The sequence below is a fragment of the Arthrobacter sp. NPDC056691 genome, assembly GCF_042791415.1.
In the GTDB taxonomy this organism is placed as follows: domain Bacteria; phylum Actinomycetota; class Actinomycetes; order Actinomycetales; family Micrococcaceae; genus Arthrobacter.
In genome coordinates this window covers 56,197-104,209 of record NZ_JBHTXX010000018.1, presented here as the reverse complement: position 1 = coordinate 104,209, position 48,013 = coordinate 56,197, and the positions used below count along the sequence as shown (strand labels likewise).

General features: G+C 65.6%; 43 protein-coding genes and 1 pseudogene (1 of these 44 cut by a window edge). 27 read left to right on the top strand and 17 right to left on the bottom strand.

Annotated features, from left to right (window positions below):
* Window positions 1-556: 556 nt before the first annotated feature.
* Window positions 557-1,351, top strand: coding sequence for a glycoside hydrolase family 16 protein (locus tag ACFRAU_RS15390; RefSeq protein ID WP_378000570.1), 795 nt, complete (start codon window positions 557-559; stop codon window positions 1,349-1,351).
* 319 nt (window positions 1,352-1,670) lie between these two features.
* Here the strand turns inward: ACFRAU_RS15390 and ACFRAU_RS15385 are convergent, their stop codons facing one another.
* Window positions 1,671-2,018, bottom strand: coding sequence for an alkaline phosphatase family protein (locus ACFRAU_RS15385; protein ID WP_378000569.1), 348 nt, complete (start codon window positions 2,016-2,018; stop codon window positions 1,671-1,673).
* Between the two features lie 290 nt (window positions 2,019-2,308).
* Here ACFRAU_RS15385 and ACFRAU_RS15380 point away from each other — a divergent pair, with 290 nt between their 5' ends.
* Together ACFRAU_RS15380 and ACFRAU_RS15375 are read left to right on the top strand one after the other, a co-directional pair.
* Window positions 2,309-5,137, top strand: a complete 2,829-nt coding sequence (locus ACFRAU_RS15380; RefSeq protein WP_378000568.1) for an alkaline phosphatase family protein — start codon at window positions 2,309-2,311, stop codon at window positions 5,135-5,137.
* Window positions 5,138-5,628: 491 nt separating this feature from the next.
* Window positions 5,629-6,123, top strand: a complete 495-nt coding sequence (locus ACFRAU_RS15375) for a universal stress protein (protein ID WP_378000567.1) — start codon at window positions 5,629-5,631, stop codon at window positions 6,121-6,123.
* A gap of 29 nt (window positions 6,124-6,152) precedes the next feature.
* On the opposite strand, the gene ACFRAU_RS15370 is transcribed toward ACFRAU_RS15375, so the two are convergent.
* Complete coding sequence (locus ACFRAU_RS15370; RefSeq protein ID WP_378000566.1) at window positions 6,153-6,362, bottom strand: hypothetical protein; 210 nt, start codon at window positions 6,360-6,362, stop codon at window positions 6,153-6,155.
* 142 nt (window positions 6,363-6,504) lie between these two features.
* Between ACFRAU_RS15370 and ACFRAU_RS15365 the strand changes: the two genes are divergently transcribed.
* Window positions 6,505-6,750, top strand: coding sequence for a hypothetical protein (locus tag ACFRAU_RS15365; RefSeq protein WP_378000565.1), 246 nt, complete (start codon window positions 6,505-6,507; stop codon window positions 6,748-6,750).
* 486 nt (window positions 6,751-7,236) lie between these two features.
* On the top strand, window positions 7,237-7,464 hold the full coding sequence (locus ACFRAU_RS15360) for a helicase associated domain-containing protein (RefSeq protein ID WP_378000564.1): 228 nt from the start codon (window positions 7,237-7,239) through the stop codon (window positions 7,462-7,464).
* Between the two features lie 74 nt (window positions 7,465-7,538).
* Here ACFRAU_RS15360 and ACFRAU_RS15355 read toward each other — a convergent pair whose 3' ends face one another.
* Window positions 7,539-8,129: a hypothetical protein gene (locus ACFRAU_RS15355; protein ID WP_378000563.1), complete on the bottom strand. Its 591-nt coding sequence runs from the start codon at window positions 8,127-8,129 to the stop codon at window positions 7,539-7,541.
* A 404-nt stretch (window positions 8,130-8,533) separates the two neighbouring features.
* Between ACFRAU_RS15355 and ACFRAU_RS15350 the strand changes: the two genes are divergently transcribed.
* The 10 genes from ACFRAU_RS15350 to ACFRAU_RS15305 all read left to right on the top strand — a co-directional run bounded on the left by ACFRAU_RS15350 (window position 8,534) and on the right by ACFRAU_RS15305 (window position 22,943).
* Window positions 8,534-9,646 carry a hypothetical protein gene (locus ACFRAU_RS15350; protein WP_378000562.1) on the top strand — a complete coding sequence of 371 codons (1,113 nt, stop codon included), beginning with the start codon at window positions 8,534-8,536 and terminating at the stop codon, window positions 9,644-9,646.
* 108 nt (window positions 9,647-9,754) lie between these two features.
* Complete coding sequence (locus tag ACFRAU_RS15345) at window positions 9,755-11,155, top strand: hypothetical protein (RefSeq protein ID WP_378000561.1); 1,401 nt, start codon at window positions 9,755-9,757, stop codon at window positions 11,153-11,155.
* Window positions 11,156-11,418: 263 nt separating this feature from the next.
* Window positions 11,419-14,277, top strand: coding sequence for a hypothetical protein (locus ACFRAU_RS15340; RefSeq protein WP_378000560.1), 2,859 nt, complete (start codon window positions 11,419-11,421; stop codon window positions 14,275-14,277).
* Window positions 14,274-15,296 carry a phosphate ABC transporter permease subunit PstC gene (gene pstC, locus ACFRAU_RS15335; RefSeq protein WP_378000559.1) on the top strand — a complete coding sequence of 341 codons (1,023 nt, stop codon included), beginning with the start codon at window positions 14,274-14,276 and terminating at the stop codon, window positions 15,294-15,296. The genes ACFRAU_RS15340 and pstC overlap by 4 nt, the downstream gene beginning before the upstream one ends.
* 2 nt (window positions 15,297-15,298) lie before the next feature.
* A complete protein-coding gene (locus tag ACFRAU_RS15330; RefSeq protein WP_378000558.1) occupies window positions 15,299-16,660 on the top strand; it encodes a PstA family ABC transporter permease in 1,362 nt (453 codons plus the stop codon).
* A complete protein-coding gene (locus ACFRAU_RS15325) occupies window positions 16,657-18,429 on the top strand; it encodes a substrate-binding domain-containing protein (RefSeq protein ID WP_378000557.1) in 1,773 nt (590 codons plus the stop codon). The genes ACFRAU_RS15330 and ACFRAU_RS15325 overlap by 4 nt, the downstream gene beginning before the upstream one ends.
* Window positions 18,426-19,421: a sortase gene (locus ACFRAU_RS15320; protein ID WP_378000556.1), complete on the top strand. Its 996-nt coding sequence runs from the start codon at window positions 18,426-18,428 to the stop codon at window positions 19,419-19,421. Before ACFRAU_RS15325 ends, ACFRAU_RS15320 begins: the two co-directional genes overlap by 4 nt.
* A gap of 14 nt (window positions 19,422-19,435) precedes the next feature.
* Complete coding sequence (pstB, locus tag ACFRAU_RS15315) at window positions 19,436-20,374, top strand: phosphate ABC transporter ATP-binding protein PstB (RefSeq protein ID WP_377994600.1); 939 nt, start codon at window positions 19,436-19,438, stop codon at window positions 20,372-20,374.
* A gap of 4 nt (window positions 20,375-20,378) precedes the next feature.
* Window positions 20,379-21,245, top strand: coding sequence for a lytic murein transglycosylase (locus tag ACFRAU_RS15310; RefSeq protein ID WP_378000555.1), 867 nt, complete (start codon window positions 20,379-20,381; stop codon window positions 21,243-21,245).
* Between the two features lie 891 nt (window positions 21,246-22,136).
* Window positions 22,137-22,943: a polysaccharide deacetylase family protein gene (locus ACFRAU_RS15305; protein WP_378000554.1), complete on the top strand. Its 807-nt coding sequence runs from the start codon at window positions 22,137-22,139 to the stop codon at window positions 22,941-22,943.
* A 6-nt stretch (window positions 22,944-22,949) separates the two neighbouring features.
* Here ACFRAU_RS15305 and ACFRAU_RS15300 read toward each other — a convergent pair whose 3' ends face one another.
* Together ACFRAU_RS15300 and ACFRAU_RS15295 are read right to left on the bottom strand one after the other, a co-directional pair.
* On the bottom strand, window positions 22,950-24,314 hold the full coding sequence (locus ACFRAU_RS15300) for a N,N-dimethylformamidase beta subunit family domain-containing protein (RefSeq protein ID WP_378000553.1): 1,365 nt from the start codon (window positions 24,312-24,314) through the stop codon (window positions 22,950-22,952).
* Between the two features lie 365 nt (window positions 24,315-24,679).
* Window positions 24,680-24,955, bottom strand: coding sequence for a hypothetical protein (locus tag ACFRAU_RS15295; RefSeq protein WP_378000552.1), 276 nt, complete (start codon window positions 24,953-24,955; stop codon window positions 24,680-24,682).
* Between the two features lie 301 nt (window positions 24,956-25,256).
* On the opposite strand from ACFRAU_RS15295, the gene ACFRAU_RS15290 reads away from it, so the two are divergent.
* Window positions 25,257-25,559 (top strand): DUF4193 domain-containing protein, encoded by a 303-nt coding sequence (locus ACFRAU_RS15290; RefSeq protein ID WP_377994690.1) that lies wholly within the window; start codon window positions 25,257-25,259, stop codon window positions 25,557-25,559.
* 272 nt (window positions 25,560-25,831) lie between these two features.
* Here ACFRAU_RS15290 and ACFRAU_RS15285 read toward each other — a convergent pair whose 3' ends face one another.
* Both ACFRAU_RS15285 and ACFRAU_RS15280 read right to left on the bottom strand, forming a co-directional pair.
* A complete protein-coding gene (locus tag ACFRAU_RS15285; RefSeq protein ID WP_378000551.1) occupies window positions 25,832-27,757 on the bottom strand; it encodes a transketolase in 1,926 nt (641 codons plus the stop codon).
* Between the two features lie 413 nt (window positions 27,758-28,170).
* Window positions 28,171-28,695 (bottom strand): hypothetical protein, encoded by a 525-nt coding sequence (locus ACFRAU_RS15280; RefSeq protein ID WP_378000550.1) that lies wholly within the window; start codon window positions 28,693-28,695, stop codon window positions 28,171-28,173.
* Window positions 28,696-29,305: 610 nt separating this feature from the next.
* Here ACFRAU_RS15280 and ACFRAU_RS15275 point away from each other — a divergent pair.
* From ACFRAU_RS15275 to ACFRAU_RS15265, 3 genes are all read left to right on the top strand, one after another.
* On the top strand, window positions 29,306-29,689 hold the full coding sequence (locus ACFRAU_RS15275) for a hypothetical protein (protein ID WP_378000549.1): 384 nt from the start codon (window positions 29,306-29,308) through the stop codon (window positions 29,687-29,689).
* Window positions 29,690-29,768: 79 nt separating this feature from the next.
* Window positions 29,769-30,119, top strand: coding sequence for a DUF6036 family nucleotidyltransferase (locus ACFRAU_RS15270; protein ID WP_378000548.1), 351 nt, complete (start codon window positions 29,769-29,771; stop codon window positions 30,117-30,119).
* 116 nt (window positions 30,120-30,235) lie between these two features.
* A complete protein-coding gene (locus ACFRAU_RS15265) occupies window positions 30,236-30,415 on the top strand; it encodes a hypothetical protein (RefSeq protein ID WP_378000547.1) in 180 nt (59 codons plus the stop codon).
* Between the two features lie 139 nt (window positions 30,416-30,554).
* On the opposite strand, the gene ACFRAU_RS15260 is transcribed toward ACFRAU_RS15265, so the two are convergent.
* On the bottom strand, window positions 30,555-30,713 hold the full coding sequence (locus ACFRAU_RS15260) for a hypothetical protein (RefSeq protein ID WP_378000546.1): 159 nt from the start codon (window positions 30,711-30,713) through the stop codon (window positions 30,555-30,557).
* Between the two features lie 209 nt (window positions 30,714-30,922).
* Between ACFRAU_RS15260 and ACFRAU_RS15255 the strand changes: the two genes are divergently transcribed.
* From ACFRAU_RS15255 to ACFRAU_RS15245, 3 genes are all read left to right on the top strand, one after another.
* Complete coding sequence (locus ACFRAU_RS15255) at window positions 30,923-31,417, top strand: hypothetical protein (protein ID WP_378000545.1); 495 nt, start codon at window positions 30,923-30,925, stop codon at window positions 31,415-31,417.
* Complete coding sequence (locus ACFRAU_RS15250) at window positions 31,396-32,118, top strand: nucleotidyl transferase AbiEii/AbiGii toxin family protein (protein WP_378000544.1); 723 nt, start codon at window positions 31,396-31,398, stop codon at window positions 32,116-32,118. Before ACFRAU_RS15255 ends, ACFRAU_RS15250 begins: the two co-directional genes overlap by 22 nt.
* A 630-nt stretch (window positions 32,119-32,748) precedes the next feature.
* Window positions 32,749-34,122, top strand: coding sequence for an MFS transporter (locus tag ACFRAU_RS15245; RefSeq protein ID WP_378000543.1), 1,374 nt, complete (start codon window positions 32,749-32,751; stop codon window positions 34,120-34,122).
* Window positions 34,123-34,218: 96 nt separating this feature from the next.
* Here the strand turns inward: ACFRAU_RS15245 and ACFRAU_RS15240 are convergent, their stop codons facing one another.
* From ACFRAU_RS15240 to ACFRAU_RS15230, 3 genes and pseudogenes are all read right to left on the bottom strand, one after another.
* Window positions 34,219-34,416 (bottom strand): helix-turn-helix domain-containing protein, encoded by a 198-nt coding sequence (locus ACFRAU_RS15240; protein ID WP_378000572.1) that lies wholly within the window; start codon window positions 34,414-34,416, stop codon window positions 34,219-34,221.
* A 1,029-nt stretch (window positions 34,417-35,445) separates the two neighbouring features.
* A pseudogene (locus ACFRAU_RS15235) lies at window positions 35,446-36,048 on the bottom strand (GAF domain-containing protein); the annotation flags it as partial.
* Between the two features lie 10 nt (window positions 36,049-36,058).
* Window positions 36,059-37,117 carry an alcohol dehydrogenase gene (locus tag ACFRAU_RS15230; RefSeq protein WP_378000542.1) on the bottom strand — a complete coding sequence of 353 codons (1,059 nt, stop codon included), beginning with the start codon at window positions 37,115-37,117 and terminating at the stop codon, window positions 36,059-36,061.
* 254 nt (window positions 37,118-37,371) lie between these two features.
* Here ACFRAU_RS15230 and ACFRAU_RS15225 point away from each other — a divergent pair, with 254 nt between their 5' ends.
* From ACFRAU_RS15225 to ACFRAU_RS15215, 3 genes are all read left to right on the top strand, one after another.
* Window positions 37,372-38,307: an alpha/beta hydrolase gene (locus ACFRAU_RS15225; RefSeq protein WP_378000541.1), complete on the top strand. Its 936-nt coding sequence runs from the start codon at window positions 37,372-37,374 to the stop codon at window positions 38,305-38,307.
* A gap of 73 nt (window positions 38,308-38,380) precedes the next feature.
* A complete protein-coding gene (locus ACFRAU_RS15220; protein WP_378000540.1) occupies window positions 38,381-40,006 on the top strand; it encodes a flavin-containing monooxygenase in 1,626 nt (541 codons plus the stop codon).
* A 42-nt stretch (window positions 40,007-40,048) separates the two neighbouring features.
* Entirely contained in the window at window positions 40,049-41,428 is a 1,380-nt protein-coding gene (locus ACFRAU_RS15215) for an NAD-dependent succinate-semialdehyde dehydrogenase (RefSeq protein WP_378000539.1), read from the top strand.
* A gap of 62 nt (window positions 41,429-41,490) precedes the next feature.
* On the opposite strand, the gene ACFRAU_RS15210 is transcribed toward ACFRAU_RS15215, so the two are convergent.
* Window positions 41,491-42,120, bottom strand: coding sequence for a TetR/AcrR family transcriptional regulator (locus tag ACFRAU_RS15210; protein ID WP_378000538.1), 630 nt, complete (start codon window positions 42,118-42,120; stop codon window positions 41,491-41,493).
* 116 nt (window positions 42,121-42,236) lie between these two features.
* Here ACFRAU_RS15210 and ACFRAU_RS15205 point away from each other — a divergent pair, with 116 nt between their 5' ends.
* Together ACFRAU_RS15205 and ACFRAU_RS15200 are read left to right on the top strand one after the other, a co-directional pair.
* Window positions 42,237-42,650: a carboxymuconolactone decarboxylase family protein gene (locus tag ACFRAU_RS15205; RefSeq protein ID WP_378000537.1), complete on the top strand. Its 414-nt coding sequence runs from the start codon at window positions 42,237-42,239 to the stop codon at window positions 42,648-42,650.
* A gap of 19 nt (window positions 42,651-42,669) precedes the next feature.
* Complete coding sequence (locus ACFRAU_RS15200; RefSeq protein ID WP_378000536.1) at window positions 42,670-43,503, top strand: NAD(P)-dependent oxidoreductase; 834 nt, start codon at window positions 42,670-42,672, stop codon at window positions 43,501-43,503.
* 31 nt (window positions 43,504-43,534) lie between these two features.
* On the opposite strand, the gene ACFRAU_RS15195 is transcribed toward ACFRAU_RS15200, so the two are convergent.
* From ACFRAU_RS15195 to ACFRAU_RS15175, 5 genes are all read right to left on the bottom strand, one after another.
* Window positions 43,535-44,437: a 3-hydroxyacyl-CoA dehydrogenase family protein gene (locus tag ACFRAU_RS15195; RefSeq protein WP_378000535.1), complete on the bottom strand. Its 903-nt coding sequence runs from the start codon at window positions 44,435-44,437 to the stop codon at window positions 43,535-43,537.
* The gene (locus ACFRAU_RS15190) at window positions 44,438-45,244 is read right to left on the bottom strand and encodes an enoyl-CoA hydratase/isomerase family protein (RefSeq protein WP_378000534.1); all 807 of its coding nucleotides are present in this window, start codon (window positions 45,242-45,244) and stop codon (window positions 44,438-44,440) included. It lies immediately after the preceding gene.
* Window positions 45,244-46,467, bottom strand: a complete 1,224-nt coding sequence (locus ACFRAU_RS15185) for a thiolase family protein (RefSeq protein WP_378000533.1) — start codon at window positions 46,465-46,467, stop codon at window positions 45,244-45,246. Before ACFRAU_RS15185 ends, ACFRAU_RS15190 begins: the two co-directional genes overlap by 1 nt.
* Before the next feature lie 61 nt (window positions 46,468-46,528).
* A complete protein-coding gene (locus tag ACFRAU_RS15180) occupies window positions 46,529-47,734 on the bottom strand; it encodes an acyl-CoA dehydrogenase family protein (RefSeq protein ID WP_378000532.1) in 1,206 nt (401 codons plus the stop codon).
* 66 nt (window positions 47,735-47,800) lie between these two features.
* Window positions 47,801-48,013, bottom strand: partial view of a CaiB/BaiF CoA transferase family protein gene (locus ACFRAU_RS15175; protein WP_378000531.1) — the final stretch only. It continues 1,032 nt past the right edge of the window; only the last 213 of its 1,245 coding nucleotides appear in the window; its start codon lies off the right edge, out of view — the gene reads right to left on this strand; its stop codon occupies window positions 47,801-47,803.

Genomic DNA, 48,013 nt, shown 5'->3' with positions numbered 1-48,013 from the left:
CAGCCACGGGGCGAAGTAAGCCCGGTGCCGGCCAGAAAAGCCGGCGCCGGGCTTACGCCTGGGAACCGGCGAATTGACGGTCACCTCCGGCTTCGTGTCCGGCGGTCGGGTTGTTGCCCTGTCCCGGGGGGAATTGCAGCTACCTGCCGGAGTGCCGCAACGCGGCCCTCCGGCAGCGGGACGCCTGCGTTCCCTTTCCAAGGTCCCGGGGCACGGGTATCTTTTGACAATGTTCAGGGTGCTGGGACATCTCAAAGGGAAGGCCTGCGGCCGCTACCGCACGCTGATGGTAGTCGGCGGCCTGAGTGTTCTGACGATCCCGATTGCAGGCTGTGACCCAGGTGCCCCGCGGACGTCTGCGGTCTCGGTCGAGTCAAGCCCGGCAGCGACGTCCACAGACGGTGCGATATATTCGGCCGTCCCCCTCCCGGGAGGATCCACCGCTGCCGTTTCTACCGGGTCAGTCCCGGCCCCAGGGCCGCACGCTGCCGGGACAGCACAGACACCAACTCCGGGCGGCCCCGGAACGGTGGCGCCCAGTCCGACGCACGCGCCTGTGCCGAACCCGGCCGGAACGCCGGGTTCATTCCCGGAGGATAAGTCCGTTTCGGGTCAGCGCCTGCCCGTCGGGGATTTGCCGGGGTGGCGGCAGGTTTTCGCCGGTGATTTCACCCACGGCGATGTCCCCGTCGGCGAATTCCCCGGTGCCGCTTACCGCGGCAAATGGAGCGCGGGCTACGCCGACGGTACGCCCGACACAGCCGGACAGGTCAGTGGCGGCAAATCCGGTTACTACCCCACGAAAGTCCTCAGCGTCAGGAACGGCGTTCTGGACTGGTATTTGCACTCCGAAAACGGAATCTCCATGGGCGCCGCCCCTGCCCCCGTGATCGCGAACACCAGCAGCCGCCCGCACCGGCCCAACAGCCAGCTGTACGGACGGTACTCCGTACGCTTCAAAGCAGATTCGCTTCGGGGCTTCAAAACTGCCTGGCTGATGTGGCCCGACAGCGGCATATGGCCCAGGGACGGTGAACTGGATTACCCGGAAGGGGATCTCGCCGGGCCATTCTTCGGTGCCGTGCACCGGAGCGGATCCCCGCACAACACCTATGACGTAATCCCCTCACATGCCCTGTTCACGTCCTGGCACACCGCCACCACAGAATGGATACCCGGACGGGTCACCTTCCTTCTCGACGGAAAACGGCTGGGCACTCTCAGGACCGGCATCCCCAATAAGCCCATGCATTACATCCTGCAAACCGAGTCATGCCTGACCGGATGCCCGCTGCCCGGGACCGCCGGCCACGTCCAGGTCGCCTGGGTCGCGATCTGGTCAAGGATCTGACGGGAAGCCCTTACTACCACCAGCGTTGAACCAGCCCCACGGTAACCCGCATGGCATGCGGAGGATACGCCGGCTCGTGCTGGCCACCGTGGCGACCCTGGCTGTCCCGCTGTCAGGGTCCGTCGCCGGCACCGCCGGTACCCGGCGGCAGCACCGGCACGGGGCGGGCTGGGCACGTATTCGTCATCAACCTTGAGAACAAGGGCTTCGAGACTACCTGGGGGCCTGACTCGGAGGCCCCCTATCTGTCAGAAACGCTTCGCGCCCAAGGCGTTCTGCTCTCGAAGTACTACGCGATCGCCCATCACTCAACGCCCAACTACATCGCACAGATTTCCGGGCAGGCCAGGGTGTTGATGGCCTTGGGCGTGTCCTCGGAAGCGGTGAAGGCTGCGGCCGGGGCACCGGAGCCCTGCTGGGTTTCACCGGGAGTGTTGGCGGCCTTGGGGTAGGTGGCGAAGTAGTGATCGAAGGAGACGTTCTCCTGGAAGAGCACCACCACATGCTTGATCGGTGTCGCTTTGCCCGAAGGGCTTTCGGCGGCGGTCGCGGTGTCAGTGCCGAACCCGACCAGACCGGATGTCAATGCTGAAGTGGCGAGGACGGCCGCGCCCGTGGCCGCGACGCATTTGTGGTTGAATCTGCGTTGTGCCTGGAGATGAGGCATGGGGGACCCAGTCTTTCGTGTGTGAAGGGGGATGGCCGTAAAGCGCTCCCAATTGTTACTAACCGGTAAATAACTCCCGGGGACGGCTTCGTGAACACGAGATGGCGGGCAGTCAGGGCCCCTCACGAGCGGACCCTTGGCGCGGATTGGGTGTCCAATCGTTGCCTGAAGTAATCAAAACCGTCACCTCGATTTAAGCCGGGGTCCGTAGGTTCGCTTGCGTGAAAAGACCTTTCAGAGCCGTCCACCCATCCACTGAGCAGCAGCCCGGCCTCCCCGGTCCGGGAAAGTTGTCCGCATTCGTACGGGGCCGCCAGCCCCTCGCGATCGTTGCCGCCGGCTGCACCCTCGCCGTTCTGGGCGGCGCCGGCATCGCCGCCGCTTCCACCATCCCCTTCGGCCAGCAGCAGGTCGGCTCGCAAAATGAAAGCGGGGAGCAGGTCTCCTCGAACCAGGTGATCAAGCCCATCGGCGACCGCCTGATGACCCCGTTCGGCAAGATGATGGGCTCGACGGTCAGCCCGGACGGCCGATATCTCGTCGGGACCAGCGCGGACCGCTCGGTTGACCTGCAGGTCTTCGACCTCACAACCTATGAGCCCGTGGCTGCGGCGGGCACCCAATCAGCGACCGCTTTTGCAACAGCGGCAGGCAATGCGGGCTACGCGAACATGGCGTACCAGCACATCACGGATGGCTCGGTGGGCCAGGAGGGCCCGGTCTTTTCGCCGGATGGCAAGTTCCTCTTCGAGCCGGTCGCAACCGGCATCATCCGGTATCCGTTCAACACGGACGGCTCGCTCGGTGTCGGCACAAAGATCAGCATTCCGACCGCGGGCAGCAAGCAGGCCCTGACCGCCGGCATGGCATTCTCTCCCGACGGTTCGACACTGTACGCGGCAGCGAACGGCCAGAACACGGTGGTCTCGATCGACCCGGCGGCTGGCACCATCAAGCAGACCTTTGGTACAGGTATCGCCCCGCGCCAGCTGAAGTTCGTCGGCACAAGGCTGTACGTCTCCAACGAGGGAGGCCGCCAGGCGGTCGCGGGCGAGGCGACCATGAACTCCTACGGCACGGAAGTTCCCGCGGACACCAAGCTCGGTACCTCCACGACGGGCACGCTCAGCATCATCGACACGGCCAACGCGTCGGTGCCCGTCTCCTCAATCGACGTTCAGCTGCACCCGACGGCGATGTTCCTGGACGGCCCCACCCTGTACGTGGCGAACACCAACAGCGATTCTGTCTCCGTGGTGGACACGGCCACCAACAAGGTCCTGCAGACCATCGCGACCCAGCCGTGGGCCTCCTCACAGGTCGGCTACGAGCCGACCGCCATCACCATGCAGGGCGATCACCTGCTGGTCTCCCTGGGCCGCGCAAACGCGATCGCGGTCTACAAGGTCAACAAGAAGGACCCGAAAGACCCGGCCAGCTACATTGGCCTTTTGCCGACGGACTACTACCCGGGCAACGTCACCACGGCGAACGGCCAGATTGTGGTCACCAACGTCCGCGGCATCGACGCGCGCGGCCCTGAGGTGACCATCAGCGAGGGCCCGAACACGACGACTGCGACCGGTCACGGCACCCACTCCACGACGGCCTCGCTCACCAAGTTCACGTTGCCCGGCGATGAGCAGATCAAGCAGTCGACTGAGACGGTCTTCGAGCAGAACGGCTGGGACGGCAGCTCAGTCAAGGAAGCCACGGCGGCAGCCGCCGCGAAGATCCCAGCCGTGGCTGTGCCGAAGCGGATCGGGGAACCGTCAACGATTAAGCACGTGTTCCTGATCGTGAAGGAAAACCGAACCTACGACCAGGTCTACGGCGACATGAAGCAGGGAAACGGCGACGCGTCGCTGGCCCAGTTCGGCGCGAAGGTCACCCCGAACCAGCACGCCCTCGCCGGCCAGTTCGGCCTGTACGACAACACCTATGACATCGGCACGAACTCGGCCGAGGGACACAACTGGATGATGCAGGGCGACGACCCCGCCTACACCGAGACCAGCGGCGGTGAGTACAAGCGGTCCTACGACACCGAAGATGACGTCCTGGGCCACCAGCGCTCCGGGTTCCTCTGGACCGCTATCGGGGCCGCAGGCAAGACCGCCAGGAACTACGGCGAGTTCGACTCTGACGAGGGCAAGCCGGCCGGTGCCACCTGGCAGCAGTACTACTGCGCTGCAACGAGCACGATGGGGGGCGGCGACCCGGCCCAGCTCTTCACCCCGGCGCTGCAGATGCACGCGAGCTCGGCCATCCCGTCGCTGAACGAGATCACGGACCCGAACGCGGCCCCGTTCGACACTTCGGTGCCGGACATCTACCGCTACGAGACCTGGAAGCAGGACTTTGAGAAGAACGGTCCGAAGAACTTCCAGATGACCTGGCTCTCGAGTGACCACACCGGCGGGACTGCCGGCCCGCGGGCCCAGGTCGCCGACAACGACCTCGCTGTCGGCAAGATCGTCGATGAGATCTCGCACTCGCCGTACTGGAAGGACTCCGCGATCTTTATCGCCGAGGATGACAGCCAGAACGGCACCGATCACGTCGACGGTCATCGCGCCCCCGTTCAGGTGGTCAGCCCGTACGCTGTACACGGTAAAACCGTCAGCACCTTCTACTCCCAGATCAACATGGTCCGCACCATTGAGCAGATCCTCGGTGCACAGCCCCTGAACCAGAAGGTGGCCGCGGCCACCCCGATGTTCGACGCCTTCGGCAACAAGGCGGATCTGACGCCATACTCCGCGGTCCCGAACCAGGTCCCGCTCACCGAGGGCGTCAAGACCGCCCCTGCCTGCGGCCCGGACACCCTGGGCCAGAGCGGAGCGGCCGCCGCGGCAGTCAATGACGCCGCAGTCAAAGACACCGCTGTTCCGGCCCTAATGAAGGAAACCGCCGAAAAGTGGGAGGACTGGTCCGAGAAACAGCACCTGACCGGCAACGGCGCGAAGGAAGACTACGCGGACCCCAACCTGTTCAACCGCTGGACCTGGTACCAGACCCACAAATGGGAGAGCCCCTACCCGGGCGACGAGAAGATCTACGGCCCCGACGAGGTGCCCGGCATCCCCGCCGGATCAACCAGCCACGAGGACGACTGACAACTCATTGACCGGGGAGTTGAGCGCCAGTCGCTGACATCCCACCTGAGCGGGCTGGGCGCAAAGCGCTCAGCCCGCTCTTTTAAGAGCCCACGAAGGTCGGGTCGGTACTGGTTCGTTCTCGAACATGAAGCGATCCCCTGCCCGTCGACTTGCGGGCCATACCCGTGGCCGTCCCTCCCGGGGGAGAGGGGGAGCATCGCGGTGCCCAGCAGCGCGGCACCCAGAAGACTGGCATCTGAGGTTTACGGGTGTTCACCCGCCAGACGCTAGGGACGGTGATTTCCCAGCTGGCCTACAGGCGGGGTACGCAGGCTGAATAGACGCTTAACCAAGATGGTCATGACCATAGAACGGAAAGTCCCGCTTGAAGACTGCCTGTTTCAAATCGCTCCAACGGGGTGGCACTCTGGTGACATCACACTCTGTTCCATGGACGGGGCGCCGGCTGTGACGTCCCGGCCACCCCGCATTCGCCTTGCGAGGCTTCGATGTCGGATGAAATATGGCTGGACTGCGATGAGGGATGGCCCGACGGTCCTGTCGTGCTTGGCGTCGGGTGGGGCGTTTCAGAACACCTGGTCCGGACCGCGGCCGCCATCGCGGCAGCGCTGGGACAACATCTTGTCTGCGCCTTCGTAGACCCGGCCGGCTACCTGGCGGAGTGGGAACCGGAGCATCAACGGACAGCTCTTTCCCTGGAGCCGGCCAGCAACGAAGAAGCCCACTTCCCATCACAGCAACTGCGTCGGAGTCTCGAATCGGTTCTCGGACAGCCGGGCGAGACCTGGTCCTACCGGGTGCTGGACGGCGACGTTGCCAAGGCACTTATCCGCCTGGCCGAGAACACAGACGCGTCGTTGCTGGTCGTCGGCGCCGGCGGGGTCGGGGCCCTGGCACGGATCGAAAGGCTGCTCGAAGGATCTGTTTCCGCAGCACTGATTCACCGTCAGCCACGGCCAGTCCTCATTGTCCCGCGGAGCTGATGCGGGACGGGGACTGCCTTCACTGGGACCTAAACAGGATTGTTGGCATCCGTTCCGTCTGGATCCTGATCTTCACCATAGGGAGTGGTGGAGGCCAGGCCTGCGATCTGTTGGCCGGCGTTCGTTTGGCTGGGTGCGAACCGGTCCGCTGGTTCGTCAGGGGTTTCGCTGGAAGCAGCGGAGATGTCTTCCTGGAGGTGGTTGTCTGCCGGCAGGTTCTTCGTGTCGTCGTCTCTCATGCCCACAGCCAACCATCCCGGGCAGGTGCGGACAAGGGAGCAGGCGCCGGGTCTGGGAGTTCAACGGACCTAAGGTACCTGCGGCAGGCGTTTCGCGGGCCAGGTTCACGGACTGTTCACCGCCACCTGATTAGATGATCAAATGGACACAAATCCTCCCGCTGCAGGCGATGCTGAACCCCAGGTAGCATGGACGAAGCTGACGCCCGCACAGGACGTGGAGGTCCGCGAAGCCGGACGGCCGGCCGGACGGGGTGTCGTGGACAACGTGACGCCTGACGCGTCCGTGGTGTGGGTCCGGATCGACGGTCATGCCCCGCGACGGATGTACTTGGCCGGCGACCCCGTGGAGCTCTTGCCTGTACTGGAAAACCCCGAGGCTTTCTAGGCCGCCGCACGGGCCAGCAGAGCCAGGCAAGGCAAGCTCCAAACGCATGTGGGAGGATGCAGCCGTGACGAAGAAACGGCCCGCCGCGGCGCCGCACCCGGAGTGGGTGCTGATGTACCGCAAGGGGCTGTCGCGGAAAAAGATCGCGGAACTGACACGGAACGACGTCGCCGCGGTTTCCCGTGAGATTGCCGAAGCGAAGGCCGCCGATCCCGGCCTGCACGCCGAGCACGCGGCAGCAGCGAAAAGGTCACCGCGCACGGTGCCCGGCCTGAAACGCCTGTACCAGGTCGTCGCGATGGTCGAGGCAACCGGCCGCTACCCTTCCCGTAATTCCGAGGACCGCGCGGAGCGGGAGCTCGCGCAATGGCTGCGCCGCCGGCGCCGCGATGCCGAGGCCGGGATTCTGAACCCGGTCATCCGCGACGGACTGGCCGCGCTGCCTGACTGGAAGCGGAAACCCGGCCAGATCCGGCACGAGCAACGATGCAGGCCCGGCTCCAGGAGCTGGTCGCCTATCGTGCGAGGGGACAGCCGTGGCCGCGTTCCGCGCCGTCCGTCACCGGGCAGGAGCACGAACCCGGCGTCTGGCTGCGCGGGCAACGGCACAAGTACAGGCAGGGCCAGATGGACCCAGCCCGGGCCCAGGCGCTGGACGCGGCACTGCCCGGATGGGCCGACGGACGGAAAACCGGTCCCGCCCCGCTCCAGTAACCCGTTACCAGAGCCGCCGGGGTGCCCGGGATGGTGTCAGGTGTGAGGAACCAGGCAGCGCGCAGTTCGTGCGCTCAGCACGGTTGAAGTGCCGGGACGGCATCCCCTGGCGACTCGGTGGCATACCGCGGACCGTGCTTGGCCACTGCGGCGCTAATGGTGGCGTCCATCAATGCGCGCAGGGCGGAGGCCGCGGACTTTTCACAGTCGCGGGCTGTGCCGTACCAGGCGGGGGCCAGTATCAGTGGGCGGCTGCCGGATCCGGCATGCCAGCCGTAGGTCCCGGTATCGGGGTGCCGGATGAAGCTGACTTTGAGAGTGCTGGCGTGGTTCAGTGCTGATTGCGCGTGGCTGACTGCCAGGGCTTCGGAGGCGAAGGTGCCGGCTCCGCGACCGAGCTCCCTGTGGTTGCCGGAGATGAGCCGCCAGATCGTCACTGGCTCCCGGTATCCGGGCACCCGTCTCGTCAGCGGCCGGGGCGCCACTGGTGCATGAGGCTGGACCAGCGGGACGGCGGGGCGGTGGCGGTACAAGAGTTGCGGGTTCCGCAATGTGAAGCCGGGATGCGGAACTGAGGCGAGCACCTCGGTCTCCCGTTCCTTCCAGCGTGCGACGGCGGGGGCCGCCTGGTCCTTGAAGGACGTCAGGGCAATGCGCTCGTTCACCAACTCGTTCTCCTCCATGGCTGGGCCCCGATCAAGTTGTCAGGCGCGGATCAAGATTTGCCCCAGTGAAGATCAAGATTCGCTCAAGAACGGCGCGGGCTGCGCGAGGCCTCCGGGATGGCTCCGCTGGGCATTTCCGGTCGCTAAGCATCGGCCTTTCAGGCCCGCACGATCAGACCGCCTTGGGTTTCCCTCCGGGTCGGCTGATGTTCACCTGGAAGGCGCCGTTCCTTTATCCGGGGCTTCGTGGGGCCGGGCCGCCCTGCCGCAGACTTTCTCTGGCTCCACCCGTACACAGCGGCGTGCCAACCAAGAAGCGGCTGCTGACCAGCGGCAGGAGGGCATCGCGGATGCCCTCCCGGCGGCCATCCGTCAATTAACTCATTCCTAGATGGGGAAACATCATGAATTCAAAGACCCTCAAGAAAGCCGGGGTCATCAGCGCGTCTGTGCTGGTTCTGGGGCTTACCGGTGTCACCCTCGCCTCGGCCGATCCGGTATCGGCCGGCCGGCCGTATGCGGCCGTCGGCTCCGACACCACCCAGGATGTCTGGAACGGCCTGACCAACGCCGGGCCGCTGAAGACCGTGGCCTCCTACGACGCGTTCGGGACTCCGACCGTCACGCTGGAAACGGGCAAGCAGTTGTCCCGCCCCGCCGGCTCCGGCGCGGGCGTTAAGGCACTGAGTGCGGCCCACAACCCGCTGAACCACGTCTACAAGGACACTGCCGGCAACGCCTTCACCCTGGCACCTGAGGACATCAGCATCGCCCGGTCGTCGTCATCGCCGTCGGTGGCCGGGAACGATCTGACGTTCCTGCCGTTCGCGCGTGACGCGGTCACCGTCGCCTACAAGGACTCCGCCGGCACCGCGGCGCTTGACCTGACGGCTGAGCAAATCAGGAACATCTTCACCTGCACCGCGGGGGCAGGTGTCACGATCGACGCCGGCGGCAAGCCCGTCGTGAATGGTATCACGCTGACCCCGAAGCTGCCCCAGGCAAGTTCCGGCACGCGCAGCTTCTTCCTGAAGGCGGCCGGCGTGAGCGTCAGCACCACGTGCGTTCCGGCCGGAAACCAGACGTCAGCGGAGAACAGCGGTGCGGCACTGGCCAATGAGGGCGACATCATCCCCTTCTCCGCCGCACAGTGGATCGCCCAGAAGAACGGGGCCACCGCCGACACCACCGCAGCCGGCCAGATGATTGCCGATATTGACGGCCTGAAGGCCGTGGATCCGGCATCATCGGGCTCCTCCCTGCGCCCGGGAACCCTGTTCGGAAACCCCTCTCTCGTTCCCGACGGAGCGGTGGGCACGTTCGCCCGCGACACCTACAACGTGTTGCCTGCCTCCGTGCAGACCGCGACTGATGGGCGGTCCATCATCCTCCGGAACACGGTGACCACGCTGCTGAAGACAACTTCAGGCAAGAGCATCATCACCCGGTTTGGCTTCAGGAACGTCGATTACGCCGGCGACTGGACCAAGGGCAAGCCCTCCGGCTACACCAACTAGCAGCCACCCCGGGCCGGCTCCCGCTCCCGTGCCCGGACAAAGTCAGTTCCCGCACACAGCAATCACACTTCCCGCTTTCGGGCGAACCATTCATGAAAGAGAAGGCTCATGGCCATCGAAGGCACTACATTGATCCGCCGGGGGGCCAAGGCCGCCGCCGGCGTTGCCGCCGGCGCGCTGCTGTTGACCGGCAGCATCGTCCCGGCCCATGCTGTTGTACCCGCCGGTTCCGCCGGCACCGTGACCTCGGATAAAACCACGGGTGCCTGGTCCGCCGCGGACCTCGCCGCAACAGCCCTGACAACGGACATCACCTGCCCCGTCATCGATGCGATGTCCGGCGCCCTGGTCTTCCTGTCCGAACCTGGCGCCGAGACGCCCGCGGTTGCCGGCCCGGACGTCCGGGTGGAGACGCTGTACCCGTTCACGCAGGACGCGCTGTTCCAGATGTCCCTTGACGGCAACGGCAACCTGGCCGCGCCGAGCACCCTGGAAAACGGCTTCCGGGACAGCAGCAACGCCGCGGTCGCCAGCATGGCTTCGGCGATGGCGCCCAACCACACCTACAGCATCGGCTACGTCTGCACCCAGCAGTCCGCCGACTTCGCCACCGCGACCGTCAACGCCGTGAACGGAAAGCCCGCCGCGGCCTGGGCGACCCTCACCACCGACGCCGCCGGGCAGTGGAGCATCAAGGCCGCCCAGGGAACATTCACCTCGGTAGCGGCCCCGGCCATGAGCGGAACAACCGCCGTCGGCTACACCCTCACGGCCAAGGTCACCGCCCCCGTGCCGGCCCCGGACAGCACCTCGTTCCAGTGGCTGCGCAACGGAGCCCCGATCGCCGGGGCGACGGCGGCCACCTACAAGCAGGTTGCCGCCGACCAGGGACAAAAGATCAGTGTCCGGGCCAAGCACAGGAAGGCCGAATACGCCGACGCCGAGGCAACCTCGGGCGCCGTCACCGTCCAGGGAGTGTTCGGCGGTCTCGCCGCACCGAAGATCTCCGGAACAGCAGCGGCAGGCTACACGGTGAAGTCCGCGGTGACCCTGCCGACGCCCAAGCCGACTGCCGTAACGTACCGGTGGCTGCGCAACGGCGTGCTGATCAGCGGCGCAACATCCTCGAGCTACAGGCTGACCTCGCTGGACACCGGCAAGCAGATCCGGTCGCGGGCCTACTTCGCCCGTGCCGGGTACCTGTCGACGTACCGGGACTCCGCAGCCGTGGTTTCCAAGGCCGTCTTCAGCTCCGTCACGGCTCCTGGCATCACCGGGACCGCAAGGTCCGGCTACACCCTCAAGGCCGTCGTCAAGAGGCCCAACCCCGCCCCTTCGGCCACCAGGTACCAGTGGCTGCGGAACGGAGCCGCCATCAGCCGCGCGACCGGCGCCAGCTACAAGCTGACGGCCGCCGATCGCGGGAAGCAGATCCGTGTCCGGGTCATCTTCAGCCGCACAGGATACCTGAGTGCGTCGGCCACTTCGGCCTACAGGCTCTTCCGCTAACAACAATCCACCTGGGACGGGCCGGCGAATCCGGCCCGTCCCGGGTGTTTTACCCACTGTTCACCTGAAGGCTTTCGTTCCTTCGCCTGCCGACAGATGCCCCGGACCGGCGCCCCCGCATACTTACGGGGTGCCCGCCGCGGCGCTGCTGACGGGGCCCGTGCGGCCCGCTCCAGCACCCGCTGCCGGCATCCACAAAGACCCCGTTCCGAACCCGCCTGGCTCCGCCGGCACGTGCTGTACCGAAAGAACACGAACCCTTGATGACTCTTCCCAGCGTGCGCGCGCACACTTCCGCCGGCGGCGCCGGCTCCCGGGTCCTCCCCGTCCCGTTGGCTGCGGCGGCCGCCCTTCTGCTCGCCCTCACCGTCGCGGCACCCCTCCAAAGCGCCTCGGCCGCACCGGTTCCCGGATCGGACTGGGGCTCCCAAGGCACCATGGCGAGCGATTCGGCGGTCACGGTCAACTGGGACAACAGCGGCAACCCGGCCGGCGCCGTCGTCCCGCGGGGAGCCGAGCAGGTGTTGCCGCACACGGCCGGGAAAACCTACGCTGACGTCAGCGCCCGGCTCAGAAGCGAAGCGGCAGCCACCTTCGGCTCCAATAACGGCCTGGGCGGACTCGCCGTCACCGTGTCACAGACCCGCAACCTGCAGAACCAGGCCGTCACCGTCTCCTTCTCCGGCGCCAAGGCGGTGGCCGGAAGCAACGGAAAGACCTCGACGTATCTGCAGGTGTTCCAGTGCTGGGGTGCTCCGGGTGCGGACGGCAAACCCGACCCGGACGCCGCCGCGCCCGACCCGGCCACGTGCCAGTTCGGCGCCACGGGACCAGACGGGGACATTTCCAACTCGGCCCACCAGCGGGCACTCTTGAACGACCCGCTGGTGCGCGGCGGGGACTGGGAGCAGGCGGACAGCAAATCACCGACCATGAACCTCCCGGCGCCGTTCCTGGCCATCAGCGGACAGTCGACCCGCATTACCGACGGCTTCAACCTCAGCGAATACCGGAACCCGTACTTCAACCGTACCTCCACCAACGAGCACTCACGCTTCATCGCCGCTGACACCGGCTCCGACACGGTGGCGGCCGCCGGATCGCGCACCTTCGAGGTGCAGACCGGCGCCGAAGCGTCAGGCCTGGGCTGCGGATACCGCCCCGATGCCCCGAGCGTGCGCAAATGCTGGCTTGTGGCGGTCCCGCGGACCGAGGTCATCGACAGCATTCTTGCCGCCGGACCGCTTTCGCCCAGCCTGTGGGCCACTCGGATACAGATCCCGCTGTATTTCCAGGACGTGGCCGCAGTCTGTCCCTCAGACCAGGCAGCAACCCTGAGTTTCGGCTCGGAATCCCTGGCCGCCGCGATGAAGTCCTGGATCCCCGGCATGTGCGCCCAGAAGCACTTCACGCTCGGGTTCTCACCGATGGCGGACATGCAGGCCCGCTCCCAGCTCAGCGGAGGCGAACCCCTCGCCTTCACCACCCGGCCGGTCACCGGCACGAAGGACACGCTGTACGCCCCGGCCGCGGTGAGCGGCGTCGTGATCGCCATGACCATCGACAACGTCTGCACCCGCCGCTTCACGCAATACACTGCGGCCGACTGCGGCTACGCCAACGAGGCCGAGTTTGAGGCCGACAGGGCCCGCAACGGATCCCTGGTCCGCAACCTCCGCCTCAGCGCCCGGCTCGTGGCGAAGCTGCTGACCCAAAGCTACGTCCTGCACACCGCACCGGCCTCCGCCGACAGCGCACCCTTCGCCAAGCCGGGGAACACCCGCTACGGCCAGCCCATGACCTACAGCCTCCAGCAGGACCCCGAATTCCTCACCCTCAACCCCATCGGACTCGGCAGCGCCGGGAACCTGGCCCCTCCGATCGTGGAAGGGCTCCGCTCCGACGCCGCCTCGGCGGTGTGGGACTGGCTGCTCCACGACCCGGCCGCCAAGGCGTTCCTGGAAGGCTGCCCCGACCCGTCCGGCATGGTGATCAACCCCTTCTACTCCATGCGGACCTACGCGTCTTGTGCCGACCGGGCCAGCGCCCTGGATGCGGCCGCGCAGCAGAAGATCGCGGACACCAAACAACCCGCCTCCTTCACCTATGCCACGCCGGTCTACCCCTCCGACAGCGCCCCGTACCCCCAGTCCTACTGGGCCGAAAAGCCTGCCGTTCTGCTCCCTGACGGCAGGACGGTGGACCAGCCGGCCCTGACCGTCGGCGACCAGTTCGCCCGGGTTGCGGACATGGCCACCGCCGCCCAGAACACAGTCCGCGCCCAGCCGGCGTCGGTCACCGAATGGTGCGCGGACTGCAGCCCGCCGGCCTTCAAGTCCGTGCCGCGGCAGGGCTTCGGCAGCAGGAACGTCATCTCCGTCACCGACGCCGCGTCCGCCGCCAGGTTCCAGTTGCCGACCGCCCAGCTCTGCAATACCGACGGCTCCGCCTGCGTCGCGGCCACGAACGCCAGCCTGCAAACCGCCGCCACCGCCTTCGAACCCACCGGAACACCCGGCGTCGTGGGCCCCGACAGCACCCCCGACTACACCGCGGGCGCCTACCCCCTGACCGTTCCCGTCTACGGCGTAGTGAACACCGCCGCCGTCACACCGGGGGAGGCGGGCACCTACTCGAAGCTTTTCGACTACATCGGAACCACCGGCCAGGAGCAGGGATTCGGCTCCGGCATGTTGCCCCCGGGCTATGCCCCGCTGAACACGGCACTGAAGGCCCGGGCCGCCGCAGCCGTGCAAACCCTCCGCACCATGGCAGAGCACGGCAGCAGCCCAGCAACCGCGGTGAAACCAACGTCGCCGCTGGCGGCCATCATCCACTCAACCGCGCCCGCTGTGCCCGAGCACATCGCAGCCGTGACCACCGGCGACGGGCCGGACCCCGGAGCCGCCGGAACCGCGGCCGGAGCCGCGGCCGGAGCCACCCCGGCGGCAGGCAAGGCACCGGCCGCTGCAGCCGCCGGCCAGGCCCCGGAACCCGTCGCGGGCAGCCCGACGGCACGGACCTCCAGCGCATGGCCCCAGCACCTGCTCCTCATCGGATTCGGCCTCGCCGCGGCCGCCGCGATCTCATCCCTGCTTCTGTCCCGAGGAAAACGCCGATGAGCACCTACCTGCGCGACCACACCGATGAACACCTCCAGGACGCGAAACCCCGGGCCCTCAAGTACAGGTTCGAACCGAAAGATTACGTCTTCCGCAGCATCACCCGCGCCGGCGGCGTCATCGTCCTGGTGGTGATGGCCATGGTCGGCATCTTCCTGGCCACGAACGGAATCCGCGCCATCACCGAAGTGGGCCTCTGGAAATTCCTGACCACACAGAACTGGGCACCGGAAAGCAACGACTTCGGCATCGCCGCCGTCCTGTGGGGCACCGTTCAGATCGCACTGGTCGCACTGCTCGTGGCGCTGCCGCTCTCCCTCGGAACATCCCTGTTCATCACCGAAGTGGCCCGCGGCCGGGTCCAGCGCACACTGACCTCCGTGATCGACCTGCTCGCGGCTGTCCCGTCCGTCGTCTTCGGCCTCTGGGGCGCCTACATGCTCCAGCCCAACATCGTCGACTTCAGCAAATGGATCTCGGTCTGGTTCGGCTGGATACCGATATTCCAGGTCCAGGGCGTGGACCCGGAAAGCCCGCTTCGTGACACCGTGCCTTTCACCGCCTCGACGTTCATCGCCGGCCTCGTCGTGGCGATGATGATCGTGCCGATCCAGACCTCCATCATGACCGAATCTTTCCGGCGCGCGCCCGTGGGTGAACGCGAAGGCGCCTTCGCCCTCGGCGCGACCCGCTGGGGCATGATCCGCGCCGTGGTGCTGCCCTTCGGCCGCGGCGGGATCATCGGCGGGACCATGCTGGGCCTGGGCCGCGCCCTGGGGGAGACCATCGCCATCTACCTCATCATCAGCCCTGTCTTCGAAATCAAGTTCCACATCCTCGAAAAGGGTGCGAACTCCATCGCCGCGATGATCGCCCTGAAGTACTCGGAGTCCAACGAGTTCGCGATGAGCGCGCTGATGGCTGCAGGCTTCGCATTGTTCATCGTGACCATGATCGTGAACTTCACGGCCTCGGCCATCATTGCCCGTTCCCGTTCCGGCGCCGAAAGCGAGGGCTGACCATGTCCCTGATCGACGAAATCAGCGTCCGCACCGCCACGCAAGGCACCGCGGAGAACCGCACCCACCTGCCCCTGCTCGACAAACCCGACGCCGTGACCGACGAGCCACGCATCCGCCTGGGAGCAGCCCGGGAACGCACGCTCGTGCTGGCCGGGGCAACCCTTGGCGCCCTGGCCATGGGACTGCTCCTGACCGTGGGCACAGGTCTGATCCCGCCGGGCTGGCTGTTCGCCGTGTCCTTCTTCTGGTTCCTGGTGCTCTACACGGCACTGGTCGCGCTGAAAGAACCGCTGCCCGTGGTGCGGGACGGCTTCGTCACCGTCCTGCTGTGCGCAGCCGGCGCCGCCGTCGTCGGCACCCTCGCCCTGGTGGTCTCCTTCACCTTCGGCCGCGGCCAGGAGGCCCTGGCCCATCTGAACTTCTTCACCCGGGACATGACCGGCGCCGGGCCCCTGTCCGGCCTGGGCGAAGGCGGCATCCTGCACGCCCTGGTGGGCACACTGCAGCAGATCTCCATCGCCCTCATCATCACCATTCCCCTGGGCCTGACCACCGCCGTCTTCCTCAACGAGGTCGGCGGGCCGTTTGCCCGCCTCGTGCGGACCGTCGTCGAAGCCATGACCGCGCTGCCGTCGGTGGTTGCCGGCCTGTTCATCTACGCCGCCGTCGTGATGACCATCACCCGCCAGACGAACGGCTTCGCCGCCTCTTTGGCGATCACCGTGCTCATGCTGCCGATCATGATCCGGTCCGCGGACGTGGTACTGCGCCTGGTGCCGGGCAACCTGCGCGAGGCAGGGCTGGCCCTGGGCGCGGGGCAGTGGAGCGTCGTCTGGTACATCGTGCTGCCAACCGTCCGCTCCGGGCTGGCCACGGGCGTCATCCTGGCCACCGCCCACGGCATCGGGGAAACCGCACCGGTCCTGCTGACCTCCGGATTCACCGGAGTCATGAACCTCAACCCCTTTTACGGACCCCAGACCCCGCTGCCGCTGGCGGCCCTGGACCTGGTCCGCTCACCGGTCCCGGAAATGGTCTCCCGCGGGTTCGCCACCGCGGCCTTTCTGCTCCTGGTCGTCCTGGTGCTGTTCATCATCGCCCGGCTGATCGGCGGCCAGGAAGCCGGGAAGACCACCGACGCCCAGCTCCGCCGCATGGCCGCCGTGTCACGCCGCGACCTGCGGCGAATCGAAGAGAACTACACCCGGCTGCTCCACGACCGGGACCGGTCCGCGGGAGAGCAGCCCGCGGCCAAACACCACGCGGAACGCCCGCACGCCACCGAACCCACCGCTGAATCCGCCACCCAATCCACGGGTCAGGACAGCGCCACCGATGTGAACTGGCAGGAGAAGCCATGATGACCCGCAGACCGACCAGGACCCGCACCTTTGCGCGCATCGCCGGCATCCTCATGGCACTGGGGCTGATCTTCGCCGGGCTGGCCCCCGCCCAGGCCGCCAGCTACATCAGGATCGGCGGCTCCGGGTCGTCCTGGGCCGGCAACGCCCTGCAGGACTGGGTCTCCCGGGTCGGCTCGCAGGGCGTCACGGTCGATTACGAAAACAAGGGATCCTCCACCGGCCGCAAGGAATTCGCGGACAAGATGAAGCAGTTCGCCGTCTCGGAAATCCCCTACACCGGGGACACCGCAGATCCCCGCGACAACAGCGTGCCGTCATTCAAGTACGCCATGCTGCCCGTGGTCGCCGGTGGAACGGCATTCATGTACAACCTGAAGACCGGAGCCAACCGGCTGACCAGCCTCAAACTCTCGCAGCAGGCCATCGCCAAGATCTTCACCGGGCAGGTCCAGAAGTGGAATGAGCCCATCATCCGCGCCGACAACCCGGGCGTGCCGCTGCCGGACGCCCGCGTCAACGTCGTCGTGCGCTCCGACGGCTCAGGCGCGACCGCCCAGTTCACGCTCTGGCTGCTCCGCCAGTTCCCCGGGGACTACGCCAAGCTGTGCCGGAAGACAGGCTGCGACCCCCAGCGTGCGACGTCGTTCTTCCCGATAGGCAACGGACAGCTTCAGAACTTCGTGGCCCAGAACGGCTCCCAGGGCGTCACCACTTACACGGCCAACAACCAGTACACGATCAACTACGACGAGTACTCCTACGCCAAGGGCATCGACTTCCCGGCGGCGCAGGTGAAGAACGCCGCAGGCTTCTACACACTGCCCACCGAATCCGCGGTCGCCGTCGCGCTGACGCAGGCGAAAATAAACCTCGACAGCAAATCGGCCAACTACCTTTCCCAGGACCTGTCACGGGTCTACGACTACCGGGATCCCCGCTCCTACCCGATGTCGGCCTACTCCTACATGATCGTCCCCACCCAGGCCACCGAGGCCCTGAACAACGCCCAGGGTGCAACCCTGGGATACTTCGCCAACTACGCCCTCTGCGAAGGGCAGCGGCCCATGGGCCAGCTCGGCTACTCGCCGCTGCCCATGAACCTCGTCCTCGCCGCGATGGACCAGATCCAGAAAATTCCCGGCGTCGACAAGTCCACCGTGGACAAGATGAACCAGACCAAGGCCAGCGTTAAAAGCGGCGGAACGCCGGCCTGCAACAACCCCACCTTCAAACCCGGCGACTCGCCCGCGATGAACCAGCTGGTCAGGGGCGCACCATTCGACCCCGCCTGCAACGCTGCCTGCCAGGCGCCCTGGGCCGGCTCCAACGCCGCTGAGAACCAGGGCCCGGGAAGCACCGGATCCAACACCGGCAACGGCGGCGGCAAGGCCGTGCCCGCGGCTGCCGGCGCCAAACCCTCGGGGTCAACGGCAGGGACGGCGGCAGCAGCGGCCGGATCCGCCGCGGCACCCGCCGCTGCGGCAGCTGCCGCCGGCATGAACACGCCTGCCGGATCTGCCGCCGCCTGCGACCCGGACACCGGCGCCTGCGGCACCACGGTCCAGGCCCAGGGCGCAACCGCCGGACAGGCGCTCACCCCGGTATCAACCACACTGGCCTCCACCAACGGCTGGGGACAATCCCAGACATTGCTGGTGGTCATCGGACTGCTGATGCTCGTGCTCGTGCTGGCCCCGCCGCTCGTGGCCCACCTGCTGGGCCGCCGGACCGCCTCCAAGGCCGGAAAGCAAGGATCCCCCACGTGAGCACCCTGACCAGCCCGGACACAGCCGAACCAGCCACCGCCGCATCGACCCCAGCGGAAGAGTCCGGAAACCGGACAACCCCCCGTACCGCCGGCGCGCGCCGCCGCCGTCGCCCGAACCGCCGGCCCAGGACCGTGACCCCGCCCAAACCCCTGGCAGTGGTGCTCTCCATGGCGCTGACCATGGTCGCGGCGATGATCACGCTTCAGCTGGTCAACATCATCGTCATCTCACCCCTGCAGCACGGCACGGCGCAGGCGCGCTTGTACGAGCAGCTGCGGCTCACCCTGAGTGAAGGCTCGGCGCCGCTGGGCCAGGCCGACTACGAAGGCAAGCTCGTGACACCGGGAACACCAGTGGCACTGCTCGCCATGCCGGACCTGAACGTGCGCGAGGTCATCGTCGAAGGAACCGCCGCCACGCAGACAATGGACGGGGTAGGGCACCGCCGCGACACACCGCTGCCCGGGCAGCCGGGCATCAGCGTGCTGATGGGCCGCTCGGGAGCCTTCGGCGGGGTCTTCCGGAATCTTCATCTGGCAGGAGCCGGCACAAGATTCACCGTTACCACAGCCCAGGGCGTTGCCAGCTACGAAGTCATCGGGCACCGCAGGGCCGGTGACACCGCACCGCCGCTTCCTGCGGCCACGGAGGGCCGGCTCACCCTGATCACTGCCGACGGGCCGGCCTTCATGCCAAACGACGTGCTGCGCGTGGACGCCAAGCTGGTCTCCAAGGCCTTTGACAAACCCGCACCCGTCATCCTGCCGGGCTCGCTTCCGGACACGGAACAGGCCATGGGCCAGGACACCTCAAACCTGTTCGCCCTTGTTCTCCTCCTGCAGCTGCTTATCCTGGTTTCCCTTGCCGCCGTCTGGTCCTGGACACGGTGGGGCAAATGGGAAACCTGGCTCGTCTTCCTTCCGGTCGTGGGCGCCACCGCGCTGCTGACAGGAACCCAAATCAACCACCTTCTGCCCAACCTGCTCTAAGGGACATATCTGCCATGAACAAGCCTTCAGAGCCACACACCGTGGCCATAGACACACTGACGGACGCGCAACCGGACGGCCGGCCACTGGCCGTCTTCGACACCGACGACGCGTTCGACGCCTCAGCCAGCTTCCAGATCAGCGCCACGAAACGCTTCGACCTGGCCGCCCGGAACCCGGCCGCGGGACTGGACGCCGAAAACATCAGCGCATGGTTCGGCGACCGGAAAATCCTGGACCGCGTGTCCCTGAGCATGCCCGCCGGCACAGTCACCGCACTGATCGGCCCGTCAGGCTGCGGCAAGTCCACCTTCCTGCGCATCCTGAACCGGATGCACGAAATGATCCCCAGCGCCTCACTCGCCGGAGAAGTGCTCCTGGACGGCCAGGACATCTACGATCCGCGGCAGCGGATCACCGCAGCGCGCCGCAACATCGGCATGGTCTTTCAGAAAGCCAACCCCTTTCCGGCCATGTCCATCTACGAAAACACCGTCGCCGGGCTGAAACTCGCCGGGGTCAAGGCCACCCGGGCCGAAAAAGACTTCCTGGTGGAGGACTCCCTGAAAAAGGCGTCCCTGTGGGACGAGGTCAAGGACCGCCTGCACCAGCCCGGGGGCGGGCTCTCCGGCGGGCAGCAGCAACGCCTGTGCATTGCCCGGTCGCTCGCCGTCAGCCCCCGCGTCCTGCTCATGGATGAACCGTGTTCAGCGCTTGACCCCACCTCCACCCGGAGGGTCGAGGAAACCATAGACTCGCTGCGCGGCCAGGTGACGGTGGTGATCGTCACCCACAACATGCAGCAGGCGGCCCGCGTGTCCGATACCTGCGCCTTCTTCCTCGCGGCACACAACACCCCCGGCGTCATCGTGGAACACGGCGACACAGGCGCCATGTTCAACAACCCGCGGGACCAGCGGACCGACGACTACGTCAACGGCAGGTTCGGATAACCGCATGCCGCGCCTGAAACCCATCCTCCTGCTCAACCTCCTCGCGCTGGGCGTCATCGCGGGGTTCTGCTGCTGGGCCGTCCGGCTCCCAGTCCCCGACGCCGCTGCCCAAACTGCCCCGAACCCGGGGGAGGGCATCCGCTCCGTGGCAGGCGGCGTCACCCTGGCCCTGCCCGTTGACGCCGGACAGGCCGGCGGGCCCCAGCCTTTGCCGGCGGCCAGCGGCGCCACCGACAGCGCCGGGAAGGAGCCGGGCCCGGGTGTTCAGCCGCTCTCCGCCAGTCAGGGCACGGCGGAGAAATCGCCCGCGCCCGGCGCCGCGTGGCTCGCCCGCACGGCCGCCCGGACCGGGATCCCGTCCCGGGCCCTGCAGGCATACGCAGAGGCGACCAGCAGGACCAACGCGGCTACGCCCGGCTGCGGCATTGGCTGGAACACCGTGGCGGCCATCGGCCTGGTCGAGTCCGGGCACGGAACCCACGGCGGCGGTTCACTGACTGACACCGGCAACTCGAGCCAGCCGATTATTGGTCCTAGCCTGAACGGGGAAGGGTTCGCGCCGATCCCCGACACCGACGGCGGCGCCCTCGACGGCGACACCACCTGGGACCATGCTGTGGGGCCGATGCAATTCATTTCGTCCACATGGCAATCCGCCGGCCGCGACGGCAACGGGGACGGGGTCGCCGATCCACTGAACATCGACGACGCAGCGCTGAGCGCAGCAGCGTACCTGTGCGCGGAGGGCCGCGACCTCCTGTCGGGCGAAGACTGGACCAACGCCGTCCTGTCGTACAACCACTCGGAAGCCTATGTCAGCCAGGTCCGGGACCAGGCCAACGCCTACTCAGCCCTCGCAGCCGCTGGCTGACCGCGCTCCCAGCGAACCGGTGCCGGAAGCAGCGTCATCCTAGGCGGCAGGTGCGCCGGGAAAGTCACTAATCGCAGAAACCATCCGGTCCAGGAGTTCTGCCCGTCACTTCACGGCACGTACGGACGGGGCCAACGCTGCAGCGGATCCAGACAGGGGCGTACGGCGGCCCAGCACCGTGGCCAGGGGTCCGCCGAAGAGTTCGGAAACCAACAACCGGGTACCGCCATTCACCGGGGGCAAGGGTGCAGGTACTATAGCACGGAACAGGCCGAACGCTCCGGAGTACACGAGGGACATCGGGCGCCTGGCTTTGCGCGGACGCTGAAACTGCGGGGTCTGGCTCCGGCTTTCCCAAGCCTGATTTTCTGACCGTCAACGATGGCGCCGTCGTGATGCGTCAAACCGGAGTCCCAAACCTCGAAATTGCTCGTATCAGTCAGGACATTCCAGACGGATTCCGAGGCAGCAGCAACGAACTCTTGGACCTGAAGGCTAACAGTTGGGTGGCCGCGATTCCGGTCCAGGCGGCCGGCCCACGCCCGGTTTCAGGCCGCGAGCCCCACGCACAGCAGTCGCACCCACGGCCTTCAACGGCAAGGCTTGTTCCACCCGGCGAGTCCGGGCCACCGGCGTGGACGAAGCGGGCCCGCACGGAAGCCGATTCGCCACAGTCTGAAAACAGACAGTTCTGGCCGGTTGTGCGCTTAGAGTCTTTGTGTGACTCCGACCGTTCACCCCGATTCCACCTCGGGCGCTTACCTCCCAGCCGGCCAGGTACCTAAGCGCAATTCATCCCTCCGAAGCCGGCGCGCCCTTCTGTTGGCAGGCGCTGCGGCTGCCCTTTCCGCCTGCACACCCGCGACTCCGCCGGGTGCCACGGAGCCGGAAATGCCCGCGGTCAGCCGGCATCCGGGTACAGGCGCCCGCGTGCCGACCGGGCCGACCAAGGCGGCCTTGTCGGCGGAGCGCGCAGGCATCGTCAAGAAATTCGGCGCCTCGAGCCCGCGTTACTGGGGCTTGGAGGCGCCAGGGGTGCAACTGCGGACGGCCGCCCACGACGCCGTCGCACTGACGTTCGACTGCTGCGGCGGCCACGGAGGGAACCGGGTGGACTGGGACCTGCTCGACTTCCTGGAGCGCAACGACGTCGCGGCCACATTTTTCCTCAATTACCGCTGGGTGCACGCGAACAGGACCGCAGCCCGGCGCCTGATCGCCAACCCGCTGTTCGACGTCGCCAATCACGGGTCAGCGCACCTGCCCTTGTCCGTAAGCGGAAGGAGCGCCTACGGAATTGCCGGCACGCGGGACGCGGGCTCCTGTTTCGACGAGGTGGGCATTAACCAGGAGTACCTGGCTGGCCTGATGCCCAAACCCCCGCGCTATTTCCGGTCGGGTACGGCCTTCTTCGACGACGTCGCCATCGAAATCACCAGGACGATGGGGTTGCTTCCGGTGGGCTTCAGCGTCAATGGCGACGGCGGGGCGACCTTCCCGGCGCCGACCGTCGCTGCCCAGGTATCCGGTGCGGTAGCCGGGGACATTGTCATCGCGCACGCCAACCACCCCCGCGGCGGCACCGCCGACGGTATCAAGGCAGCCGTCCCCGTCCTGCGCCGGCGCGGGCTGAAGTTCCTGCGTTTGTCCGACGTGGCCCCTGCCCCTGTTTCCGTTCCCGCGCCGGCGGCATCGTGAAAAGATCTAGTTGTGGCGGTGGCCCAGGGGTCCGGTGGCGGCTGCGGCGATGATGTTTTGGGTGACGCGGGTGGCGAAGGCCCGTGAGCGGGCGGGGACTGTGCTTTCGGTCTGGGCGAGGAGCCAGTCCATGGAGGCCATGTCGAGTACGCCAGCGCCGGCGGGTGTGGTGTAGAAGGTGGAGTCGGCCCAGCCGTGGTGGGTGTGGTGGCCGGATTCGGGGGAGTGTGCGAACACGTGCAGGTTGGCAGGGTATCGCAGCAGCGGGTACCTGGCTGTCGGGTAGACCTCATCGGTTTCGCCTTGTACGAGTCCGGGATAGGTCTCGCCCCTGGCTGCGCCGGTCCCTGTGAATGCGAAGAAGCGGGGGGCTGTGACGGTGAACGTGCCGGTGGCCTGCAGGTCCCCGTAGACCGCGCCGGTGAGGGTGGATTCGGCGTCGGGCCTGGGTCCCTGGCGCCATTGTGTGGTCACCGCGTCCGGATGGCTGAACCGGGCGGGGTCCAGCCGCGCCTCGCGGTAGCAGACCTCGACCCGGTTGGCCCCGGTCCGGGATGCCTCCAGCCGGGTCCGCCAGTACACGTTGTTTGCCCCGAAGAAGACGACGTTGGTGCCGCCGTTTCGGGCTGTCTCGATATTCCGTCGCAGGGCCGGGGACCAGTATTCGGAGTGTCCGGCAAAGATCACGGCCGCGGCTCCATTGACCAGGGACGGGTTCCCACTGATCCGGGCCTCGGTGGTGTAGGCCAGGCGCAGGCGAGGGTCGCGGATGGCTTCGGCGGCGCGGATCAGCGGGGTGTCGCGTCTGTCGATCTCGGTGAAATTCCTGTACGGCCGGTCAAAGGACACCTTGTACGAGCGGGTCCGGTACCGGTTTCCCGGGCCGGCGTAGAGGGAGTAGCCGCCCCACCTGTTGTAGGCCTGCATCGTGCAGTCGTTGACGACGAGTACGGCTTTTCCCTTGACTGCCGCGGACTCGACGACGAGGGGGATCATGTGGGCCTGGCCTGCGGCGCCGGTCAGTATCAGATAGTAGAGACCCTCCGGCCAGTTGCCGGTGTCCAGCCTGGTTGTCATGGCCCACGGGCACGAGACCATCCGGGTTACGCGCTGGACGGTGCAGGCGCGCTGCCTGCGCACGCTCACGGGTCCGGATGCCCAGACCAGGCGCTGGCCGGCTCCGTTGTAGTAACCGACCCGGAAGGCCTGGATGTTGATGCTGCCCGGAGTGGAGTTGATATAGAGATCCACGGTCCGTTGCCGGGGCGTGGAGGCGTTCTGGCCCAGGAATCCTTCCAGGGCCGCCGTCGACGACCAGTGGGTGGGGACCTGGTCGCGGGGAGTGCCCGGGCGACGGTTTTCCTTCGCCACATCGACACGCCGAGCGAACCGGTACCCGCAGCCGACGCAACAACACCACCGGCGGGACCGGTGGTGCCGCCGCCTGTGCGCGGATATTCCAGTGGCGTCAGAAAGGAAAGTGCCAGGGAGAAAATTGTCAGGCAGGAAAGCGCAAGACCCGCGCTGAATGCGATGCGGCGCCAGACGGCTGAATACTTCACGGTCATGTCCCCGGTGACCTTTCTCCCGAACCCCGTTGAGGGGGCGCACCTGAATGCATGAACAGAACGGACGTCCAAACCTCTACGGACCGGGCAGCTGCCTCAGACTTTGGAGGGTTATGTGTTCTTCCCGGAGGGCCGGGTGGCGGTGCTGCCGCGCTGCCTTCCGGCTGTTCATCGCTCGTGGTGGCCTGGTCTTCGAAGGTCCGGGTCGCGAAGATGATCAAAAAGTGCTCTTTCCGGGTGTCCGGGGTTGTTCGCAACGTGCCTGAGCAGCTTCTCCCGGACTTGCGGACGTACGGGTGAAGAGAGGATGTCCACGATGATGCCGATGACCTGTTCGTAAAGGTCGGAGCGGGCCGTTGGCTCAGGCGTGCGGGGACCCGGCGCTTGCAGCTTCTGTGCGCCATCCGTGGCGTGTCCGGCGACGGGCTGAAATCCAATCAGCATGTCAGTGTCCTTCCTGGCGCTGTTGGTTTCATCATGGGCCTGCACTCTGAGCCGACGGTGAGACGTCGCTGAGACTCTTCTCATCGTGAGCCATTGGAACGCTTGCGCTCCGAGGGAGCTCGCCCGGTTGGGCTCCGGTGCGGTGCTTTGGCAAGATTTCCGCTTGGGGACCGGGCTGAAGCGAAGGACATGTTTTGCGGTCTCCCGGGCACTGCATGCGGTTGGCCAGTTGCGGGAACACCGGAGACATCATTTGCGTTGCAGTTCCGTCAGGCAAAACGCCCGAGAGAGAAGGACCGAAGTGGCAACGGATTACGACGAGGTACGCTCCGACGTTAAGGAGTCCCAGGACCGTTCGCTGGAGGCTCTGCAATCGGCTAACGCCCCGGATGCGCGGAGCGTCGTCCGTGAGCTGGACGAAACCGATGCGCTGGATGAGGCCATGACCCCGGGCGGGGAGTTCGTCGCCGAGGAACTGATTGTTCAGGTGGTTCCCCAGGCCAAGGATGAGTTCACCTGCTATTCCTGCTTTCTGGTCCGGCACAAGTCCCAGCTCGCACGCGTAAAGGATGGCCACTCATATTGCATCGAGTGCGAGGGATAAGGGCGACACTGGATGCCGGCCAGCAACAGCCGCAACAGCTGGATACAGTTTGAAGTTCCGGTGGGAGCCGGGCCGCAGGGGCGCCCAGCAGCAGGCGAATTGCAGGGAAACGTGCTGTTGCCGCTGAATGGTGCGCCAGCCGCCGGGCACAGTGGGTGCCATCTCAGGCGAGGATGATTTCCAGCAGTGTGGCCAGGGCAGGGATGATGTTCAGTGTTGAACGCCTCTGCGGTGACCCCGGCGAATTCCCGTGGCCTGGCGTCTCGCGAACGTCAGGGTTTTTGGCCAGGAAGGGCCAAGTCACTGCGACCGGCGGGTGTTCCTGCCTGGATCAGGTGCCGGGCCGCCTGGGCGATGTGTTTGGCATCGATTCCTGCCCATGCGAGGAGTTCCGGCCCGGTTCCGGACCCGGGCATTCCGTGCACCGCCAGGTGCGATATCGACAGGTCACTCGGTGGGGCCAGGAGTAACGCGTCCTTGACCGCCGAGCCGAGGCCGCCTTCGGGGTGATGGTCTTCCGCGATGATGACGCGGCCGCGTGTCTCGCCGGCGGCGGTGAGCAGCGTTTCTGCGTCCACGGGTTTTACGGAGTAGCAGTCGATGACCCGTGCCTGGATTCCTTCAGCACCGAGGATTTCCGCTGCCTTGAGTGCCTCGTGAAGGGTGACACCTGCCCCTATCAGCGTGACGTCGTCTGTGTCCGATGAGCGCAGGAGCTTGGAGCCGCCGAGTGGAAATTGCTCCTCCGGGCCGTACAGGACGGGGTAGGCGCCGCGGGTGGTGCGCAAGTAGCTGATCCCGGAGGTGCCGGCCATGGTCTGCACGAGTGCGGCTGCGCTGGTGGCGTCGGCAGGGTAGAGGACGGTTGAACCGTGCACGGCCCGGAGCATGGCCAGGTCTTCCAGTGCCATTTGCGAGGGACCGTCCGCGCCGATCTCGACGCCGGCGTGGGAACCTGAAAGACGAAGGTCGGCCCCGGAAATTGCGCCCATGCGGATGAAGTCATGGGCGCGGGTGAGAAAGGCCGCGAAGGTAGAGGCAAACGCTTTGTATCCCCGGCTGGCCAGTCCTGTTGCGGCCGCGATGAGCTGCTGCTCGGCGATATACATCTCGAAGAACCGGCCGGGGAACGCGTGGGCGAATTCGTCGGCGTGGGTTGAATTGCTGACCTCGCCGTCCAGGGCTACAACGGCGGGATCGTTCGCGCCGAGGGCTGCCAGGGCGTCGCCGTAAGCTTTTCGGGTGGCGACCTTGTCGCCGACTTTGTAGCGTGGAAGAGGTGCGCCGGGGGCCCCAATTTCAGCCTTTGAGCCGGCGTCAGGAAGCGGCCCGCGCACGGTGAGCGTTCTTTCACCGCCGAGTTCGGCGATGGCCCTGTCGGCCATGTCGGGCGGGAGGGGTTTTCCGTGCCAATCGGGGCTGTTTTCGATCTCGGCGAAGCCCTTGGCTTTGACTGTCTTGGCGAGGATGACGACCGGCTTGTTCCCGGATGCTTTTGTGGCACTGGAAAATGCCTCATCAATCATGCCGGGATCGTGTCCGTCAATGATGATGGCCTGCGCTCCGAAAGCTTGGACCCGACGGGCATATGACTCCATGTCCCAGCCGAGTTCGGTCTCACCCCGCTGACCCAGCCGGTTCACGTCGACGACGGTGATCAGGTTGGTAAGGCCGTAGTGGGAGGCTTTGTCCAAGGCTTCCCAGACGGAGCCTTCCGCCATTTCGCTGTCTCCGCACAGGACCCAGACACGGTAGGGGAGCCGGTCCAGGTATTTTCCTGCCAAGGCAACGCCGACGCCGTCGGCAAGTCCCTGCCCCAGCGAACCCGTCGCGAAATCCACCCACGGCAGGGCCGGCGTCGGATGTCCTTGCAGGCGCTGGCCGAAGCGGCGGTAGCCGGTCATGAGTTCATCGTCCGAGATCACGCCGACGGCTTTGAAGACGGAGTACAGCAGGGGAGAGGCATGGCCCTTCGAGAAGATCAGATGGTCGTTGGCGTCCAGATCCGGGTCGTCCCAGTCATAGCGCAGATGACGACTGACGAGGACCGCCAACAGGTCAGCGGCAGACATGCTCGACGTCGGGTGGCCGGACCCGGCGGACGTGCTTGACCGGATGGAGTCGACCCGCAGCTGCGCAGCGAGTTCGGCGACCTGTGAAAAATTGGTGCTGAGGTCATCCTGGTTTGCCGGGGCCATGGCCACGTCCTCCATTGATGGAACTTGCCGGACCCCTGCAGCGTGCCCCAAAGGGAGAAGCCAGTCAAGACGCTTCAGCCTCCGCCACCGGAACGTCTCCGCCCACGATCGGGACCGGGATCAGGGGCTGGTGCGGGTTCGGCTACAGCATCGCGCTGAGAGAAAAATAGTTGGCGGCAAATGTCTGAGGGCCCCGAAGCTCCTGGCTCTAGGACCCTCAGTAATCCACAACAGGGAACCTGCCACTGTCTTCCTCTGCCGCTTACTGCCGTGGCTAATTTTGAACCAAAAGGTTCGAGTCTGTGCTGCCACGCGAGCTGAGCAAGACCCGGCTCGCGCCGGTGGAATATCCGGCTGCCGGGCGCCGCTGATGAAGCACTCCCTATCGCGCCGGAAACCCGACGGCAGCGGCTCTAGTATCCGCCGCCGGCGGACTTCAGCATCTCGCCGGCCGGGCTGACCAGATACCAGGAAGCGTTCATTCCCTGGCCCAGGATGTCCCCGGCCTTCTTGTCCTTGGCGAAGTAGTACACCGGCATGCCATTGATAGTGATCTGCTTCGTACCTCCGGCTGCGCTGATGGTGCCGATCTTGGCGCTGACGCCTTCAACAGTGGGTGAACCGGACGTGGTGGTGACCGCAGGCCATGCTGTTGCGCAGGCATCTGTGCAGGCACTCTTGCCCGAATCCTTGACATCCTTGGTGAAGAAATAGACGCTCATCCCGTTTTCGCCAACTACGATCTGTCCAGCCGCGGAATTGGCTGTTTTGAGTCCGACGCTGGCTGCAGGAGTAGTGGACATTCCCGGCTCCGGTGCGGTGGCTGTCGTCAGCGGTGTCCCCGTAGTGGGGCTCGGGGTCCCCTGGCTCCCGCCGCAGCCGGCCAGCGCCGCTGCGAGTGCCAGGGCGGCGATTCCGACGCCCAGTTGCTTTCTCATTGCTGCTCCTTGGTTTGCCGTGCGCGCCCGACCGAAATATTCGGCCTTGGCTGGACCCGGCTGCATGCCGGAGTCAGGCCGGAGATCGTCGGGCTTAAGCAATACGACGTCATCGGATGCCGAATGGTTCAGACCAGCCCGACTTGGCGCGCGGCGCATCGAAGGAAGTCGGGGAAGTCGTGGCGGTTGCGGCAGGTCAAGGCATCCCGGCCGGGGAATACCACCAATACGGAGGACTCGGGCGGCCGCTATCCGCCGCCGGCTGAGACCGCTTGCCCCGTTTCATCGTGGCTGCATCTGGGCACCTAATGTCAGGCTGGAGGGCGGCCCATCTGGACATTTCTTCGGCTTGTCAGCGGGCACCCAGACCATCAATCGACTTTGACCAGAGTGCGGGCGAAGCCGAAGAATTCTGCGGTCTCGATCATGAGCGAACGAACGAGGCAGCCGGGAGGATGCCGGGAAGGGAAATGTAACAGTACGGTGCCGTAAGTGGTTCATGGACATGAATGCGGACGCCGTCGGCCGCGCCCTGCGCGAGCGGCGGAAGGCTCTGGGCTAGACTCAGCAGGCGCTGGCCGATGCCATCGGCGCCTCCCGCAAGTTCATCGTGGATTTGGAAGCGGGAAAGGAAGGCGCGTCCTTCGGCCTGGCGCTGAAGGCGATGGGGGTCCTTAGACTGGACATCACCGTAGACGATACGGCGGCCCGTGAGTTCGCCGGGGACTTCGCCCAAGCGATCCGCGAAGGCGACTTTCATTTCGCCATCCGCCTGCTGGGAGAGTACGCCAGCGCGTCGCTTTCAGCGGGCCGGGTGCTGATGCCCGTTGCGCCGACCCTCGACGACGATGCTTACCGGGTGGCGTTGGGGGCAGTCACCCGCTGGGTGGCCGCGAAGACCCGTACCCCCGTCCCTGAATGGGCCAAGCGGGCTAAGGAGTCGTCCGAGCCCGTCTTTTTGGCCGAGAAGCTGCATCCGTCAGCGACCGGATGAAAGACCTCATCCGGCGCGAGACGCCGAGCGAGATTGCTGCCATGAATGTTTGGATCCGTGAGCGGGATCTGGCGACGGTTTGAGCGTCGGGCGGGAGTTCCGGCGGGATGACGTCGTAGAACTGCTGCGTGAGGTGGAAGCGCGACTCGCAGTTCGTGGCGTCACGCTGGAGATCCAGATCGTCGGCGGGGCCGCGCTCCTGCTCCATGGAGTGCTGGACCGCGCGACAAGGGACATCGACGCACGATACGCCCCTGGCGACCTGGTCGACGAGGTGGCGGACGATATGGCGCGGGAGTACGGTCTGCCCCCGAAGTGGCTGAACCCCAACGCGGCGGCATTCCTGCCCGACCAAGCCCAGTGGATCGCGGGACCGGAGGGGACATCCCAGCGGTCAGGCTCGCTGATCTGCCCACTCTGGCCGCGATGAAATGGCGGCAGAGCGGACGAAAGACATCGAGGATCTCGGACACATAGTGCTCGCATTGGGCATTGAGCAGGCCGGAGCTCGTGCGGCTCGCGTTTGAGAAATATGGCGAACATTCCGTGGCTCTCATTGCGCCGGCCGAAAACTATGAGATCGTCGCCGAAGAAGCGATGGCTGCCGCCAAGGCGCTGCTCCTGAACCGGCCAGCTCCGGGCGCGGCCGCCAAACCCCGCCGGAATGAGCGCATGGCCAACCTCCCCAGGGATAACGCGGCCGGTCGTAGCGCTGTTGCTCGGTAAGGAATCACAGAGCAGTCACGTTGAGTCCCCTGAACCGCCCCAGCGGCAGGGGAAGGGACGGCGCCGGCACGCGGCAAAGCGTCGGCCTAGGAGTTCAGCCGTACTGGGTGAACCCGTCACCCAGCGTGTCTCGCTGCGGTTAGAGGAAGCCTTGGACGGCGCGTTCGATGGCGTCCGCGCCGTCCTGGAGTGCCTGCGGCATGAGGTGCCCATAGACTTCTTCGGTGGTTCGGGTGGCGGCGTGGCCGAGCCGGCGCGAGATAGCGAACATGAAAACTGTTCCGTCCTGGATATTCATGGCAGGGCTCCCGGCTGGCTGCATGACTGTTGGGGCGCGGTCAGGGATGAAAATTGGGGCTATGTCTCCGCCCTCCGAAGAGCTCCGGATTCCGGGAGACCTCAAGCCCGGTTGCCGCTGGCAGACCTTGACAAAAGCATTCCTCGGTGTCATGACACCCTGTAACGTTAGAAGCGGAAGGAACAGGAAGGTAGCGAGGGGATGGTGCTATGTCAGCCGGTACAACGAGGCATACGATCCGCATTGAAGATGACTTGTGGGACCAGGCGCAGGCTAAGGCTGCCAGCGAGGGTACGACGGTTTCTGAACGCGTGCGGGCGGGACTGCGGGAGTATGTTTACGGGCCGGAGGCCCGGCACACCATTGCTGATTCCCTCGTCTACCTGGTCCCGGGTGCCTTTGAGGATCTGAAGGGGCCGGCGTCGGGTACGGTGCAGCTGCCGCTCCATTTGGACTGGGGACCGGACAGGGTCTATGACATCGGTGATGATGGAAGCTGCTCCGTGCTGTACCAGTTGACGCTGCAGAACTCGGGGTCGGTCGATGAGATGGGCGGGATCATCAATACCGGTCGGCTGCTTGCCCTGTGGCCCTCGATGCGGCTGCCCGGCCGGTGCCGTCACCTCTGGGAGACCGCCTTCCCTCAGCTTCCCCATCACCGTGAAAGCAGGGAGCATCCCTCGTGGACGACGCTCAGCGTGTAGCCACAGAAATAGCGCTGTCCGTTCTCGCCGACGACGGCTTCATCCTGGCCGGCGGACAGGCGCTGGCCGAACACGGGGTGATCGGCCGGATGTCGGAGGACGTTGATCTGTTCGCGCTGTACCGAAGGCACACCCCTGAATCGTTCGCGGCGTGCGTGGACAAGATGAGATCAGCCCTTGAAGCGGCCGGGTACACTGTCGAGGTCACGCGCCAGTACGTGGCGTTTGCCAGCCTGACCGTGGAAAAGGGCGACACGACGGTCGTCATGGACCTCGGTCTGGACTGGTGGGAGGACCAGCCCGCCGTCGTGGACCTGGGGCCGGTGATGTCGCTGAAGGATTCGGTGGCTTCCAAACTCCTGACGGTTTATTCACGCGGTTACGCCCGGGACTACCTTGATGCGTATTCGATCATCAGCAGTGGACGGTTCACCCCGGCGCAGCTGATCGACTTGTGCCGGCGACGGGACCCGCATCTTGACCGAGAGATGTTCGCTGCGTCCATGACGGGTCACCGCACCGTGCCGACCACCGAATTCACCAAATACGGCTTCCCGGCCGAAGACCTCTCACGGCTGGATACCACCCTTACGGGATTCGCCAAAACCATCCGTCAGCACCAATACGTCGCCGGCCAGATCATTGAACCGGTAGACCTCACCGGCCCCGGTGACACCAGACGTGGCCCTGACCTGGCATGACGAACCCCGGGCGAGATTCTCTAGCCATTGTCAGAAAAGATCAATCAGAACCCCTCTCTGACGGCTCCATGGACCGCCGCCTGACGTCAGGTTAGGCTGTGCCAGAACTGGATCTGTGGAGTGCGGCACCAGGCCAGAACCCACGAAGCGACGTCTCGGGCGACAGGCGCCGTTGCATGGGCGACGGGCTACAGGACCTATTTCGCCGCGCTGTCTGGATTCTGAGGAGGCGGGAGAAGTCGGCCTGTACCGCCGCCTCTACAGCTCCCCCGTGCCGTCGTCCCGATCGATTTCCCTGCCAGCCGCCCTGGAATTCTGGAGCCCATCAGGGAGCGAGGAAGCCTCGCTCCCTGATCAACCTCAGGCCTCCATGTCGGCGGCAAGCTAAGGCTCTGAACTGAGTGGCAAAGCTGGCGGGGGTACGGGTACAGGACGGGCAATTGACGGCGGCGCTGCTGTTTCACATTGGAACACTGTGCGCTGTAACACACCTTTACCTTGGATACAGACGCCGCGGCGGCTGTCACTTTTTGGGGGCGCCGCGGCAAGACCGCCCGTCGCTTATCGAAGCGGGTGCAAGCATTCCCACCTGTTCCGCTGGCCAGTGAGCCTGTTTCAAGGGAGAAACACATGACAAGCACCACCACCACGTCGTCGCCGCCGGCGATGACACCCCGCCGCGCGGCGACAGCCGCGCTCCTTGGAAGCGCGCTCGAGTACTACGACTTTTTTGTGTACGGCGCCGCAGCGGCCCTCGTCTTCAACGTGCTGTTTTTTCCGTCCGGGGATCCCGCTGTATCGTTGATCGGATCGTTTGCCACCTTTGCGGTGGGCTACGCGGCCCGGCCTGTCGGCGCGGTCGTGATGGGTCACTTCGGTGATCGCCTTGGCCGCAAGCGGGTCATGCTTGCGACGGTGGTCATGATGGGCGTGGCCTCCTTCGCCATCGGGTGTCTTCCGACGTACGACCAGGTGGGCGTGCTGGCCCCGGCGCTGCTGGTGGTCCTGCGCGTGGTCCAGGGCTTCTCCGCGGGGGCCGAATCTGCCGGTGCCTCGACGTTGACGGTCGAGCACTCCCCGGCTGGGCGGAGGGGCTTCTTTACCAGTTTCGTCATGGTGGGCTACGCCGTGGGCTGCTCCTTGGCGACCATAGTCTTCCTGCCAGTGGCGCTTCTACCCGCCGAACACCTTTTCGGTTGGGGCTGGAGGGTTCCCTTCTGGCTCAGCGCCGTCGTGGTGGTGATTACGTACTACGTGCGCAGCCATCTGGATGAAACGCCGGTGTTCGCCGAGGCCAAGGACGTAAGTGCTGTCCGGAAGCTGCCTTTGAGCGACGTGTTCAAGCATCACTGGCGGAGTGTGCTCTGCGTTGCCGGGGCGTCGCTGATGGCAGCGATGCAGACCCTGTTCGCCGTGTTCAGCTTGTCCTATGGCGCCTCGGTCGGGGTGGACCGGAGCGCGATGCTAGCCGTTATCTCCGGTGCCATAGCGTTGTCCATCTTCACCCTTCCGGCAGCCGGCTACCTCTCCGATGTCATCGGCAGGAAGCGGACAGTGTTGATCTCCTCTGCCGGCTGTGCGGTTACGATCTTCGGCTACCTGTGGGCGATCTCGACGACGGACATCCTGCTGATTGCGGTCTTCGCCTTCATCAACATGACGCTGTTCTTCAGCTGCTACAACGGCGTGTGGACCTCGTTCTTCGCAGAGCAGTTCCCGGCACCTGTCCGCTTCACGGGCATGGCCGTCAGCAACCAGCTAGGAAATCTCCTGGCCGGATTCGCCCCCATGGTCGCGGCGATACTCCTTGTGCCCGGCCCGTCGGGTTGGCTGCCGGTGGCAATCTTCGGCGCGGTCGCCGCCGGCATCGCTGCGGTCGCCGTGACGGGAATGCGCGAGACGTCCAAGACCCCCACGGAACTGCTTGGCGGTCCCCGGGTTGAGGCTTTGCGGCAGCACCTGAACCGGACCGAACCAGCTGACTCCACGCGCGCCTTGACGTGATCCCGGACCAGACGAACTAGAAAAGCGGCCACGAACGGGCCCCCGACACAGCGTCGGGGGCCCGTTCGTGTGGGGGAGAAGCGCCAGATTCCCGGGTTATGGTCCGGGGGCGATCATTCGTTCGTCGTCGTCAATTTTCAGGGCACGCATCTTGCGGTACATGGTGGTGCGGCCGATGCCCAGAATTTCCGCGGCACGGGACTTGTTGCCGTCGGATTCGGCCAAGGCAGCCACGATGGCATCGCGCTCGGACTGCTCGTAGCGGCTGAGCGAGGACAAAGTTGTCTGGCGCATGGGGGTTGGCAGGTCCTTGGTCTGGATCAGGCCAGTGCCGGCCAACCGTCGTACGTCAGTTAGGACCCGTGCCAACTCGGCCACGTTGCCCGGCCAGCGCCAAGCCAGCAGGCATTGAAGCGCGGCGGGGGAGAACCGTGGAGAGGGTGCCCCGGGGAAGAGTTCGGCCGAAACCTCGCGCACGATGTCCAGCAGCTCACCGCGCAGTTCCACAAGGGATGGCAGGCGCACCGGCACTTGAAGACCCCCGGCACCGTCGTAGGTCAGTGAGGCGTTGGTCCGTTGGGTGAGGATCACACGCGCCCCGGGGTGGACGCCGGGGCGGTCTACCGCCGCGAATCCCGCGAGCCGCTCTACCAAATCATCGTCGGGGCTGGCTCCAGCGACAACGATCCCGCAGCCTTCATTCAACGCCGCTTCCATGCGCGCCCAGGCCGGCCCGTCCTCGGTGAGCATTTCTGCGGTGAATGTCTTGGGCTCCCGTCCGGTGTGCTGCCGCAGCCACTTTGAGGACTGGTAACGCTTCCCAGTACCAGGGTCCCCGACAACGCGGATCAGGCCATCGACGGCGGCAGCAGCGGTGAGCCCGCGTTGGAGGGCGCTGTAAGAGGTCGTCGTCCTGGCTTGGCGGGAGGACAGGCCGATCAGCACGTCGCGGAGCGCCGGCTCGGATCTTTGCTCGGGGCGGTTGATGACGGCAGGACCACCCTCGGTGGCCGCGCTGGCTGGCGCCGTAAACTCCAGCGCGAAGATCGCGTCCTGGCCAGCGCGGCCGAGGCGGCGCACCATGGCTTCGGTTCCGAGAACGGGGAGTTCGAGTTGCAGCCTGTCCTGGTCCCAGTGGTGCATGCGCAGCATTTCCCACAGATACGCGTGGGACTCGGCGTCAAAGTGGGCGAGTGCGGGCAGGTCGGTCATGACGGTTTCCGAGTTCATGACCAGAACCGGGTGTTTGGAGGACCGGAACTGCCGGTAGGTTCGGGCCAGCTCAAGGTTCCGGGAGTCGGCCATGAGCTCGAGTGCCTCAGCGATCTGATGACCGGCCTGCCGTGCCATGGAAAGCATCAGGGGACTCGAGGCATCGACATGGGATGCGATGGACAGCGATCCCACGATCCGGCCCGTGATGGGGTGTTTGATGGGAGCTCCCGCGCAGGCCAGCCGGGCCAGCGCGTCATTGAAGTGTTCATGGCCGCGGACGAAAACGACTTCGCGCCCTTCAATGGGGGTGCCGAGGCCGTTGGTGCCCAGGGCCTGTTCGGAGAAGACGAACCCTTCCGCGGCGTTGGCGTTGTCCAATGTGCGCGTGTCCTGGGCGTCAATAATGCGCCGCGAGACGATCCTGCCCTCCTCGTCGGCGAGGAAGAGGGCCAGACGGGTGTCCGTGAGGTTGTTTTGCCATTGGTCCAAAATCCTTCCGGCAGCGCGCAGGATGGCGCTGTCCGGATCGACTTCACCAAGGATGTGGGGACCTGTTGCGGGATTTACGTGGTGCGAGACTGAGCGCCGCCAGCTCTGTTCGATTTCTTCAGCTACCAGCGACGCAGGGACGGAGGCCCTGACGAGGCCCTCCGTTATCAGCCGCTCCCGGGCGCTCCGGAGCGCGTCTTCGCGGCGTGATTTGTCCTTCACTTTCTCATTCTCAGGCAGTCAAAACGATGCGTCCAGCGATACCGCCGGCGGTCAGGTCGTCCAGGGCCCGGGAAACTTCGGCCGCAGACAGGGTCCTTTCGGAGACGGGGATGGTGGGCAGTTTTCCTGTTTTCGCAATGCGGACCAGATCCTGCAGCTGGAAAAGCGTCCCGACAAAGCTGCCTTCGATGCGGATCATGCGCAGCGCCAGCATTGCAGTGGGTAGGGTGACCTCACCGCCGAAGAGTCCTACCTGGACCATTGTCCCCGCCTTGGCGAGGACATCGAAGGCGGATGTGGCTGTGGCGCCGTTATTGACGAAGTCCACGACGGCGCTGGCGGGTCCGCCTGCCGCGCGTTGAATGTCGGCTGCCCCGCCGTCGGCTCCGGATAGGACCGTGCTTGTGGCGCCCATCTCCCGGGCGAGGGCAAGGTTCCGTTCCGCGACATCGACCGTGCAGATGTTGCGGTGGCCCCGGGCCCGGAGGATCGCTATGGCAGTCAGCCCGAGCCCTCCTGCCCCAAAGATGACCACGGGCTCGTCTGGTTCAACGGGAAGAACCTTGTCCACGGCACTGTGCGCGGTGAGGCCGGAACACGCCAGCGTCGCTGCCCAACTCGGGTCCAGGCCGTCAATGTCCAAGAGGTACTTCTCATCGGGCACCATGATGTACTCGGCGTAGCCGCCGTGGCGGGCCACCCCAAGGTTCTGTCCGGCCGCGCAGCGGTTATCGTGGCCTTCGCGGCACTGACGGCACGTGCCGCAGCCGATCCACGGGTAGATCAGGCGCACGTCGCCGACGCGGACGGATTCAACGTGAGAGCCAACCTGCGCGACAACGCCGACTACTTCGTGACCCAGAACCATCGGGTACTGGATACCGCGGTCCTTCATGCTCATCTGGCCACGGCTGCCCAGGTCATAGCCGCCTTCGCGCAGGTGAGTGTCGGTGTGGCAGACGCCGGCCCGCATGACTTTCAGGAGCACCTGCCGCCCTTCGGGGCTTGGCGTCGACAACTCCAGGTCATGGATGGTGGCATCGTCCGGGAGGACAGCGAATGCGTGCATTGCGGGAAACACCTCTTCATTGTGGCAATGGGTATCCATTCATCATGTCCAACTATTGCTGCATCTTCCAATACCAATAGCCGGGTCCTTTGGTGTTCCATCCGGTATCAATTCCCCGGCTCCCGGGCAGTGTTTCAGATTGGAACACCTGTGGCATGGAGCACACTTCTACCTTTGATTCCAGATGCCGTGGCGGCGATCGCAACAGGGAAGAGGCCACAGGCAAGAGACCGAGCAAGTCAAAGGAAACCATCATGACTATCAATGTTGTTGAACAGTCCGGCGTCACGTCTGCCGACGGCAAGAGCCAGGACGTACTGCGCAACCTCTACGCTGACTGGGCCCAGATCATGGCCACAACGCCCGACCTGACCATGCGCCTGTTCCGCTCCATTTTCGACGAGTGGCACCAGCCGACAGTCGAGCCGGAGGGCGTGATGTACCGCGAGGACACGCTTGGCGGCGTTCCGGGCATCTGGTGCCTGCCCAAGGGCGCGGACAGGACCAAGGTGCTCCTGTACACCCATGGCGGCGGATTCGCCGTCGGATCCGCCGCAAGCCACCGCAAGCTTGCAGCCCATGTCGCCAAGGCCCTCGGTTCCGTAAGCTTCGTGCTGGACTACCGCCGCGCCCCCGAGTTCCAGCACCCGGCACAAATCGACGACGGCGTCGCGGCCTTCGAAGCGCTCGTTGCCTCAGGGATTGCACCGGCAGACATCACCACCATCGGCGATTCCGCCGGCGGCAACCTTGCCATCGCCATTGCGCTTGCCCTCAAGGAGCAGGGAAAGCCCGGCCCCGGCCAGGTCATCGCCTTCTCCCCGTGGCTGGACATGGAGAACAAGGGCGAAACCCTCGTCACCAACAACGACACCGACGCCCTGATCACCCCGGAACTGCTCGAAGGCATGATCGCCGGGGTCCTCGGAGGCACCGTGGACCCCACCACCCCGCTGGCGAACCCACTCCACGCGGACTTCACCGGATTCCCGCGCCTGTACATCACCGCCGGCAGCGTGGAATCACTCCTGGACAACGCCACCCGTCTTGAGGAGCGAGCCAAGGCAGCAGGTGTGGACGTCACCTTGTCCATCGGCGAGGGACAGCAACATGTCTACCCGTTCCTGGCAGGGCGCTCCGCACTTGTCGCCCAGGAGTTCGAGAAACTCGCCGCCTGGTACCGGAAATAACCCGGTCGCCCCACGCTGCACCCACACCATCCACTATTTCGTCCCCTGCATCAGAACGACAAAGGAGTTCGCCATGACTGCACAGAACACTTTCCACACCGTTGACGCCGTCGTCATCGGCGCTGGCTTCGGCGGCATCTACGCCGTCCACAAACTGGCCAACGAGCAAGGACTCACGGTCGTCGGCTTCGACAAGGCCGACGGTCCCGGCGGCACCTGGTACTGGAACCGCTACCCCGGCGCACTCTCCGACACCGAGAGCCACGTCTACCGCTTCTCCTTCGATAAGGACCTCCTGCAGGACGGCACCTGGAAGCACACCTACATCACCCAGCCGGAGATCCTCGAGTACCTCGAAGGCGTCGTTGACCGCTTCGACCTCCGCCGCCACTTCCGCTTCGGCACGGAGGTCAAGTCCGCTACCTACCGCGAAGACGAGGGCCTGTGGGAAGTCACCACCGGCGGCGGCGCGGTGTACCGGGCCAAGTACGTCGTCAACGCCGTGGGGCTGCTTTCTGCCATCAACTTCCCCAACCTCCCCGGCATCGACACGTTTGAAGGCGAAACCATCCACACTGCTGCCTGGCCGGAAGGCAAGTCCCTGGCCGGTCGCCGCGTTGGCGTGATCGGCACCGGCTCCACCGGCCAGCAGGTCATCACCGCTCTGGCTCCTGAAGTGGAGCACCTGACGGTTTTCGTCCGGACGCCGCAGTACTCCGTCCCGGTGGGCAAGCGCCCGGTGGCCGCTCAGCAGATCGCCGCGATCAAGGCCGACTACGACAGGATCTGGACGCAGGTCAAGGGTTCCGGCGTTGCCTTCGGCTTCGAGGAGAGCACTGTCCCGGCCATGAGCGTCTCGGAAGAAGAACGCATTCGAGTGTTCGAGAAAGCCTGGGACTACGGCGGTGGCTTCCGCTTCATGTTCGAAACTTTCAGCGACATCGCCACCGATGAGGAAGCCAACGAGACGGCGGCAGCCTTCATCCGGAACAAGATCGTCGAGACCATCGAGGACCCGGAGACGGCACGCAAGCTGACGCCGACAGGCTTGTTCGCCCGGCGCCCGCTGTGCGACGACGGCTACTTCCAGGTGTTCAACCGCCCCAACGTCGAGGCAGTGGCCATCAGGGAAAACCCCATCCGCGAAGTCACCGCCAAGGGCGTGCTGACCGAGGACGGCGTGCTGCACGAACTGGATGTCATCGTTTTCGCCACCGGGTTCGACGCAGTGGACGGCAACTACCGCCGCATGGAGATCACGGGCCGTGAAGGGCTGAACATCAACGACCACTGGGACGGGCAGCCCACCAGCTACCTGGGCATGTCCACCGCGAACTTCCCCAACTGGTTCATGGTGCTGGGACCCAACGGCCCGTTCACCAACCTGCCGCCGAGCATCGAGACCCAGGTCGAGTGGATCAGCGAGACCATCGACTACGCCGAGCGGACAGGCATCCAGGCCATCGAGCCCACTGCCGAGGCCGAAGCCGAATGGACCGAGCTTTGCACGCAGATCGCTAACATGACCGTCTTCACCAAGGTTGAGTCCTGGATCTTCGGCGCGAACGTCCCGGGCAAGAAGCCCAGCGTGCTGTTCTACCTGGGTGGCCTGGGCAACTACCGCGGCGTCCTGGACGACGTCACTGCCAACGAATACCGCGGCTTCGAGCTGAAGCCGGCCGCCGCCGTCGCCGCCTAAGGCCACGATCCACCAAGCTTTCACGACAAAGGAGAACAAACCATGGGCGTGTACACCACCGCCGACCCGGCGACCGGGGACATAACCGCACAGTACCCGGAAATCTCCGACGCCGGCCTGGACAGCATGATCGGACAGAGCGCCGCGGCCTACCGGTCCTGGCGCACCACACCCCTGGAGCAGCGCCGGGCTGTCCTCACCCGGGCGGCGGAACTCCACCGCGAGCAGGCCGGTGAACTGGCCAAGCTGCTCACCCTGGAAATGGGCAAGCCGATTGCCCAGGCCAGAGGAGAGGTGGAACTGGTGGCATCCATCTACCAGCACTACGCCGACCACATCGAGGAGTACCTCGCGGACGAGGAGCTGACCATCAAGGGCCCCGGAACGGCTGTAGTCCGCACTGAACCCATCGGGCCCCTGGTCGGAGTCATGCCCTGGAACTATCCGTACTACCAGGTGGCCAGGTTTGCCGCTCCAAACATCGCGCTCGGCAACACGATCATCCTCAAGCACGCGCGCAACTGCCCCCAGTCCGCCCTGGCCATCGAGCGGGTCCTGGGCGAGGCCGGCTTGCCGGACGGCGTGTACCTCAACGCCTTCATTTCCTCTGCGCAGGTGGCGGCCGCCGTCGCGGACCGGCGCGTGCAGGGGGTTTCGCTGACGGGGTCGGAGAAGGCAGGGGCGGCCGTCGGTGAGGTGGCGGGCCGGCATTTGAAGAAGTGCGTCCTGGAGCTTGGCGGTTCGGACCCGTTCATTGTCCTCGACGACGCCGACATCGACGCGGCTGCGGGCGCCGCCGTCGTGGGCCGGCTCTCCAACGGGGGCCAGGCATGCACGGCGTCGAAGCGGTTCATCGTGGCGGACAGCGTGTACGAGGAGTTCCTTCAGAAGTTCGTCGACGCGATGGCCGGGTGGCAGCTGGGCGATCCCACCGATCCCCACACCAAGCTCGGGCCGCTCTCATCCGTGGCGGGCGTTGAAGAGCTCCACGAGCTGGTCCAGGACGCGGTGGCCAAGGGGGCGTCGTTGCTGCTGGGCGGCCAGCGGCCGGACGGCCCGGGCGCCTATTACCCCGCCACGGTCCTGGCCGGCGTCACGCCGGACATGCGCGCCTTCGCCGAGGAACTGTTCGGGCCCGCCGCTGTCGTCTACCGCGTCGGCTCCGTGGAGGAGGCTACCGAGCTCGCCAATAACTCGCCGTTCGGCCTGTCCTCCAGCATCTTCACCGCCGACACGACGAAAGCGGAGCGGCTGGCCGAGGCGCTCGAAGTGGGCATGGTGTGGATCAACAGCGCCAGCAAGAGCTCCCCGGACCTGCCGTTCGGCGGCGTCAAGGGCTCTGGTTTTGGGCGGGAGCTGGCCCGGTTTGGCTTCAATGAGTTTGCCAACAAGAAGCTGGTACGCAGCCCCGGGGCCCGGTGAGCCAGGAGGACGTGCCAAGTCGCCAGGTTGCGGTCACCTTGACCGCAACCTGGCGGCGGCAGTTAACCCTGGTGGTCCTTCGCGAAGGCGGGATACAGGGCCGCAACCAGCTGCCCGCCGAACCGTTCGTCGAGAGGCTCGCCGCTGAGGAACAGCCGATAATAAATGGGTCCGAGCAGAACGTCCGTTACCAGTTCGGGGTCCAGCCCTTCCCGCAGTTCGCCGCGTTCGACGCCGCGTTCCACCAGGGCGGTGACCTCCCGCACGCGCTTGGCCACCACTGTCTCCCGGTAGGTTTTGGCAAGTTCGACGTCGGCAGCCACTTCGGAAACCAGGCCCTGCATGATCCGTCCCAACAGGGAGTTGGACATCAGGTCGACAGTCCGGTCCACCAGGCGGGTCAATTCCTGCCTGGTGTCCTTGGCGTACGGCAGGGTGCTGACATCGCCCAGCATGTCCAGCAGGACCGCCAGCGCCAGGTCATTGCGGGACCGGTACCGGCGGTAGATGGTGGATTTCGCGACGCCGGACCGTTCGGCAACGCGTTCGATGGTCAGGCTGCCGAAACCGGATTCCGCCAGCAGTTCGCGCGTAGCGTCCAGGACCACCCGTTCTGTACGCGCGCGGCGCCTCTGGTGGCCTGAGGCTGTTGCCGCGGCCGTGCCGCCGTCGACCGCGTCTGTACCGTTCATTGAGAAAAGGCCCCTTTCGCTTCACAAAAGCTGAGTGCTAATATTGAAACGCAACGTAGCGTTTTATTAATGCTACCCAACAATTACTCCACACCAAAGCCTAGAAGGGCAGCACCATGAGCACTGACCGTTACCAGCGCGGACTGGACCGCATGATGGAACTCGTCTCCACCGAACACAACAACACCTTCGACCACGCCAAGCTGGTGGAGTCCTACGCGGCACTCGATCCTGAACTGTCGGACTACATCGTCTCCTTCGCCTTTGGGGACATCTACTCGCGGGACAGCCTCACCCAGCAGGAACAGACCATGGTGACCATCTCCACGCTGGCCGCTTTGGGCACCGAGGTCCAGCTGAAGCTGCACGTCAACGTCGGCTTCAACGTTGGCCTGACCAAGGAAAAGATCGTCGGCGCCCTGATCCAGTGCATCCCCTACATCGGATTCCCTCGCGTCCTCAACGGCCTGACCCTGGTCAAGGAGGTCATGGCGGAACGCGGCATGACCTCCGAAGCCGCCACCAACTGACAGCGAAAGGGAACTCATCGTGAGTAAGAAAATCGGTTTCGTGGGACTCGGAACCATGGGACTTCCCATGGCGGTCAACCTGAACAAGGCCGGCTTCGAAGTCATCGGCTACGACGCCTTCGCGGGATCCCGCGAGAAAGCAACAGCCGCAGGAATCACAGTGGCAGAATCGCTGACGGAAGTGGCCGAAAAGGCCGACGACGCCATCGTCTCCATGGTCCGCGACTACGCCCAGAACGTGGACGTCATCCTCGGCGAGGGCGGGCTGCTGTCGGCCGGCCCCCAGAACGTCACCATCATCGTCATGAGCACGCTGGACCCCGACACCATGAACGAACTGGGCCGGCAGGTGGAGGAAAACGGCTACGCGAAGCTGATCGCCGCCGCCGTCAGTGGCGGCGCCACCGGTGCCGAGGCCGGCACTCTCTCGATCATGGCCTCCGGTCCCGAGGAGCAGGTGGATGCGGCGCGGCCCTATTTCGACGCCGTCGGATCCAACACCTTCTACTACGGCGACAAACCGGGCAACAGCCAGGCCGCGAAACTGGTCAACAACCTCATCCTGGGCATCACCATGAACGCTGTGGCCGAAGGGCTCAAGTTCGGTGCACAGTACAACCTGCCACAGGACGAGCTGCTGAACCTGTTCAAGGCAAGCACCGGCGACAGCTGGGTGGCCCGGAACTGGGATTCCGTCTCGGAATGGACCGCGGACACCGCCCTGGCGGTACTGCTGAAGGACCTCAAGGCCGCCCACCTCAAGGGCCTAGAGCACAATGTGGCCATGCCCTTCAACGCCCTGTCCTCCACCCAGCTGTTCGACTCCATGGGAAAGAAGCCCCGGGTCCTGTAGAGGGACCCGGGGCCGTCAGCCTCATGCTGATTTAGTTCCAGTCGAAGAAGCCCCTGCCGGTCTTGCGGCCGAGTTCGCCGCGCGCCACCTTGTCGCGCAGGATCTGCGGCGGGGCGAACCGGTCGCCCAGGGTGGACTGCAGGTACTCGGCGATGCCCAGCCGCACGTCCAGCCCGACGATGTCCGTAGTACGCAGCGGCCCGGTGGGGTGCTTGTAGCCCAGCACCATGGCGTTGTCGATGTCCTCTGCCGAGGCGACGCCTTCCTCCACCATCCGCATCGCCTCCAGTGCAATTGCCACGCCCAGCCGCGAGGACGCAAACCCCGGGGCGTCATTGACGACGACGGCGGTCTTGCCGAGAGCCTCCACCCACCTTTTCGCCTCCGCAGCCAATTGCGGTGCGGTCTGTTCGCCCAGCACCACCTCGATCAGGGTGGACGCCGGTACAGGGTTGAAGAAGTGCAGGCCCAGGAAGTTGCCGGGCCGCTTCAATTCCTTGGCGAGTCCGTTGACCGACAGCGACGACGTGTTGGACGCCAGGTACGCGTCCCGTTGCAGCCGGTCTTCGATCCTGCGCAGCGATGCTACCTTCAGGTTCCAATCTTCCGGGACGGCTTCCACCACCAGTCGCCGGTCTGTGAACGCGTCATAGTCCACGCTCACGGTCAACCGCGAGGCCATTTCTTCCAGGTTCGCGTCGGTCGCGCCGCGCTGGATGCTTTTGGCCGCCGCGGACTCCACCCGTTCCCTGGCAGCCTCGGCAGACTGCCCGTCACGCTCCACCACCAGCACGTCGGCGCCCGTGACCAGGAACGCGTGGGCGATGCCGGCACCCATCCGGCCACCGCCCAGGACGCCAACCCGTGCGGGCAGTCCGGCAGGAGGTTCGGGGGACTGCACGTCAGATGCTGCTTCAGAGAGGGGGCTGGTCATTTACTTCTTCTTCCTGTCGAGGAATGCCTGCATGCGGTCGAACTTGGCCTGGGACTCGAAGAGCATTCCCTGGGCAACGGTGTCGATGACGGGATGGGCTTCCCGGGGAGCATGGAATACGGACTTGGTAATGCGCACCGCCAAGGGATCCTGCGCCGCGATGGAGTCCGCCAGTGCATGCGCGGCGTCCATCAACTCGTCAGGCCCAACCAGCTCGGTGATGAGACCCGACGACAGGCATTCCTGCCCGGTCAGCACCTTGCCTGCGAGGAGGATCTGCTTGGCCCGTGGCTCCCCAACGAGTTCCTTCAGCCGCCATGTGGCGCCAGCGGCGGCCAGAATGCCCAGGTTCGTTTCGGGGTTCCCCATCCGCACGGCGTCGGTGCCGATGCGGAAATCGGCGGCATACGCCAGTTCTGCACCACCGCCGAGGACATACCCGTCCAGGGCTGCGATGACCGGCATGGGAAGCTTGGCGATGCGGTCGAAGATGCCGGAGTTGATCCCGGCCAGTGCGTCGTCGCGTCGCCGTTCGCGGAGCTGGGCGATGTCGGCGCCCGAGGCGAAGATGGCCTTCGCGCCCGTTGCCGGATCGGCCTGCGTGCCGGAGAGGATCAGGATCCTGGGCGTCCGCTCCAAGTAGGCGCACACATGGTGCAGTTCGTCCACCATCTGCTGGTCGATGGCGTTCCTGACTTCGGGCCGGTGCAGCCGGACCAGCAAACGGTCCTCATATTCCTCTACCAGCAGCGTTCCGAAACTGCCGGCACCGAGTCGGGTGCCGGCGTCGTCCATTACCTCTGTCATTAGATGCCTTCCAGCAGCAGCGCCGTGCCTTGGCCGACGCCGACGCACATGGTGGCGAGGCCCAGCCTCCGGCCGCCGGTGGCTTCCCGTTCAAGCCGCCCAAGCAGGGTGATGACCAGGCGGGAGCCGGAGGAGCCGAGCGGATGGCCCAAGGCGATCGCGCCGCCGTCGTTGTTCACAATGTCTGGTTCGAGCTTGAGCTCGCGCATGCAGGCCAGGGCCTGCGAGGCGAAAGCCTCGTTAAGCTCGACGGCGGCCAGGTCACTCACCGCCGTGCCCGTCCGTTCCAGGACTTTGCGGGTTGCGGGAACCGGGCCGATGCCCATGATTTCCTGGGCGACACCGGCCGACGCGCCGTCGAGGATGCGTGCGCGCGGAGTCAGGCCATACCTCTGCACTGCGGACTCGGACGCGACGATGATGGCGGAGGCGCCGTCGTTGAGCGTGGACGCGTTGCCCGCGGTGACGACTGAACCGGCTTTAACCACTGGGCGCAAGCCGGCGAGGACGTCCGGGGACGTTCCGGGGCGGGGACCTTCATCGGTGTCCACGATGCTTTCGGCGCCCTTGCGGCCCTTGACCGTGACGGGGACTATCTCGTCGGCGAAGCGCCCGGATTCGATGGCGGCGAGGGCGCGTTCGTGGGAGCGGACGGCGAAGGCGTCGCAGTCGTCGCGGGAGATGCCGTACACCCTGGCTACTTCCTCAGCGGTTTCCGGCATGGAATAGGTGGCCTTGCCGTCGCGGGAGAGTTCCCCGGAGAGGAAGGCCGGGTTGGGAAACCGCCACCCGATGGAGGTGTCAACGACGGCGCCGGGCTTGGCGTAGGGCTTGTCGGGTTTCTCCATGACCCACGGCGCGCGGCTCATGGATTCGACGCCGCCTGCAACCACGATATCCGCGGCGCCGGCTTTAACCATGTGGGAGGCCATGATGATAGCGCTGAGGCCGGAGGCGCAGAGGCGGTTGACGGTGACGCCGGGGACCGTGTCAGGAAAGCCGGCGAGCAGCCAGGCCATGCGTGCAACGTTGCGGTTTTCCTCACCGGCACCGTTGGCGTTGCCGAGGATCACCTCGTCCACGACGGCCGGGTCAAGGCCTGCGCGTTCGACGGCGGCGCGGACGGCCACGGCGGCCAGATCGTCCGGGCGGACGGAACTGAGGGCGCCGCCGTAACGGCCGACGGGGGTGCGGGCACCGCCGATGAGGAATGCTTCGGGCATGGAAAAGCTCCTAATGGAATTTTGGTTGGGGAGAGGGTCTGAGGCAGGACGCGTTCCCGGGTCAGCGGAAGGCTGAGATGCCCGTGATGTCGCGGCCTACGAGAAGTGCCTGGATGGAGTCGGTTCCCTCGTAGGTGGAAACGACCTCCATGTCGGTCAGGTGGCGTGCGACATGGTTTTCGAGCAGCAGGCCGTTGCCGGCGAGCAGTTCGCGTGCCTCGTTGCAGATCCATTTGCCCTTTTGTGCGGTGGCCATTTTGACCATGGACGCCATGGCGTTGGTCAGGGTGCCTTTCTCGGCCAGTTCAGCCATGCGATTACACATGAGCTGCATCGCGGTCAGCTCGCTGAGCATGTTGGCGAGCCGGTGCTGGACCAGCTGGTAGCCGGCGATCGGGTTGCCGAACTGGACCCGCCTGGCGGCATAATCGGCTGCGATCTCGAAGCAGGCCATGGCGTGGCCGACGGCTTCCCATGCGGCGCCGCCGCGGGTTGCCTGCAGAACGCGGGAGACATCGGCGAAGGACCTGCAGTTCTGAAGCCGGTTGGTCTCCGGGATCCGCATGCCCTCGATGACGATGTCGGCCTGCATGATGGCGCGTTTGCCGATCTTGCCGGTGATGACGGTGGGGTTGTAGCCGGCCGGGTGGTTACCGGCCGCGTCCTTTTCGACGACGAAGGCGTTGACCTTGCCGTCTTCGGTGTTGCGGGCGAACAGGACCACGACGTCGGCCGCGTGGCCGTTGCCGATCCAGCGTTTGTGGCCGTTGATGATCCAGGTGTCGCCCTCGCGGCGGGCGCTCGTTTCCAGCGCCACTGTGTCGGACCCGTGGTTCGGCTCGGTGAGGGCGAACGCGCCCGTCTTCTCCAGCCGGGCCATGGCAGGCAGCCAGCGCTGCCGCTGCTCGTCGTTGCCCAGCATGTACAGGGCGCCCATGCAGAGGTTGGAGTGGACTCCCAGAAAGGTGTTGATGCTTCCGTCGGCCCGCGCCATTTCGCGCGCGACCATTCCCGCGCCCTTGCGGCTCATCCCCGGGCATCCGTAGCCCTGAATATAGGTTCCGATGATGCCAAGGTCCGCGAGGCCGGGCAGCAGTTCGTCCGGGAACTCCGCCCGCTCCCAGTAGTCGTTGATGACGGGAAGAACGCGTTCTTCGGCGAACCGGCGGACCTTGTCGCGGATTGCCAGCTCTTCGGGTCCCAGTTCGTCGTCGAGGTTGAAGTAGTCGGAGTTCACGGTGGTGCGGGCAGTTGCAGTGGTGGTCATGACAGGTCCTTTATGTTTCCGCGGACGGGTGCTGGTTGCTTGTTGGGTGGCCGCTTCGGGAGAGGGCTAGCGTTGCGGCGACGACTGCAGCCACTGGAGGATGTCCCCTCGGTCTGCGTCGATGCCTGGCGGCACGAGGTCGTAGCTGGCGGGCGTCGCTGAAAAGGTGATCGGGTTACGGACGCCGGGGATGGTTTCTTCACCGGCGCCCACTTCCACTACCGGTTCCAGTCCCAGGCGCCGGGCAAAATCAATCCCACCGCGGACATCATTGATCGG

Excerpts from the sequence above, each read along its gene's own strand:
- ACFRAU_RS15305 (WP_378000554.1), top strand. The coding sequence starts at position 22,137 with ATGCCCGCGGTCAGCCGGCATCCGGGTACAGGCGCCCGCGTGCCGACC.
- ACFRAU_RS15210 (WP_378000538.1), bottom strand. The coding sequence starts at position 42,120 with ATGAACGGTACAGACGCGGTCGACGGCGGCACGGCCGCGGCAACAGCC.
- ACFRAU_RS15280 (WP_378000550.1), bottom strand. The coding sequence starts at position 28,695 with ATGAGAAAGCAACTGGGCGTCGGAATCGCCGCCCTGGCACTCGCAGCG.
- pstC (WP_378000559.1), top strand. The coding sequence starts at position 14,274 with ATGAGCACCTACCTGCGCGACCACACCGATGAACACCTCCAGGACGCG.
- ACFRAU_RS15245 (WP_378000543.1), top strand. The coding sequence starts at position 32,749 with ATGACAAGCACCACCACCACGTCGTCGCCGCCGGCGATGACACCCCGC.
- ACFRAU_RS15325 (WP_378000557.1), top strand. The coding sequence starts at position 16,657 with ATGATGACCCGCAGACCGACCAGGACCCGCACCTTTGCGCGCATCGCC.
- ACFRAU_RS15185 (WP_378000533.1), bottom strand. The coding sequence starts at position 46,467 with ATGCCCGAAGCATTCCTCATCGGCGGTGCCCGCACCCCCGTCGGCCGT.
- ACFRAU_RS15285 (WP_378000551.1), bottom strand. The coding sequence starts at position 27,757 with ATGGCCCCGGCAAACCAGGATGACCTCAGCACCAATTTTTCACAGGTC.
- ACFRAU_RS15205 (WP_378000537.1), top strand. The coding sequence starts at position 42,237 with ATGAGCACTGACCGTTACCAGCGCGGACTGGACCGCATGATGGAACTC.
- ACFRAU_RS15195 (WP_378000535.1), bottom strand. The coding sequence starts at position 44,437 with ATGACCAGCCCCCTCTCTGAAGCAGCATCTGACGTGCAGTCCCCCGAA.
- ACFRAU_RS15360 (WP_378000564.1), top strand. The coding sequence starts at position 7,237 with ATGCAGGCCCGGCTCCAGGAGCTGGTCGCCTATCGTGCGAGGGGACAG.
- ACFRAU_RS15350 (WP_378000562.1), top strand. The coding sequence starts at position 8,534 with ATGAATTCAAAGACCCTCAAGAAAGCCGGGGTCATCAGCGCGTCTGTG.
- ACFRAU_RS15180 (WP_378000532.1), bottom strand. The coding sequence starts at position 47,734 with ATGACCACCACTGCAACTGCCCGCACCACCGTGAACTCCGACTACTTC.
- pstB (WP_377994600.1), top strand. The coding sequence starts at position 19,436 with ATGAACAAGCCTTCAGAGCCACACACCGTGGCCATAGACACACTGACG.
- ACFRAU_RS15345 (WP_378000561.1), top strand. The coding sequence starts at position 9,755 with ATGGCCATCGAAGGCACTACATTGATCCGCCGGGGGGCCAAGGCCGCC.
- ACFRAU_RS15385 (WP_378000569.1), bottom strand. The coding sequence starts at position 2,018 with ATGCCTCATCTCCAGGCACAACGCAGATTCAACCACAAATGCGTCGCG.
- ACFRAU_RS15370 (WP_378000566.1), bottom strand. The coding sequence starts at position 6,362 with ATGAGAGACGACGACACGAAGAACCTGCCGGCAGACAACCACCTCCAG.
- ACFRAU_RS15230 (WP_378000542.1), bottom strand. The coding sequence starts at position 37,117 with ATGCACGCATTCGCTGTCCTCCCGGACGATGCCACCATCCATGACCTG.
- ACFRAU_RS15295 (WP_378000552.1), bottom strand. The coding sequence starts at position 24,955 with ATGCTGATTGGATTTCAGCCCGTCGCCGGACACGCCACGGATGGCGCA.
- ACFRAU_RS15220 (WP_378000540.1), top strand. The coding sequence starts at position 38,381 with ATGACTGCACAGAACACTTTCCACACCGTTGACGCCGTCGTCATCGGC.
- ACFRAU_RS15190 (WP_378000534.1), bottom strand. The coding sequence starts at position 45,244 with ATGACAGAGGTAATGGACGACGCCGGCACCCGACTCGGTGCCGGCAGT.
- ACFRAU_RS15260 (WP_378000546.1), bottom strand. The coding sequence starts at position 30,713 with ATGAATATCCAGGACGGAACAGTTTTCATGTTCGCTATCTCGCGCCGG.
- ACFRAU_RS15330 (WP_378000558.1), top strand. The coding sequence starts at position 15,299 with ATGTCCCTGATCGACGAAATCAGCGTCCGCACCGCCACGCAAGGCACC.
- ACFRAU_RS15340 (WP_378000560.1), top strand. The coding sequence starts at position 11,419 with ATGACTCTTCCCAGCGTGCGCGCGCACACTTCCGCCGGCGGCGCCGGC.
- ACFRAU_RS15310 (WP_378000555.1), top strand. The coding sequence starts at position 20,379 with ATGCCGCGCCTGAAACCCATCCTCCTGCTCAACCTCCTCGCGCTGGGC.
- ACFRAU_RS15255 (WP_378000545.1), top strand. The coding sequence starts at position 30,923 with ATGTCAGCCGGTACAACGAGGCATACGATCCGCATTGAAGATGACTTG.
- ACFRAU_RS15375 (WP_378000567.1), top strand. The coding sequence starts at position 5,629 with ATGTCGGATGAAATATGGCTGGACTGCGATGAGGGATGGCCCGACGGT.
- ACFRAU_RS15225 (WP_378000541.1), top strand. The coding sequence starts at position 37,372 with ATGACTATCAATGTTGTTGAACAGTCCGGCGTCACGTCTGCCGACGGC.
- ACFRAU_RS15215 (WP_378000539.1), top strand. The coding sequence starts at position 40,049 with ATGGGCGTGTACACCACCGCCGACCCGGCGACCGGGGACATAACCGCA.
- ACFRAU_RS15365 (WP_378000565.1), top strand. The coding sequence starts at position 6,505 with ATGGACACAAATCCTCCCGCTGCAGGCGATGCTGAACCCCAGGTAGCA.
- ACFRAU_RS15240 (WP_378000572.1), bottom strand. The coding sequence starts at position 34,416 with ATGCGCCAGACAACTTTGTCCTCGCTCAGCCGCTACGAGCAGTCCGAG.